Raw genomic sequence first — 53,247 nt, forward strand, 5'->3', positions numbered from 1 at the left:
AGAACGCCGGATATTCCCAGCCGCCGTGCGGCGACGAAAAGCCCCAGCCGTTCGGCAGATGCGCGGCGGTCGCGCCGAGCATGAACGGCAGCAGCACGAGCGCGGCGACGCGCACGCGGAACCCGGCGAGCAGCGCCAGGCCGCCCGCCAGTTCGACGAAGGTCGTCAGGTACGCGAGCCAGCCCGGCAGGCCGATCGACGCGAAAAACTGCGCGGTGCCGGGCAGCGTGAAGACGAACACCTTCTGCGCGACGTGCGCGAGGTACAGCACGCCGAGCGCGACACGCAGCAGCGTCGCGCCGAAATCGTTCAGGCGATTGGGGTTCATGGCGGATTCCTTCGTGAGTGGATGAGAATGGATCGCACTCTATTCGAATCGATTTCGCCGATAAACACGCCAATCCGCTTTAACTGATTCTCAAATGGAACGAATCAGGTCATAAAAAAGGGCATGACCGATCATGCCCCGATGCGAACCTCAATAACCGCTTTTGCCTTGAGACGAATCAGCACCGGACGGGCTGCCGCCCGCGCCGTACGAATCGCACGCGTGCGCATAGGCCGACGCGCCCAGCAGCGCCGCCAGCAGCACGCTCCACCACCACCGAACCTTCATCGCCGCACTCCTCCGGACGAACCACCGCCCACCTGTGTTGTACGCGATCCGGCGGAAAATGCGAGGCCTGTTCATCCGGCCCCGACTGGCGCGTCAGCGGAATTCCGCGTACAGCGCGTCGAGATCGAGATGTTCGGCGAACGTATCGGCAAGCCGCTCGAGCGACGCCTCGCGCAGCGCCGGGTAGTCGATGCGTTCCGCACCGTCGAGCCCGGCCCACGCGAGCAGCGCCGCGCACGCGTCGGGCGAGTCGAACAGCCCGTGCACGTAGGTCGCGAGGATCTGGCCGTCGGCGGAAACCGCGCCGTCCGGGCGCGCGCCGTCCGGGCGCGTGCCGCCCGGTGCGCCGGCGGTTGCCAGCGCCAGCGCGGGCGCCGCCAGCGCTGGCCCGTGCGTGTCGCCCATGTGGATCTCGTAGCCGCGCACGGCGGCCCCGCCCGGCAGCGCGAGATGCCCCGTCACGTTCTTCAGCGTCTTGTGGGGCTGCAGCGTCGTCTCGAAATCGAACAGCCCGAGCCCCGGCACGCTGCCGGGCGCGCCTTCGAGGCCAAGCGGATCGTCGAGCGTGCGGCCGAGCATCTGCATCCCGCCGCAGATGCCGATCACCTTGCCGCCGTAGCGCAGGTGGCGACGGATCAGCGCGTCCCAGCCCGCGTCGCGCAGCCATGCGAGGTCGCGCTGCACGCTCTTCGACCCAGGCAGGATCAGCAGGTCCGCGTCCGGCACGGGGCCGCTCTTCCAGTACGTGAACTCGACCTGCGGATGCGCGCGCAGCGGATCAAAATCGGTGTGGTTGCTGATGCGCGGCAGCGCGGGCACGACGACCCGCAGCACGCCGGCGTCGCCGCGTGCGGCGGCGCTGCGCGCCTGCGCGGGCAGCATGTCCTCGGCGTCGAGCAACAGTCCGTGCAGGTACGGCAGCACGCCGAACACGGGCTTGCCGGTCTGCGCGCGCAGCCAGTCGAGCCCCGGTTCGAGCAGCTTGAAGTCACCGCGAAAACGGTTGATCACGAAGCCGCGCACGCGTGCGCGCTCGCTGTCCGACAGGCACGCGAGCGTACCGACCAGGTGCGCGAACACGCCGCCGCGGTCGATGTCGGCGACGAGCACGACCGGGCAGTCGACGCGTTCGGCAAAACCCATGTTCGCGATGTCGCCGTCGCGCAGGTTGATCTCGGCCGGGCTGCCGGCGCCTTCGACGATCACCGTGTCGTAACCGGCGCGCAGGCGCGCATACGATTCGAGCACCGCGTCGAACGCGACCGGCTTGTAGTCGTGATACGCACGCGCGTTGAGGTTCACGCGCGCCTTGCCGTGAATGATCACCTGCGCGCCCCGGTCGCTCGTCGGTTTCAGCAGCACGGGGTTGAAATCCGTATGCGGCTCGACGCCGGCGGCCAGTGCCTGCAGCGCCTGCGCGCGGCCGATCTCGCCGCCGTCGGCCGTCACCGCGCTGTTGAGCGCCATGTTCTGCGGCTTGAACGGCGCCACGCGCGCGCCGGCGCGGCGCGCCAGCCGGCACAGGCCCGCGACGAGCGTGCTCTTGCCCGCGTCGGACGTCGTGCCCTGGATCATCAGCGTACCGCGCGGCCGCGGCTCGGGTGCATTCATCGTGTAAAGGTCGTCGCGAAGCAAAGGCCGCATTATCGCCCGCGCCGGTACGCCCGCGCCGTTACAATCGCGCGATGATTCCGCACGACCTCACCTTCGTCCTCGGCGGCGCGCGCTCGGGCAAGAGCGCGCATGCCGAGCGGCTCGCGGCCGACAGCGGCCGCCCCGTTACCTACATCGCGACCGCGCTCGCCGCCGACGCCGAATTCGCGCAGCGCATCGCGCACCATCGTGCGCGCCGGCCGGCCGACTGGGGTTTCGCCGATGCACCCATCGACCTCGCCGGCACGCTCGCACGGCTCGACGATCCGCGCGCGTGCCTGCTCGTCGACTGCCTGACGCTGTGGCTCACCAACCTGCTGTGCCCGGCCGACGGCGAACCGCTCGACGATGCGCAGTACGCGGCGCAGGTCGACCGGCTCGAGCACGCGTTGCGCGGCGCACGCGCGAAGGTGATCGTCGTCAGCAACGAGATCGGGCTCGGCGTCGTGCCGCTCGGGTCGGTCACGCGCCGCTACGTCGACGAACTCGGGCGCCTGAACCAGCGCATCGCCGCGCTCGCAACGCGCGTGACGCTGCTCGTCGCCGGACTGCCGCTCGACCTCAAGACGGGGGCGTCGTCATGCTGATGCTGTCGCTGCCCGTCGTCGCGATGCTCGCGGTCGCGGCCGCGATCGTCGACCGCGCGATCGGCGAACCCGCCGGCTGGCATCCGCTCGTCGCGTTCGGCCGGCTCGCCGCGCGCATCGAAGGCGCGCTGAACACGGGTCGACGCGGCCGTGTGGTCGGTGTCGCCGCGTGGGCCGCGGCCGTGGTGCCGCCGGTGGCCGTCGCGGCATGGCTCGTGACCGCGCTGCCGTGGCCGCTCGCCGCCGCGCTGCACGTCGCGCTGCTGTGGTTCGCGCTCGGCGCGAAGAGCCTCGCCGACCATGTCGCGCCGATCGCGGCAGCCCTCCTGCGGCGCGACCTCGATGCGGCCCGCACGCTGACCGCGCGCATCGTGTCGCGCGATACGAGCGACGCGGACGAAGGCGCGTTGTCGCGCGCGGCCGTCGAATCGGCGCTCGAGAACGGCAACGATGCGATCTTCGGCGCGCTGTTCTGGTTCATCGTCGCGGGCGGTCCCGGCGCGCTGCTGTTCCGGCTCGCGAACACGCTCGATGCGATGTGGGGCTACCGCACGCCGCGCTTCCTCACCTTCGGCTGGGCCGCCGCGCGCCTCGACGATGCACTGAACTGGATTCCCGCGCGCCTCACGGCCGCGAGCTACGCACTGCTCGGCGATACGGCCACCGCATGGCGCTGCTGGCGCACGCAGGCGCGCCACTGGGACAGCCCGAACGCGGGCCCCGTGATGGCCGCGGGAGCCGGCAGCCTGAACGTGCAGCTCGGCGGCCCGGCCGTCTATCACGGCGAAATCGAGGATCGCCCGGTGCTCGGCACCGGCGCAACGGCAACCGCCATCCACGTCGTCGCCGCGCTGTCGCTCGTCACGCGCACGCTCGCACTGTGGCTCGCGCTGCTGGTCGCGAGCGGCGCACTCGTCATGGCCACCCATCATGTCTGATACACGCATCGTGCACGGCGGCAATCTGCATGAAGCCGCACGCCGCCACGGCATTCCGTACGACGCGTGGCTCGACCTGTCGACCGGTATCAATCCGGTCGGTTATCCGGTGCCGCCCGCCCCGGCCGACGCATGGCGCCGGCTGCCCGACGACGGCGACGGCCTCGCGGCCTGCGCCGCACGGTATTACCACGCGCCGGATCCCGCGCACGTGCTGCCGGTCGCCGGCAGCCAGGCCGCGATCCGCGCATTGCCCGCGTTGCTGCCGACCGGCGACGCCGGCGTCGCGGCACTCGCGTACGGCGAATACGCTCCCGCATTCGCGCGTCACGGCCATCGCGTCGTCCCGCTCGACATCGACACCGACACGCTGCCCGCGACGCTGCGTCACGTCATCGTCGGGAATCCGAACAATCCGACCGCCGAATTCGTGCCGGCCGAGCGCCTGCTCGGCTGGCATGCGCAGCTGGCGGCGCGCGGCGGCACGCTGATCGTCGACGAGGCGTTCGCCGATACGGGTGCGACGCAGTCGCTCGCGCCGCAGGTCGATCGCGCGGGGCTCGTCGTGCTGCGCTCGGTCGGCAAGTTCTTCGGTCTCGCCGGCATCCGCGCGGGTTTCGTGCTCGCGTGTCCCGAACGGATCGTCGCGCTGCGCGACATGCTTGGCGCGTGGACGGTCAGCGGACCCGCGCGCCACGCGGTCGCCGCGGCGTTCGCCGATCGCGCTTGGCAGGCGGCTGCCCGCGAACGGCTCGCGGCCGACGGCGAGCGGCTGGCCGCGCTGCTGCGCGCGCACGGCTTCGCGGTTCGCGCGACGCCGCTCTTTTGCTGGACCGACGACCCGCGCGCTGCGGCGCTGCATGCGGCACTCGCGGCACGCGGGATCTGGACGCGGCACTTCGCGACCCCGTCGAGCGTGCGCGTCGGCCTGCCGGGCAGCGAAGCCGAATGGCAGCGCCTCGGCGACGCGCTTGCGCACTGCGTGCCGACGCTGCAGCAGGAATCCGCATGAACCCGCGCCAGTTCCGCCGGCTGGTGCCGGTCGCGGCGCTGGCCGTGCTCGCTCACGCGCCGCTCGTCCACGCCGACGTCACGACGCGCGACGACGCCGGCAATACCGTCACGTTGCCCGCGCCCGCGCAGCGCGTGATCAGCCTCGCGCCGCACGCGACCGAGCTGGTCTACGCGGCCGGCGGCGGCGCGAAGCTCGTCGGCACCGTCACCTACAGCGACTATCCGCCCGCCGCGCAAGCCGTGCCGCGCGTCGGCGACAACAAGGCGCTCGATCTCGAGCGTATCGCCGCGCTGAAGCCCGACCTGATCGTCGTCTGGCGGCACGGCAACGCCGAACGGCAGACCGACGCGCTGCGCGCGCTGCACATCCCGTTGTTCTTCAGTGAACCGAAGCATCTCGACGACGTTTCGTCGTCGCTGCGCAGGCTCGGCCTGCTGCTCGGCACGCAGCCGGCTGCCGATGCGGCCGCGGCCGGCTTTGCGCGCGACATCGCCGCGCTACGCGCACGCTATGCGGCCCGAGCGCCCGTCACGATGTTTTTCCAGGTCTGGGACCGGCCGCTGATGACGCTCAATGGCGCGCACCTGATCAACGACGTGATCGCGCTGTGCGGTGGCCGCAACGTATTCGCGTCGCTCAAGCCGCTCGCGCCGACGGTCACCGACGAGGCCGTGCTCGCGGCGAATCCGGAAACGATCGTGACGACGAGCGCCGGTGCGACACGCTCGGGCGACCCGCTGCCGAGCCTGGCGCACTGGCGCGCGTGGCCCGCGCTGACGGCCGTGGCGCGCAACAACCTGTTCGCGATCGACGGCGATCTGCTGACGCGGCCGTCGCCGCGGATCGCGCAGGGTGCGGCCGCGCTGTGCGAGGATCTCGACGCCGCGCGTGCGCGGCGGCCGGCGAACTGATTTCAGGCCGTACGTGCGCGGTGTTCCCGCGAGAGCCGCGAGCGGCCGGATGCCGTTCACGTGCCGGCCTGCACGCGCCTATTCGTCCCAGTGCACGACTTCCCACGCGCATGCCGCGTCGTCCTTGCGCAGCCAGACGACACCGCCCGTCGGCACCGGCCGCGACAGCAGCGTCGCGAGCGGCACACGCAACACATGCGACGCGAATGCGCGGATCACGCCCGCATGCGTGACCACCCATTGCGGCCCGTCGAACTGCACAACCGCATCGGCCCGCCGTGCGACACGCGCGGCGAACCGCGCGACGCTTTCGCCGCCATGTGCGCATGCATGCATCAGGTCGGCCGCCCACGCATCGAGCGCCGCACGGTCGATATCGTCCCAGCGCTGCATTTCCCACGCGCCGAAATCCATTTCCTGCCAGCCCGCGTCGCTCGACACCGGCACGTCGAATCGCTGCGCGAGCCGCTCGGCGACCGACACGCATCGCGTCAGCGGGCTCGTCCAGATCCGTTCGGGCGACGGCGCGCCGAGCGCGGACAGATGCGCGAGCACGGCGTGCGCGCCGGCGTCGGCCGGCGCGGCGAGCGGCACGTCGCTGCGTCCATAGCAGACGCCCGGCTCGACGCCGACGGCCGGATGACGGATCAGGACGACGTCCATCCGAGCACCAACAGATAGATGGCCAGTTCGCTCAGTTGCTGCGCGAAGCCGAGACAGTCGCCCGTATAACCGCCGATCCGCTTCACGAAGTAGCGGGCGGCCCATGCGCGTACGAGCACGAGCGCGACACCTGCCGCGATGCCGGCACGCCAGTCGGGCCAGAACAGCCAAGGCAGCCCGAACACCGCCGCGATGCACGCCGCACGCACGCCCATCCGTTGCGCGACCGGTTTCGCCTTGCCTTCGGGCCGCACATAGTCGAGCGACATCAGCAGGCTCACGGCCGCCGCGCGGCTCGCCGCATGCGCGGCGATCATCGTCCAGGCGGCACGCAGCGGCGGCATGGCCGCGAGCGCCTGCCATTTCAGGCCGAGCGCGATCACGAGCGCGACCGCGCCGAACGTGCCGATCCGCGAGTCGTGCATGATGCGCAGCACGTCGTCGCGCGTATAACCACCACCGAACGCATCGCAACTGTCGGCGAGGCCGTCTTCGTGGAAGGCGCCGGTCGCGAGCAGCGTCGCGGCCATCGACAGCCCGACCGCGATCGACGCGGGCAGCACGCGCAGCGCGGCAAGATAGACGAGCGCGCCCCACGCGCCGACGCACGCGCCGACGAGCGGGAAATAGCGTGCGGCCTGGTCGAGATCGCCCGCCGCATAACCAATCGCGCGCGGCACGGGCACGCGCGTGAAATAGCCGAGCGCGACCAAGAAGTAGCGCAGTTCGGCACGCACGCCGCGCGCGCGCTCAGGCGTCACGATTGTCGACGCCGGCGGACTCGAAGCTCGCCATTTCACTGAGGGACGCCGCCGCCGCGCGCACGAGCGGCAGCGCGAGCGCCGCACCCGTGCCCTCGCCGAGCCGCAGGTCGAGCGCGAGCAGCGGCTTCGCGCCGAAATGCTCGAGCATGCGCCGGTGCCCGGCCTCGTGCGACGTATGCGAGAACACGCAGTAATCGCGCACGCCGGGCACGATACGCTCGGCGACGAGCAGCGCGGCCGTCGCGATGAAGCCATCGACGAGAATCGTCATCCGCTCGCTCGCGGCCGCGAGATACGCGCCCGTCATCATCGCGATCTCGAAGCCGCCGAACGTCGCGAGCACGTCGAGCGGCGCGATCGCGTGCGAGTGCTTGACGAGCGCGCGGCCGAGCACCGCGCGCTTGTGCGCGAGGCCCTGGTCGTCGAGGCCCGTGCCGCGCCCGACGCATGCGTCGATCGGCACGCTGAGCAGGCGGCTCATCAGGCACGCGGCCGACGACGTGTTGGCGATCCCCATCTCGCCGAAGCCGATCACGTTCGTGCCGAGCGATGCATGCAGGCGCACCCGCGCCGCACCGGCCGCGAGCGCCGTCATCGCCTCGTCGTGCGTCATCGCCGGCTCCGCCGCGAAGTTGCGCGTGCCGCGCGCGACCGGCAGCGACACCAGCCGGTCGGACAGCGGCAGCGGCGACGCCACGCCCGCATCGACGATCTCGAGCGTGCTCTGCGCGACGCCCGAAAACGCGTTGATCGCCGCACCGCCGGCCAGGAAGTTCGCGACCATCTGCGCGGTCACCGCTTGCGGATAAGGACTGACGCCCTCGGCCGCGATCCCGTGATCGCCGGCGAACACGATCATCACGGGGCGCTGCACGACCGGCCGCTCGGTGCGCTGGATCAGGCCGATCTGCAGCGCGATCGCCTCGAGCTGGCCAAGGCTGCCGGGCGGCTTGGTCTTGTGATCGATCACATGCTGCAGGCGCTTGCGCAGCGTTTCGTCGAGCGGCGCGATCGCGGGCGGGAAGTGGGTCGAATTCGTCATCGAAGAGCCGTGTCGTGGGTGCGGCCTGCGCCGCGCATCGGGAAAGGAAACGTCATTGTCGCTCGGGCCACGCCGGCAGCAGCGCGTCGCGGCCGTTCTCGCGGATCAGCACGAGCGGATAACCGAACGCGTCGCTCGCGCGTTCGGGCGTCAGCACATCGTGCACGGGGCCGGCCCACGCGTGGCCGCGGCCGTCGAGCAACAGCGCATGCGTCGCGAAACGCCGCGCGAGATTCAGGTCGTGGCACGAGAACAGCACCGTGCGCGGGCCTGCGTCGAGCCATGCGGCCAGCGCGGTCAGGCAATCGATCTGGTGATGCAGGTCGAGATGCGCGAGCGGCTCGTCGAGCAGCATCAGTGGCGCATCCTGGCACAGCGTCGCGGCCAGCGCGACCCGCTGCCGCTCGCCGCCCGACAGCGACAATACGTCGCGCGACGCAAGCGCGGTCAGGTCGAACGTCGCGAGCGCCTCGCGCGCGGCCGCGCGGTCGCCGTCGCGCTCCCAGCCCCAGCCACCGAGATACGGAAAGCGGTTGAGCAGCACGGTGTCGAACACGGTCGCGCTGAACGCGTCGTGCAATTGCTGCGGCATCAGCGCGCGGCGCTGCGCGAGTTGCGCGGGCGGCCACGCGGCGAGCGGCCGTCCGTCGATCTCGACATGCCCGCCGGCCGGCGGCTGCAGCCCCGCGAGCGTCGCGAGCAGCGTCGTCTTGCCCGCGCCGTTCGGCCCCGCGACGCACCAGATCTCGCCGGGGCGGAACGCCTGCGCGAGGCCGTCGAGCAGCGTGCGTGCACCGGCCTTCAGCGTCAGGTCGACGGTCGCACAGGTCAGGTCGCCGCCGCCAGCGTGCAATGCGGTATGCGTCATCGCATCGGTCTCCTCAGCAACATCCACAGGAACACCGGCACGCCGATCAACGCGGTCATCACGCCGACCGGCAGTTGCGCGGGCGCGATCGCAGTGCGCGCAAGCAGGTCGGCCGCCATCACGCCGCCGCCGCCCGCGAGCATCGCGGCCGGCAGCAGCATCCGCTGGTCGTTGCCGAACGCGAGCCGCAACGCGTGCGGCACGACGAGGCCGACGAAGCCGATCGTGCCGGCCGTCGTCACCGCGGCCGCGGCGGCCAGCGATGCGACGAGATAGATCCGCACGCGCAGCCGCGTGACGGGCACGCCGAGCGCAAGCGCGGTCGCGTCGCCGCGCAGCAGCACGTTCAGTTGCGGCGCGGCCGGCAGCGCGACGCATGCGCTCAGCAGCAGCGCGCCCCACGCGAACCACGGCGCCGTCACGCCGTTCAGGTCGCCCGTCAGCCAGAAGATGATGCCGCGCAGCCGTGCATCGGGCGCGAGCGACAGCAGCAACGTGACGAGCGCGCCCCACCCCGCCGCGATCACGACGCCCGTGAGCAGCAGCCGCGGCGACGCATCGCGCGAGTCGCCGCGCCACAGTTCGCGGCGCGCGAGACCGAGCACGAGCGCGACCGACACGAGCGAGCCGGCGAACGCCGACGCGTCGACGAGCCACCATGCGCCGCCCGCGATCATCGCGACGAGCGCGAAACCGGCCGCGCCGCCGGACACGCCGAGCACGTACGGTTCCGCAAGCGGATTGCGCAGCAGCACCTGCAGCAGCGCACCGGCAAGCGCGAGCAGCGCGCCGCACGCGAAACCCGCGAGCGCACGCGGCAGGCGCAGCGTACGGACGATGTCGGCGAACAACGCATCGCCGCCGTGCGGCACGAGCGACGCGAGCGCCTGCCACGGCGACATCGGCACGCTGCCGATCGACAACGACGCGATGAACAGCAACGCGACCACGGCGGCCAGCGTGGCCCAGATCGCGGCAGCGCGTGCGGCGCTCATGCCGCGCACGGCCGCGCGCATGACGCGCGGCGCATCCGCCGGCGGCTGCCGGCCGGGCATGACAGAAGCGTCGCGCGGACGATTGGGGTCAGCATCGAAGAGAATTCCGTGAAGCGTTGCGCACCCCGCTTCCCCGCGGGCCGCGCGTCACGAAGCCCGTGCGGGCTTCCCGTCTCGGCCGGTATCCGGGCTGGCGGCGTACCGGCTCGCCTTCCCGCGCGATGACGCGCAGTGGCCCGCGCCCGTGCGCGAAACCTTCACGCGGAACGCGCCCGAGCCGGCCTGCGTCACCAGACGCGGCCGCTTACCGTTGCGGGGGCAGCGCAGGTTGGCGGCTTCCTGGCGGAGCCCGCGCCCTGCTTCCCGTTTAACCGCGCGTTCACGCGCGAGCACCGAGGCGGCGCCAGTTTAGGAGCGGGTCGCGCGAGCGTCAAGGAAGCGTCCGGGAATGCAAAAAGACGCACCTATTCGCGACAAGAAGCAGGGGTGTTACGACTGGAAACGTTACAGATGTCGGATTGCGCGTTATTCCGCGCTAAAATGCTGGGTCTTTAGAGGACGCAGCAAATGCTCAACGAACTCGAAACCTTATCTCAAAATATTGGCCGTCTGATCTCGCTGAACAAGCGCTATCACTCGGAACGGCTCGCGCTCGAGGAGCAGGTCGCGCAATTGCGCGCGGAAGCGGACACGGTCCGCGCGGAACTCGCGCAACTGCGCGACGAACGCAATGCGCTCGCAGCCGAGCGCGACACGTTGTCGGCAAAGATCGACGACGCCCAGGTGAAACTGAACGCGATTCTCGAAAAGCTGCCGCGCTCGAAAAACGCGGAGCAAGCCGACAACCAGCTCGACCTGCTGGATGCGCAGGCGCGTACGGAAGGCGATGACGCGGCCAGCCACGGAGAACATGCATGAGCACCAAGCAGATCGAAGTCTCGATTCTCGGTCAGCCCTATCGGCTCGCCTGTTCGGCCGAGACCGAAGCGGCGCTGCTGGAGGCAGTCGCGCGCGTCGACGCCGAAATGTCGAAAATCCGCTCGAACAGCTCGGTACGCGGCACCGATCGCATCGCCGTCATGGCCGCGCTGTCGCTCGCATCGGAATTGCTGCGGCTGCAAACCAGCGTGCGGCACGGTGAAGCATTTCCGGCGGAGGAAATCCGTCGTACAATGCACCAGATGAACGAACAGCTCGGCGCGGTGCTCGCACAGCACGAGACGCAGTAAGGTTTGATCGATACGTCGATTCCCCTTGATCTCGGCGATCAACGGTGGTCAAATTGGCGCATCGAAATACAGTTCAGTCAGCTTCCCTGCCTGGTTCGCCAAGGTCATATATTCCTTGAACCAATGCCATGTGCACGGTTGCGGAAATTTGTAGCACGGGCGCGCGCGTCACTCTGTCTGATGTACCCGAAGTGCTGCTAACTGCGACCAATTCTGAACCTCAGGTTCAGGATGCCGGCCTAGCGGCCAAGGCGGGGGCCTATCCAACGGCATCGGGCACGTCCCGGTGCCGTTTCCTTTTGTAGCAGCCTTTTTCTGCGTCGATCACGATCCATGCAATACTGGCTGATGAAGTCCGAACCGGACGAAGCAAGCATCGACGATCTCGCTCACGCACCGCAGCGCTCGCTGCCGTGGACTGGCGTGCGCAACTATCAGGCGCGCAATTTCATGCGCGACACGATGAAGATCGGCGATGGTGTGCTGTTCTATCACTCGAGCTGCCCCGAGCCGGGCATCGCGGGCCTCGCCGAAGTGTCGTCGACGCCCTACCCCGATCCCACGCAGTTCGATCCGAAAAGCCCCTATTACGACCCGAAGTCGACGCAGGAAGCACCACGCTGGCTGCTCGTCGACGTGCGCTACGTGAAAAAATCGGCGCTCGTGCCGCTCGCCGCGCTGCGCGAACACGACGAGCTCGCCGACATGCGCGTGCTCGCCCGCGGCAACCGGCTGTCGATCACGCCCGTCACGCGCGCCGAATGGCGGTTCATCACCGAAAAGCTGATGAAGTAGGCGCACGCAGCAGGCGCCCGCCAAACGTCAAATCTGGTCAGTACACGTCGCCACAACGGAACTCGCGCCGCTTTCGCGCGGCCTAAGCAACCGCTGTCGGCCGATCGGGCCGGCTGTTGTTTTTTTTGTCGCGCGGTACGCCCGCGTCGCGCACGCGTCATCCGCCTGCGCGCCCTCGCACAAGGAGTCCAACAATGACCAAGAAATCCGCACTCGCGCTGTCGCTCGCCCTCGCCGCCGCCATTCCCGTCGCGCTGACGCTCGCGTCGCCCGCCGCGCATGCACAAACGGCGAACCCGCACTTTCCGGAGCCGGCAGGCGTGCTGTCGCTTTCGTCGCAGGCCAGTGCCGACGTGCCGCAGGACATCATCCACATCACGCTGTTCTACGAGCAGCAGGCAAAGGACCCGGGCAGCCTGACGTCCGCGCTGAACCAGCGCGCCGACGCGGCACTGTCGCAGGCGAAGGGCGTATCGGGCGTCACCGCGCACACGGGTGCATTCTCCGTGTATCCGAGCACCGATCGCGACGGGAAGATTTCCGCATGGCGCGGCCGTACCGAGGTCGCGCTCGAATCGCGCGATTTCGCTGCGGCGTCGAAGCTTGCGGGCCAGTTGTCGAACCTGATGCAGGTCGCGAACGTCGAGTTCTCGCTGTCGCCCGAAGCGCAGCGCACGGCCGAGCAGAAGCTCACGACCGAAGCGATCAAGTCGTTCCGCGCCCGCGCGGACGAAGCCGCGAAGGCATTCGGCTACAGCAGCTATACGATTCGCGACGTGAACGTCGGCAGCGGCCGCAACGTGCAGCCGTACCCGCGCATGATGGCGATGGCCGCGGCGCCGATGGACAGCGCGAAGATGAGCGCGCCGATCGCAGTCGAAGGCGGCAAGGCCACCGTGTCGGTCACCGTCAACGGCTCGGTGCAGATGAAGTAACGCGCATCGCGCAGTTGCTGGATACGAAAACGCCGGCCCGAGGGCCGGCGTTTTTCATTGGCATGCGGCATGGTGCCGATGCACGCGCCGCTCGCGCGTGCATCGATACGCATCACGCAGCGGCATGCGCCGCGCGACGGCGATACGCCCAGACCATCAGCGCAACGCCCGCGAGGATCATCGGCAGCGACAGCCACTGCCCCATCGACAGGCCGAGCGCAAGCAGGCCGAGGAAGTCGTCGGGCTCGCGCGCGAACTCGACCGTGAAGCGTGCGAGGCCATAGCCGATCAGGAACAGTGCGGACACGGCGCCCATCGGCCGCGACTTGCGCGAGAAGAAGAACAGCGCGAAGAACAGCACGATGCCTTCGAGCGCGATTTCATAGAGCTGCGAAGGATGGCGCGGCAGCATCTGGTATTGCATGAACACGTCGGCGAGATGCCACTTCTCGACGAGTGCGGGATGCTTCGGCAGCCATGCCGCGTCGTCGCGCATCGCGCCCGGGAACAGCATCGCCCACGGCGCCGTCGGATCGGTCACGCGGCCCCACAGCTCGCCGTTGATGAAGTTGCCGAGCCGCCCGGCCGCCAGCCCCGTCGGCACCATCGGCGCGACGAAATCGGTGACCTGCAGCCAGTGGCGCTTGCGTTGCCACGCGAACAGCACCATCGCGAGCGTCACGCCGAGGAAGCCGCCATGGAACGACATGCCGCCTTCCCACACCTTGAATACGTCGAGCGGATGCGAGAAGTAGAAATCGGCCTTGTAGAACAGCACATAACCGAGCCGGCCGCCGAGCACGGTGCCGAGCACGCCGTAGAACATCATGTCGTCGATGTCCTTCGCGGTCCAGCCCTGCACCGCGACGTGCGGCAGCTTCAGGCGGACCCGGCCGACGACGATCGCCGCGATGAAGCCGACGAGATACATGAGGCCGTACCAGCGCACGGCCAGCGGCCCGAGATGGATCGCAACGGGGTCGAAATTCGGGTGAATGATCATGGGTTAGCGAAGAAGTTTTCGAATACGGTACGGCTGTCGCGAACGCGCGGCACCGCGCTTTGGACGGCACCGGCGCATCATCGTTCACGTCACGCGGCAAGACCCTGCGCGCGCACGACGTCGATGAAGGCGGCGAGCACGGGACTTACGTCACCGGTGCGCCACACGAGGCCCGTCTCGACGACCGGCGCGAGACCGGCGAGCGGCCGATAGACCACGCCGGTGCGCCGCAGGTTACGCAGCGATTGCGGCACCAGTGCGACGCCCATGCCGGCCGACACGAGGCTGACGATCGTCTGCATCTGGATCGCCTCCTGGCCGATGCGTGGGGTTTCGCCCGCCGCGCCGTAGCAGCCCGTAATGATGTCATAAAAGCCGGGCGCCAAACGACGCGGAAAGATCACGAGCGGCAACGCGGCGACTTCGGCGAGGTTCACGGGTTCGTCTTCCGGCGCATCGGACGCCGCGGCCGGCATCGCGACCACCAGCGGCTCGCGCACGACGGGCAGGTACGACAGCCCGGCCGCGTGACGCGGCGGCACGGGCGGAATGACGAGCCCCGCGTCGATGCGGCCGGCGACGAGTTCGTCGATCTGCACGTCGCTCGTCGCCTCCGCGAGATGCAGGCGCACCTGCGGATAGCGCGCGCCGAACGCGCGCAGCAGCGACGGCAGCAGCCCGTAATCGGCGGTCGACACGAATGCGAGCGACAGCGAGCCGGCCTCGCCGCGCGCGAGCCGCCGCGCGAGCGGCGGCAGCGCATCGGCCGACGCCAGCAGCCGGCGCACGTCGGGCAGCAGCGCCGCGCCGACCGCCGTCAGCGCCACCGACCGCTTGGTGCGGACGAACAGCGCGACGCCGAGCGCGTCCTCGAGCGCCCGGATCGCTTGCGACAGCGGCGGTTGCGTCATCGACAGGCGCTCGGCCGCGCGGCCGAAATGGCGCTCGTCGGCAACGGTCATGAAGTAGCGCCACTGGCGCAGGTCGGGTGTCGGATCGGCCATGCGTGACTCATTCGTGGAACGACTTAATAAGCGACAAATAATATATTGGACATCCCAATCCGGAAACTCCATTCTTGTTTCATCCGAACCGGCACGCCGCTCCCGGGCGTCGCCCAGACAACGATGGAGTCCCCCATGCCGTACAACCGTCGCTCGAAGCACATCACGCAAGGCGTGGCCCGTTCGCCGAACCGCTCGATGTATTACGCACTCGGCTACCAGAAGGACGATTTCGACAAGCCGATGGTCGGCATCGCGAACGGCCACTCGACCATCACGCCATGCAATTCCGGCCTGCAGCGCCTGTCGGACGCGGCCGTCGCGGCCGTGAAGGCGTCCGACGCGAACCCCCAGATCTTCGGCACGCCGACGATTTCGGACGGCATGTCGATGGGCACCGAAGGCATGAAGTACTCGCTCGTGTCGCGCGAGGTGATCGCCGACTGCATCGAGACCTGCGTGCAGGGGCAATGGATGGACGGCGTGGTCGTCGTCGGTGGCTGCGACAAGAACATGCCGGGCGGCATGATCGCGCTCGCGCGCCTGAACGTGCCGGGCATCTACGTGTACGGCGGCACGATCCGCCCCGGCCACTGGAAAGGCCAGGACCTGACGATCGTGTCGTCGTTCGAGGCCGTCGGCGAATTCACCGCGGGCCGGATGTCGCAGGAGGATTTCGAAGGCGTCGAGCAGAACGCGTGCCCGACCTCGGGTTCGTGCGGCGGCATGTACACCGCGAACACGATGAGTTCGTCGTTCGAGGCGCTCGGGATGTCGCTGCTGTACTCGTCGACGATGGCGAACCCCGACCAGGAGAAAGTCGACTCGGCGGCCGAATCGGCGCGCGTGCTCGTCGAAGCGGTGAAGCGCGACCTGAAGCCGCGCGACATCATCACGAAGGCGTCGATCGAGAACGCGGTGTCGGTGATCATGGCGACCGGCGGCTCGACCAACGCGGTGCTGCACTATCTCGCGATCGCGCACGCGGCCGAGGTCGACTGGACGATCGACGATTTCGAGCGCATCCGCAAGCGCGTGCCCGTGATCTGCGACCTGAAGCCGTCGGGCCGGTACGTCGCGACCGACCTGCACCAGGCCGGCGGGATTCCGCAGGTGCTGAAGATCCTGCTCGATGCGGGGCTGCTGCACGGCGACTGCATGACGATCACCGGCCGCACGATCGCCGACGAACTGAAGGACGTGCCGAGCGTGCCGCGCGCCGACCAGGACGTGATCTTCCCGATCGACCGCGCGCTGTACAAGGAAGGTCACCTTGCGATCCTGAAAGGCAATCTCGCGGAAGACGGCGCGGTCGCGAAGATCTCCGGCCTGAAGAACCCGGTGATCACGGGCCCGGCACGCGTGTTCGACGACGAGCAGAGCGCGATGGATGCGATCCTCGGCGACCGGATCCGCGCGGGCGACATACTCGTGCTGCGCTACCTCGGCCCGCAAGGCGGCCCCGGCATGCCGGAAATGCTCGCGCCGACATCCGCGATCATCGGCAAGGGGCTCGGCGAATCGGTCGGCTTCATCACGGACGGCCGCTTCTCGGGCGGCACCTGGGGCATGGTGGTCGGCCACGTCGCGCCCGAGGCATTCGTCGGCGGCACGATCGCGCTCGTGCAGGAAGGCGACTCGATCACGATCGATGCGCACCGGCTGCTGCTGCAGGTGAACGTCGACGATGCGGAGCTCGCGCGCCGCCGTGCCGCGTGGCGACAGCCGGCGCCACGTTACACGCGCGGCGTGCTCGCGAAATTCGCGGCCCTCGCCCGGCCCGCGAACAAGGGCGCGGTCACGGGTTGAGGCAGGTTCCCTGCAATATGCGACCCCAATAAACAGGGCCGCCGGGGGAACGCCCAAAACGTGCGTTCCCTTTGCTTTTATAATGCGCGGACCATGAAGCCGGCCGTCCCCGCCGGCGGAGAACCGCATGAAACAGACGATATTGCGCGCCCTGCTCGTGACGCTGCTGACCGGCAGCGCGGCAGCGGCGCGCGCCGACCAGGCCGACGGGCTCGCGCTGGCGCAGCGCAAGAACTGCATGGCCTGCCACGCGGTCGACAAACCACTGATGGGCCCGTCGTTCCGCGACATCGCCGGCAAGTATGCGGCGCGCGGCGACGCCGTCGATTACCTGGCCCAATCGATCGTGAAAGGCAGTGTCGGCGTCTGGGGCAGCGTGCCGATGCCCGCCAATACGCAGCTGACGAACGCGGAAGCCCATACGCTCGCGCAATGGGTGCTGTCGCTGCGCTGAACCGGATGCCCCGAACGGGGATAACCGCCGTCCAGGGCTCCGCAGACGCAGACAGGCGGGCCCGCACCGGCTGACCGGTTCTTCACCGGCAGCCTCGCCGGCCCTTGCCGGAACCGCACCCTATTTTTCGTCGGAACGGCCGCGCGTTCAGCCGGAATGACCGGCGCGACGGCGCGCGATCTCGTCATCGACCGCGTCGCGCACCCAGTCCATGACCTCGGTTTCCAGCGCCAGCGCCACCTCGCGCGTGATCTGGCCGACGAGCCAGGCCGAATGCTCATGCAGCGCGTCGCGACAGCGGGCCTCGATGGCGTCGCGCCCTGCGCCGGTCAGATAGTTCGTCAGGCGATTGCGCAGGCGCTCGGCGATATGCTGCGCATCTTCCGGCGTCAGCCCGGCGCCCGCGTGCACGTCCGGCTGGGTCGCTGCGGCCGGTACGACTGCGTGCGGCATGGCCGTTTCAGGCACCAGCCCGGCCGCTTCGCGCGCAACCGCGGCGAACGCGTGCTGCGGCACCTCGTCGCCGGCCAGCGACGACCGCAGCGGCGCGCTCATCGCCGCCGCCTCTTCAGCGACCACATGCTCCGCGGCGCCGGGTTCGGCCGGCGCATCGGTCTCGCCCGCGGCAGCCGCCCCCTCAGCCACATCCCCCGGCAGTTCGACCGTCGGCACATGCAGTGTCGGCACGGGTTCGATCACGACGAATTCGGGGTCGGCTTCGGTTTTTGCGGAATCGGCCGACGCCGTGCTCGCGGTGCCCGACGCAATCACGTCGGTCAGCATCGGAATCGCCGCGCTGTCGAGCGGCTGCGGCACGTCAGGCGCCGGCGCGGGCGAACGCGCCGGCACCGGCTTGCCCGGCACCAGCACGTCGGTGAGGGTCGGGATCGAGGATGAATCGGCTTGTGTCACGGGAACACTCCGTCGACGGTTGCGGCTAGCTGCCCTGCTTGTAGTTGTTCAGCGCGTATCCGCGGTCGCGGTAGAACCGGTAGCGGTCGCGGCCCGCGGCCAGCTCGTCCGGCGCATTGCCGACCACTTCGAGCAGGCGCTCGAAGCGGGCGAACTGCGCGGGCACGGCCGCGCCGAGGTTCAGCAGCACGTGATGATGCGGCGCTTTGTCGAGATCGGCGGCCAGCACGATCGGCGTACCGGCCGCATGCTCGCTGTCGACGCCGCAATGCGGAATGAAATCGAGCGGCGAGAACGTCCAGAGCCGCTCGTCGAGCGCGCGCAGGCGCGCGGGCTCGGCGAGCACGACGACCGGCTGCCCGGCCTGGTAGGCCTTGCGCAGCAGCCGGCACGCGTACGCGAGCGAATCGCCGACGTTCGAGTGGAAATCGATCCGCGTCATTGCCCGCGTACCCGCATCGTCGTTCGCTCAGCCATCACTGGCCGGCGCGGTCGATCAGGAACTGCGCGAGCAGCGGCACCGGACGGCCCGTCGCCCCCTTCGCGGCACCACCCTTCCACGCGGTGCCCGCGATGTCGAGGTGAGCCCACGGATAGCTGTCGGTGAAGCGCGACAGGAAGCACGCGGCCGTCACGGCGCCCGCCGGGCGCCCGCCGATGTTCGCGATGTCCGCGAAGTTCGACTTCAGTTGATCCTGGTACTCGTCGTCGAGCGGCATGCGCCACGCCGGGTCGTTCGCCTCGCGCGACGCGTCGAGCAGTTCGCCCGCGAGTGCGTCGTCCTTCGAGAACAGGCCGCTGTTGTGGCCGCCGAGCGCGATCACGCATGCGCCCGTCAGCGTCGCGACGTCGATCACGGCGGCCGGCTTGAAGCGCTCGGCATACGTGAGCGCGTCGCACAGGATCAGGCGGCCTTCGGCGTCGGTGTTCAGCACTTCGATCGTCAGGCCCTTCATGCTGGTGACGACGTCGCCCGGCTTCGTCGCGTTGCCGCCCGGCATGTTCTCGCAGGTCGGCACGATCGCGACGACGTTGATCTTCAGGCCCATCTCGGCGACCGCACGGATCGTGCCGAGCACGGAACCGGCGCCGCACATGTCGTACTTCATCTCGTCCATGCCCTCGCCCGGCTTCAGCGAGATGCCGCCCGTATCGAACGTGATGCCCTTGCCGACCAGCACGACCGGCGCGGCCTTCGCGGCGGCGCCCTGGTAGTGCAGCACGATGAACTGCGGCGGCTCGACCGACGCACGCGCAACCGACAGGAACGAGCCCATCTTCAGCGCCTGGATCTGCTTGAGCCCGAGGACTTCCGCCTTCAGGCCCCAATCCTTCGCGATCTTCTTCGCGGTGTTGCCGAGATAGGTCGGCGTGCAGACGTTGCCCGGCAGGTTGCCGAGGTCGCGGGTGAGATCCATCCCGTTCGCGAGCGCGACGGCCTGCTTGACCGCGACCTTCGCGGCCTTTTCATCGGACGGATCGACGCTGAACACGACGCGCTTGAGCGTGTGCGACACCGGCTCCGGCTTGCTCTTCATCTGCGTGAAGCGATAGGTCTCGTTGCGCAGTGCCAGAATGGCCGCGCGCACGCCCCAGTCGGAGCTGCGCTCGTCGACCGGCAGTTGCGCGAGCGTGAACGTGACCTGGACGACCTTGGTCGCCAGCAGCGCCCGCCAGGCGGCCGTGACCGCGTCGTTATAGGCTTTCTGGTTGAACGCATCCTGCTTGCCGAGACCAACGAGCAGCACGCGCGACGCGCCGATGCCCGATACTTCGTGCAGGAACAGCGTCTTGCCGCGCTTGCCGTCCATGTCGCCGGCTTTCACCACGCGCGAGATCAGCCCCTTGGTGGCCGTGTCGATGTCGAGCGCCGCGCCGGAAAGCGTTTGCGCCTCGAAGATGCCGAGCACGATGCAGTCGGATTTCCCGGTCAGGAACCCCTTGGCCTCGCCTTTGCTCCAATCACAGCCTTTTATGCTAAAGTCCATCGCGCTTGTCCTCGGATAAAATCTGGGCTAAGGATGAAAGCCGCAATTATCCGCTATTTTTCCCGTGGCGGCGCGAGCGCTCCACCACGCGTGCGCAGCCTCCCGCCCTCTTCTCATCAAGAATGATCTTCGAACGCTCCCTCCAGCGCGAGCTTGCGTATACGGCTGGCGCCGTGTTCATGGTGCTGCTCACGATCATGCTCACGACGATGATGATCCGCATCGTCGGCTATGCCGCGTCCGGTGAAATCGATCCGCGGGACGTGCTCGTGCTGATCGGCCTGACCGTGATCGGCTACCTCGCCGTGATGCTCGTCGTCACGTTGTTCGTGTCGATCCTGTTCGTGCTGACCCGGTGGTACCGGGACTCCGAAATGGTGGTGTGGCTCGCGTCGGGCGTGAGCCTCACGCGCCTCATCAAGCCGATCGGCGTGTTCGCCACGCCGATCATCCTGCTGATCGCCTTCTTCGCATTCGTCGGCTGGCCGTGGTCGAACCAGCAGAGCAAGATGATCAAGGCACGCTTCCAGCAGCGCGACGAGATCTCGCTGCTCGCGCCGGGCCAGTTCCGCGAGTCGGCCACGAACCACCGCGTGTTCTTCATCGAGAAGATGACGCCCGACCAGAGCAAGGTGCAGAACGTGTTCGTCACGTCGACCGAGAACGGCAAGGTCAACGTCGTCGTGTCGCAGACGGGTCACACGGAAACGCGGGACGGCAACCGTTTCGTCGTCCTGGAAAACGGCCGCCGCTACGACGGCACGCCCGGCCAGCCGAACTTCAAGATCATGGAGTTCGAGCGCTACGGCGTGAAGATCACCAGCACGCCCGTCGTCAACGTACCGACCACCAACAGCACGCCGACGCTCGACCTGCTGCGTAACCCGACGCGCGACAACCTCGCGGAATTCGCGTGGCGCGCGGGGCTGCCGCTGATCGCGCTCAACCTGATGGTGCTCGGCATTCCGCTCGCGTACCAGAACCCGCGCCGCAGCCGCACGATCAACCTCGTGATGGCCGTGCTGATCTACCTCACGTACTCGAACCTGCTGAACGTCGTGCAGGCGCAGATCGAGCAGGGCAAGATGTCGTTCGGCGTCGGCCTGATCGGCCTGCATGCGCTCGTCGCGGTGCTCGTCGCCGTCATCTTCTGGTTGCGCGTGCGCAATCGTCCGCTGTTTACACGCGCGCTGTTCGGCCGCTCGGGAGCATGATCGATGCGGCTCTATGAAAAATACTTCGCGCGACAGATCTACGTCACGTTCGTCTTCATCCTGTTCGCGTTCTCGGGCCTGTTCTTCTTCTTCGACCTGATCAGCGAACTGAACTCGGTCGGGCACGGCAACTACAAGTTCGGTTACGCGGTGCTGCGCGTCGCGCTGCAGACCCCGTCGCGCTTCTACGAGATCATCCCGGTCGCCGCGCTGATCAGCGCGATCTACGTGTTCGCGCAAATGGCCGCGAACTCGGAATTCACGATCTTCCGCGTGTCGGGCCTCGCGACCAACCAGGCGTTGCGCTCGCTGCTGAAGATCGGCATACCGCTCGTGATCATCACCTACCTGATCGGCGAATTCGTCGGCCCGTACGCCGACCAGCTGTCCGAACGCGTGCGGCTGCAGGCGCTCGGCGCGTCGGTGTCGTCGAACTTCCAGTCGGGCGTGTGGGTGAAGGACACGCTCGCGGCCCGCGAAAACGGTGAGCAGGTCACGCGCTTCGTCAACGTCGGCAGCCTGTCGCCCGATTCGACGATCAGCAATGTGCGCATCTACGAGTTCGATTCGAAATTCCAGCTGCAGAACGTGCGGATCGCGAAGACGGGCCGCTACGAGCCGCCCGGCCACTGGCTGCTGACGGGCGTCACCGAGACCGAACTGACGCCGATCAAGCCGATCAGCGGCCAGCCGCCCGACGCGCTGAACCCCGTCTACCGGTCGCAGCAGGTTTCGCTGCCCGAATACCGGCTGCGTTCGGACCTGACGCCGCAGATCCTGTCGGTGCTGCTCGTGTCGCCGGAGCGCATGTCGATCATCAACCTGTTCCGCTACATCCAGCACTTGCGTGAAAACCAGCAGGACACGCAGCGCTACGACATCGCGTTGTGGCGCAAGCTGCTGTATCCGTTCGCGGTGTTCGTGATGCTCGTGCTGTCGCTGCCGTTCGCGTACCTGCACACGCGTGCGGGCGTGGTCGGCGTGAAGGTGTTCGGCGGCATCATGCTCGGCATGAGCTTCCAGCTGCTCAATACGCTGTTCTCGCACATCGGCACGCTGAACACGTGGCCCGCGCCGCTGACGGCCGCGACACCGGGCCTCATCTATCTCGCGCTCGGCCTGTTCGCGCTCAAGTGGGTCGACCGGCACTGAGTGCCGCGTCATGACGGAGGCTTCGACATGAGTTCGCACGGCATCGTCCTGTTCGGCCACGGCGCCCGCGACCCGCGCTGGGCCGAGCCGTTCGAGCGGCTCGCCGCGCGGCTGCGCGCGGCCGGCTCCCCCGCCGCGCACGTGTCGCTCGCGTTCCTCGAACTGATGACGCCGTCGCTCGGTGAAGCCGTCGCCGCGCAGGTCGTGGCCGGCTGCACGCACATCACCGTGGTGCCGGTGTTCTTCGGCCAGGGCGGCCATGTCCGCCGCGACCTGCCGCAGCTCGTCGATGCATGCCGCGCCGCGCATCCCGGTGTCGAGATCCGCTGCGCGACGGCCGTCGGCGAAGACGACGGTGTGCTCGACGCGATCGCACGTTATTGCGTCGACCAGATCGGCGGCGACGCGTAAGCAACGCGTTCAAGGCACACAAAGAAAAAGCGCTGGCTTCTGCCAGCGCTTTTTTCGTTTCGGACTGCGGCAGAATCCCGCTCAGGCGGCATTCCGCAACGGATCGCCCGCGTTCGCCTGCCGTGCGCGCTCGGCGAACGCGTCGCCGATCATCAGCAGGCTCGGTTCCGCGGGATCGAGCCACGCCTGCGCGTCGCCGGCCGCCATCTGCGTGAGCGTCAGCGTCAGCGAGCGCTCGCGCGCGGTGCTGCACGCCTCGACGATCGCCACGGGCGTCGCCGGCGCACGGCCGGCGTCGATCAGTTCCTGCGCGATGCCGGGCGCGCTGTCGCGGCCCATGTAGTAGACGATCGAATCGGCGCGCGCGGCTTCGCGGATCTCGTCGCTGCCCGGCGCTCGGCTGTGCGTCGCGAACGCGACGCTGCGCGACACGCCGCGCAGCGTCAGCGAGCGCTTCAGCGTCGCCGCGCCGGCCAGCGCCGCGGTGATGCCCGGCACGACCTCGTAGTCGATGCCGGCCGCCTCGAGCGCACGCATTTCCTCTTCCGCGCGGCCGAACAGCATCGGGTCGCCGCCCTTCAGCCGCACGACGCACGCGTGCTCGCGCGCCGCGTCGACGATCTGCTTGTTGATGAAGTGCTGCGCGGTCGAACGCTGCCCGCAGCGCTTGCCGACCGCGATCCGGCGCGCGTTCGGCGCGTAGTCGAGCATCGCGGGCTCGACGAGCGCGTCGTGCAGCACGACATCGGCCTGCGCGAGCAGCCGCGCGCCGCGCACCGTGATGAGGTCGGCCGCGCCCGGCCCTGCTCCGATCAGATACACCTTGCCCATGATTGTCACTTCGCTTGTCCTGCGGACGGCGGCGGCCGGCCCGCGCCGCCGTGGGGCGGCGCGGTGCGCCGCGCGGTTTGCCGATTACGCCGAAAACGCCCGGATCATGCCGGCGGCGACCGTGTGGTGCGTCGCCTCGTCGATCAGCACGAACGCGCCCGTGCCCGGATGCGCGTCGTAGGTATCGCAGACGATCGGCTTCTGCAGCGTCAGCGCGACGCGGCCGATGTCGTTCATCTTCAGCTCGTGACGGTCGGTCGCGTGCGACAGCGTATGCACGTCGAGCACCTGCTTGACCGCGCCGATCTTGGCGAACACCGTGCTGGTGGTCTGCTTCAACAGGTACTTGCGCTGCGGCGACAGCGGCGTTTCATCAAACCAGCACAGGTCGGCCTCGAGCTTCTTGGCCGGCTCGACGGGTTCGGCGGTCGTGACGAACATGTCGCCGCGCGACACGTCGACATCTTCCTCGAGACGGATCGTCACCGTCTGGCCCGCGAACGCGTGCGCGACGGACGCGGTACCGCCCGGCACCGGCGCGACGATCTCGGCGATCGTTGCGGTGCGGTTCGACGGCAGCACGATGATCTCGTCGCCGACCTTCACCTCGCCCGACTCGATACGGCCCATGTAGCCGCGGAAATCGTCGGCCGAGCTGCCGTCCTGGCGCGCGACCCACTGCACCGGGAAGCGCAGCGCGTCATGCGCCTGCGTCTCGACCGACAGCGACTCGAGCACGTCGAGGAGCGGCTCGCCCGCGTACCACGGCATGCGCTCGCTCGCGCCGACGATGTTGTCGCCCTTCAGCGCCGACACCGGCACGAAGCGCACGTCGGTGAGGTTGAGCTGCTTCGCGAGCGCGACGTACGCGTCGCGGATCTCGTTGAAGCGCGCTTCGCTGTAGTCGACGAGGTCCATCTTGTTGATCGCGACGATCACGTGCTGCAGGCCGAGCAGCTTCACGATCGCGCTGTGGCGCTTGGTCTGCGGCAGCAGTTGCACGACGCCGTTCTCGACCGTGATGCGCGTCGCATCGATCAGGACGATCGCCGCGTGCGCGGTCGACGCGCCCGTCACCATGTTGCGCGTGTACTGCTCGTGGCCCGGCGTGTCGGCGATGATGAACTTGCGCTTCGCGGTCGCAAAGTAGCGGTACGCGACGTCGATCGTGATGCCCTGCTCGCGCTCGGCCTCGAGGCCATCGGTCAGCAGCGCGAGGTCGAGCTCGTCGCCGACCGTGCGCTTGTTCTTCGCGCGCGACAGCGCGGACAGCTGGTCGGACAGCACGGCCTTGCTGTCGTACAGCAGGCGGCCGATCAGCGTGCTCTTGCCGTCGTCGACGCTGCCCGCGGTGATGAAGCGCAACACGCCGAGGTCTTCGGTATTTTCGATGATGCTCATGATGTGAATGTCCTCGTGTGCTTCAGAAATAACCTTGCTTCTTGCGCGTTTCCATCGCGGCTTCCGACGCCTGGTCGTCCATCCGGGTCGCGCCGCGCTCGGTGATCTCGGTCACCGCCGTCTCGGCGATGATCTTCTCGAGGTCGTCCGCATCGCTCTCGACCGGGCACGTGCAGCTGATGTCGCCGACCGTGCGGAAGCGCACTTGCGCAAGCTCGCTCGTCTCGCCCTCGCGCATCGGCGTGAGCGGCGTGACGGGCACCAGCAGCCCGTTGCGGCGCACGATCTCGCGCTCGTGTGCGTAATAGATCGACGGCAGTTCGAGGTTCTCGCGCGCGATGTACTGCCACACGTCGAGTTCCGTCCAGTTCGAGATCGGGAACACGCGCAGGTGCTCGCCCTTGTGCAGGCGTGCGTTGTACAGGCTCCACAGTTCCGGGCGCTGCACCTTCGGGTCCCACTGGCCGAATTCGTCGCGGAACGAGAAGATGCGCTCCTTCGCGCGCGCCTTCTCTTCATCGCGGCGTGCGCCGCCGATCATCGCGGTGTAGCCGTATTGCTCGATCGTCTCGAGCAGCGTGACGGCCTGCGCGGCGTTGCGCGAATCGGTCTCGCGGCGCAGCACGACGGTACCGCGCTTGATCGAATCCTCGACGTGGCCGACCACCAGCTCGGCGCCGAGCTCTTGCGCGCGGCGGTCGCGGAAGTCGATCACTTCGTCGTAGTTGTGACCCGTATCGATGTGCACGAGCGGGAACGGCAGCGTCGTCTTGCGGTTCGCGCCGAGGCCGAATGCCTTCAGTGCGAGGTGCAGCACGACGACCGAATCCTTGCCGCCCGAGAACAACAGCGCCGGCTTGCTGCATTCGGCGACCAGTTCGCGCAGGATGTGGATCGACTCGGCTTCGAGCCAGTCGAGGTGGCCCATGCGGCTGTCGGCACCGGTGGGCGGGGCAAAGGCGGATTGCTCGAGCGTCGTGCTCATGATTTCAGTCCTTCTCTTCTGGGTTCGTGCCGCCCGCTGTCGCGGGCGGCCCAAGGTTCAGCTTTTTGTAAGGTATTCAGTGCGCGGCGCCGGCTTCGGCGGTCGCGGGAATCGGCGTGATCGTGATGTGCAGGCCGCATTCCTTCGTGTCGCGCGATTCCCACCACCAGCGGCCCGCGCGGCTGTCCTCGCCGGGGCGGATCGCGCGCGTACACGGCTCACAGCCGATGCTCGGGTAGCCGCGCGCATGCAGCGGGTTCACCGGCACGTCAAACGCGCCAAGGTACGCCCAGACGTCGGCTTCGGTCCAGTCGGCGAGCGGATTGTACTTCGCGATCCCGCGCGCTTCGTCCTGCTCTTCCTCGTGCAGTTCCGCACGCGTGACCGACTGCTCGCGACGCTGGCCCGTGACCCACGCGCCAACCTCGGCCAGCGCACGATTCAACGGCTCGACCTTGCGGATGTGGCAGCACGACTTGCGCAGCTCGACGCTCTCGTAGAACGCGTTCAGGCCGTGCTCGGCGACGTACTGATCGACCGCATCCTGCTGCGGATGGAACTGCTCGATCTCGTAGCCGTAGCGCTCGCGCACGCGGTCGATCATGCCCAGCGTTTCCGCGTGCAGCCGGCCCGTGTTCAGCGAGAAGATGCCGATCGACACGCCCTTCGACAGGATCGCGTGCGTGAGCAGCATGTCTTCCGCCGCGAGGCTGCTCGCGAACTTCACCTTCTCGTGACGGGCGCCGATCTGCGCGAGCAGCGCGTCGAGGCGCTCGATCTTCGCGGCGAGTTCCGGCGTCAGCGCGGTGGCGGTCGCGGTGCTCATGCGCCCACCTTCGCGTCGGCCGCGGCGGCGCGGCGGCGGAACAGCGGCACCGGCTCGTCGAACGCACCCTGGTAACGCTGCGTGAATTCCGTGAATGCATTCAGCGCGTCGTGGATATCCTTGTCGGCGCGTACCGCGAACGCGTCGAAACCGCAACGCGACATGTACAGCAGCTGGTCGCGCAGCACGTCGCCGATCGAGCGCAGCTCGCCCTTCCAGCCGTAGCGCTCGCGCAGCAGGCGGCCGATGCTGTAGCCGCGGCCGTCCGCGAAGCGCGGGAAATCGACGGCGATCAGCGAAATTGCGCCGAAATCGGCCACGAGATCGGCCGGCTCGCTGTCCGGCGCGAGCCACACGCCGAGTTCGTCCTGCGTCTTCGCGGCGACGAGCGCCGCGCGCTCGGCCTGCCACAACGCGAACGGCACCAGCACCTTGCCGGCCGGCAACGCGTCGACCGCGGGCAGCGCACCGTCTTCCGCCGCGCGCACGACCTGCCATGCATCGTCGATCACTGCGCGGTTCTTGATAATCGAAGCCATCTGCAAATTCCTTCTACCCGGTTGTTAGGCGTTCACTGCCTGGCGCGCCGCATACACGCGCTCCTTGAACGGTGCGATGCCGATGCGGTCGTACGTGTCGACGAAGCGCTCGCCGTCGATGCGCGCATCGACGAACGTGTCGATCAGCTTCGCGATCACGTCCGGCACTTCTTCCGCCGAGAACGACGGCCCGATCACGCGGCCGAGGCGCGCGCCGTTGCGGCCCGTGCCCTGCTCGCCGCCGAGCGACACCTGGTACCACTCGGCACCGTCCTTGTCGACGCCGAGGATGCCGATGTTGCCGACGTGGTGGTGACCGCACGAGTTCATGCAACCGGAAATATTCAGCGACAGGTCGCCGAGGTCGTACACATAGTCGAGATCGTCGAAACGCTGCTGAATCGCCAGCGCGATCGGGATCGACTTCGCGTTCGCGAGCGAGCAGAAATCGCCGCCCGGGCACGCGATGATGTCGGTCAGCAGGCCGATGTTCGGCGTCGCGAAACTGGCCGCCTTCGCCTTTTCCCACACTGCGAACAGGTCGCGCTTCTTCACGTTCGCGAGAATCAGGTTCTGCTCGTGCGACACGCGCAGTTCGCCGAACGAATAAGCGTCGGCCCAGTCGGCGACCAGTTCCATCTGCTGGTCGGTCGCGTCGCCCGGCGCCACGCGGTGATCCTTCAGCGACAGCGTGACGGCTGCATAGCCCGGCACCTTGTGCGGCGCGACGTTGCGCTCGACCCAGCGCGCGAACGCCTTGCTCTCGAGCAGGTGCTGTTCGAACGATGCATCCGTGTCGGCCAGCTTCTCGTAGACGGGCGGCTTGAAATACTGCGACACGCGGTCGACTTCCGCCTGCGTGAGCGTCGACGGGCCGTCCTTCAGGTGCTGCCACTCTTCCTCGACCTGCTGCGCGAACTTCGCGGGCGACAGCGCCTTCACGAGGATCTTGATGCGCGCCTTATACAGGTTGTCGCGGCGGCCGAAGCGGTTGTACACGCGCAGCACGGCTTCGCAGTAGGTGAGCAGGTGCTGCCACGGCAGGTCTTCCTTGATCACCGCGCCGACGATCGGCGTACGGCCGAGGCCGCCGCCCGCAAGGATGCTCGCGACCACTTCGCCCTGCGCGTTCTTCTTCAGGTACACGCCAAGGTCGTGGATCTGCACGGCCGCGCGGTCGTCCTTCGAGCCCGACACCGCGATCTTGAACTTGCGCGGCAGCCATGCGAATTCGGGATGGAACGTCGACCACTGGCGCAGGATTTCCGACCACGGACGCGGATCGATCTCCTCGTCCTGCGCAACGCCCGCGAACTGGTCGGCCGTGATGTTGCGGATGCAGTTGCCCGAGGTCTGGATGCCGTGCATCTGCACCGACGCGAGCTTCGCGAGGATCTCCGGCGTGTCTTCGAGCTCGATCCAGTTGAACTGGATGTTCGAGCGGGTCGAGAAGTGGCCGTAGCCGCGGTCGTGTTCGCGGGCGATGCGCGCCAGCATCCGGAGCTGGTCGCTGCGCAGGTTGCCGTACGGAATCGCGATGCGGTGCATGTACGCGTGGCGCTGCATGTACAGGCCGTTCTGCAGACGCAGCGGACGGAACTCGTCTTCGCTCAGCTCGCCCGACAGGCGGCGGCGCACCTGATCGCGGTACTGCGCGACACGCTCGTCGACGATCGTCTGGTCGTATTGGTCGTACTGATACATTCGGGGACCCCAGGGGTTTTCGTGGTGACCGCGCGACGTCCTAGCCACGTCGCGCCCGAATCTCCGTTCTGCCGTCACCGCCCCCATCCGCTGTCGGGTGGATTGCTAATGACGAAAACAGATATCCATATTTGAAAAACTCCGGTGAATCGTAATAAACTCGCCTTATATTTCAAACGACTAAAAAATTCTGTTGATATGCGGAAGGGTTATAAATGAACCTGCACCAATTTCGCTTCGTGCGCGAGGCCGTCCGGCAGAATTTCAACCTCACCGAGGCCGCCAAGGCGCTCTACACGTCGCAACCGGGGGTTTCGAAGGCGATCATCGAGCTCGAGGACGAGCTGGGCGTGGAGATCTTCACGCGGCACGGCAAGCGCGTGCGCTCGCTCACCGAGCCGGGCAGGATCATCCTCGCGTCGGTCGAGCGGATCCTGCAGGAGGTTGAAAGCCTTAAAAGGGTCGGGAAGGATTATGCCGCGCAGGACCAGGGCAACCTGACCATCGCGGCCACCCACACGCAGGCCCGCTACTCGCTGCCGGCCGCGATCGCCGAATTCAAGAAGCGCTTCCCGAAGGTGCACCTGTCGATCCTGCAGGGCAGCCCGACGCAGGTGGCCGAGATGGTGATCCACGACCAGGCCGATCTCGCGATCGCGACCGAGGCGATTTCCGACTACAAGGAGCTCGTGTCGCTGCCCTGCTTCCAGTGGCATCACGCGGCCGTCGTACCGGCCGATCATCCGCTGCTCGAACGCAAGCCGCCGTCGCTCGACGATCTCGCGCAGTACCCGCTGATCACGTACGACGACGCGTTCGCGGGCCGCAAGAAGATCAACCAGGCGTTCGCGCTGCGCGGGCTGTCGCCGGACATCGTTCTCGAGGCGATCGACGCCGACGTGATCAAGACCTATGTCGAGCTTGGCCTCGGAGTCGGGATCATGGCCGACATCGCGTTCAACCCCGAGCGCGACCGCAACCTGCGGCTGATCCCGGTCGGCCACCTGTTCGGCAGCAACGTGACGCGCGTCGCGCTCAAGCAGGGCGCCTACCTGCGCAGCTATGTGTATACGCTCGTCGAATTGCTGTCGCCGACGCTGAACCGCAAGCTGATCGAGCAGGCGCTCAAGGGCGAATCCGAATCGTACGAGCTTTGAGCGACGTGTATAAACACAGGGGCGCATATCGCGCCCCTTTTTGTTGCCCGACGGAGATTCCCGCATGACGCTCCCCGCTCTGCTGCGCCGCGCCGCCGGCGCCGCCCTCGTGCTGGCCTGCGCGGCCGCGCATGCCGACCTGAAGGTCGGCGTCGACCTGTCGTCGACCGGCCCGGCCGCCGTGATCGGCATCACGAGCAAGAACGCGATCCTGATGTGGCCGAAGACGATCGCCGGGCAGCCCGTGCAGGTAACGGTGCTCGACGATGCGTCCGACCCGGGCACGGCCGTGCGCAACATCCGCAAGCTGGTCGACGAGGATCACGTCGACGTCGTGGTCGGGCCGAACATCACGCCGGCCGCGCTCGCGGCGCTCGACGCCGTGGCCGCCGGGCAGACGCCGATGATCACGCTGGTCGGCTCCGGCGCGATCGTCGAGCCGCAGGAAGGCGCGCGGACCTGGGCGTTCAAGATGGCGCAGAGCGACAGTGCGATGGCCGACGTGATGATGCGCACCATGTCGAATCGCGGCGTGAAGACGGTCGGCTTCATCGGCTTCGCGGACAGCTACGGCGACAGCTGGCTGAACGAGTTCACGCGCTTCGCGGACCTGCGCAAGATCCGCGTCGTCGCGACCGAGCGCTTCAACCGTACCGACGCGAGCGTCACCGGCCAGGCGCTGAAGCTGATCGCGGCGAAGCCCGACGCGATCCTGATCGCGGGCTCGGGCACGCCGGCCGTGCTGCCGCAACGCACGCTGATCGAACGCGGCTACAAGGGCCCGATCTACCAGACGCACGGGATCGCGACGCCGGAATTCATCAAGCTGGGCGGCAAGGACGTCGACGGGACGCTGTTCCCGACCCAGCCGGTGGTCGTCGCGCGCACGCTGCCGGCCGACCATCCGGCCCGCAAGGCCGCGCTTGCGTTCGTCGACGCGTACGAGGCGAAGTACGGGGCCGGCACGGTCACGCAGTTCGCGGGTGATGCGGCGGGCGTCTACCCGCGCCTCGCCGACGCGGTCGGCCGTGCGCTGAAGACCGCGCAGCCCGGCACACCCGCGTTCCGCGCGGCGCTGCGGCACGAGCTCGAACGCGCGCACGAACTCGTCGTGCCGAACGGCGTCGTCAACACGAGCGACAAGGATCATGTGGGGCTCGATCAACGCGCAAGCGTGATGGGGATTGTGAAACAGGGCCGGTTCGTCTACCTGAGCCAGTGACCGGCAAGCCCGGCAAGCGGGTGGCTTGCCCGGTGCGGGGATTTCAGCCATAATCCGCGTTTCGCCGCGCACGAACACCTGCGCGGCCACGAACAAGCCCAGGTGGTGAAATTGGTAGACGCAGGGGACTCAAAATCCCCCGCCGCAAGGCGTGCCGGTTCGATTCCGGCCCTGGGCACCAGTATTTCGCAGCGTCATGCGCTGCCCGCTCGAAACCCGCGCAAGCTCATCGCTTCGCGGGTTTTTTGTTTTTCGCCGCGCCGGCCGCAACACGTGTCCCGCCAGGCAGTCCAAGCATCAGGGATGCCGAGCACGGAGGCCGCCCATGTCCATGCGCACGATTTCACGCCCGATCTGCCGCCGCGTGCTTGCCGCGGTTCTGTCGCTGATGCTGGGCGGATGCGACGTACTGAGCGCGCCGCCGGTGCCCGATTGGCCGGGGCCGCATGCGCCCTATCCGTTCCCGGACAACGTTCCCCATCGCACCGAATGACCCGACGGCCACCCGGCCGCCTTTCGCGGTGCGGACTCAGGCCATCAGTTCGCGGACGAAGTCGAGAAACACCCGCACCTTCGCGGACACGAGGTTCGACGCGTGGTGATACGCATAGAGCGGGAACGTCTCGTCCGCCCATTCCGGCAGCAACTGCACCAGCCGCCCGTCGGCGAGGATGTCCCGCGCGTAGAGTTCCAGCAGCTGCGCGACGCCCGCGCCGCCGAGGCACGCGCCGAGCAGCGCGCCCGTGTCGTTGACCATCAGCCGGCCGCCGGCCTCGAACGGCACCACCTCGTTGCCGCGCTGGAACACCCATTCGAACGGCCGCCCCGTGACCGGATCGCGGATCAGCACGCAACGGTGCCCGTCCGCCAGATCGTGCGGATGCCGCGGTTCGCCGTGACGCGCGACATAGGCCGCCGACGCGCAGGTGAGCACGCGCGTCTCGAGCAGCAGCCGCGCGCGGTATGACGACGGCTCCGGAATGCCGAAACGCACCGCGACGTCGAAGCCGTCGGCGACGAGATCGCCCATCCGGTCACGCACGCTGATTTCGACGGACAGTTCGGGGAAGCGGTCGAGAAACTCCGCCATCCGCGGCGCCAGCACGGCGTGGCCGAAGGTGCCGTCCACGTTGACCCGCAGCCGCCCCCTGACGCGCGCGCTGGAACGGCCGGCGTCGACCGCCGCCTCCTCGATGCCGGCCAGCAGCGGCGCGACCGCCTCGTAAAAGCGCCGCCCTTCGTCGGTCAACGTGATCGCGCGCGCCGTCCGGTTGAAGATCCGGATGCCGACGCGCTCTTCCAGCCGCGCGACGGCGCGGCTCACGGCCGGTTGCGTCAACCCCATCGCCTCGCCCGCGCGCGCGAAGGTGCCGGCCTCGATCACCGCCGAGAGCACGCCGATACCGCTCAGGAGTCTGCTGTCGAATGCCATGAGACATACTTTCAGTCATTCTTGATCTGATCATTATTCATTATTTTTATTGAACGAGGGAACCTACATTAGTCCTGTCGCCGGCTCGCACGGCACTCACGAATCAAGGAGCAGGACATGAGCACATCGGAACAGGTCGCCCTCGTCACCGGGTCGTCGCGTGGCATCGGCGCGGAAATCGCCCGCCGTCTCGCCCGGGACGGTTTCAGGGTCGTCGTCAACTATGCCGGTAGCGCCGGCCCCGCTCAGGAAGTGGTCGACGCGATCGTCGCCGCCGGCGGCGAAGCCATCGCGGTGCAGGCGGACGTCGCCGACCCGGCGGCGACCGCCGCGCTGTTCGACGCGGCCGAGCGCGCATTCGGTCGCGTCGACGTGGTCGTCAACAGTGCGGGCGTCATGAAGCTCGCCGCGATCGCGGACGTCGACGACGCGTCCTTCGACCAGACCGTCGCGATCAACCTGAAGGGCACGTTCAACGTCAGCCGCGAGGCGGCGAAGCGCCTGCGCGACGGCGGCCGCATCGTCAACCTGTCGTCGAGCGTGATCGGCATGCGCCTGCCGACCTACGGCGTGTACATCGCGACCAAGGCGGCCGTCGAGGGCCTGACGCAGGTCCTCGCCCAGGAGATGCGCGGCCGCGGCATCAGCGTGAATGCCGTCGCGCCGGGGCCGGTCGCGACCGAGCTGTTCCTGCACGGCAAGAGCCCCGAGCTCGTCGACCGGATGGCGAACATGAATCCGCTGGAGCGGCTCGGCCAGCCCGCGGACATCGCCGGCGTCGTCGCCTTCCTCGCCGGCCCCGACGGCGGGTGGGTCAACGGCCAGATCCTGCGCGCCAACGGCGGCATGTGCTGACGGACCGCGCGAAAGGGCAACCAGCCGCGGCCCCTCCCCCTGTTACCGGAGATCGATCGTGAAGGAAGTCATTCTCGTCACGGGCGCGTCCAGCGGCTTCGGCCTGCTGACGGCCCAGGCACTCGCCCGCGCCGGCCACACGGTCTACGCGTCGATGCGCGAAAGCGCCGGCCGCAACGCGCCGCGCGCCGCCGCAATCGCGGCCTATGCGCATGAACACGGCGTCGACCTGCGCACCGTCGAGCTCGACGTCGGCGACGACGCGTCCGTCGACGCCGCGATCGACCGCGTGATCGCGGACAACGGCCGCGTCGACATCATCGTCCACAACGCCGGCCACATGGTGTTCGGCCCGGCCGAAGCGTTCACGCCAGAACAACTGGCGCAGCTGTACGACATCAACGTCGTGTCGACCCAGCGCGTGAACCGCGCGGCGCTGCCGCACCTGCGCCGCCAGGGCCGCGGCCTGCTCGTCTGGGTATCGTCCTCGTCGGCGCGCGGCGGCACCCCGCCGTTCCTCGCACCCTACTTCGCCGCGAAGGCCGCGATGGATTCGCTCGCGGTGTCCTATGCGGCCGAACTCGCGCGCTGGGGCATCGAAACGTCGATCGTCGTGCCGGGCGCATTCACCCGGGGCACGAACCACTTCGTGCACGCGGGCAAGCCGGCCGATGCCGCCGTGCAGGCGGCCTACGATAGCGGGCCCTACGCGGGCGTCGCCGATCAAGCGCTGCAGGGGCTCGCCGCGCTCGAACCCGCGGACGCCGATGCCGGCACGGTCGCGACAGCGATTGCCGATCTCGTCGCCGCGCCGCCCGGCAAGCGCCCGTATCGCGTGTTCGTCGATCCGTCGCAGGACGGCGCGGAGGAAGTGTTCCGCGTCGGCGATCGGATCCGCCGCGAGATGTTCCGGAGCATCGGCCTCGACGACCTGCTCGCGCCCCGCGTCGGCGGTTGAGCCGCCGCCGCGCGCGTCAGTCGCGCTCGCAGAACCCGAGGATCGCGTCCGCGACCGCCGCCGACGCCTCGTACTGCGGAAAATGCCCGACGCCGTCCAGCACCTGCCGCGCGTAGCGCCCCGCAAAGTACAGCTCGCGTCCGGCCGAGCTGTCCGGGTGGTTGACGGCATCCGCGCCGCCGTGCAGCACGAGCGTCGGCACCGACAGCACGGGCGACGGATTCAGCCGTGCGTCGTCGTCGGCATAGGCCGGCGCACCCGGCGCGAAACCCCAGCGATGCCGGTACGAATGCAGCACGACGTCGATCCAGTCGGGCCCGTCGAACGCGGCAGCGGCCGCATCGAAATCGCTGTCGCGATACCAGCCGGGCGGCGACCACGTGTCCCACATCAGGCGGGCGAACGCGCGGCGATCGTCGCGCAGTGCCTGTTCGCCACGCGGCGTCGCCATGAACCAGTGATACCAGTAGTTGCGCGCCTGCTGCAGCGACAGCGGTTGACCGGGATCGTTGGTGCCGTACCCGACCGACAGCATCACGAGATGCGATGCGACACCCTCGCGCAGCCCACAGGCGTTCGCGACCGCACGGGCGCCCCAGTCGTGCCCGACCAGCACGGGCCGCTCGACGCCGAGCACATCGACGAATTCGAGCAGGTCGCGCCCGAGCGCCGCGAGCTGGCCGCTGCGAGGCGTGGATGCGTCGCGAAAGCGCGTCGGCGCAAAGCCGCGCAGCGCGGGCGCGAGCACGCGGTAGCCGCGTTCGGCAAGCGCCGCGGCCACGCGCTCCCAGCCGACCGGGCTGTCCGGCCAGCCGTGCAGCAGCACGGCCACGCGTGTGCCGCGCGGGTTCCATTCGAGATAGGCGATATCGAGCGACGCGGTCGTCGCATGCGCATAGGTAGGCATCGTGCTCTCCGTGGGGTCAACCTGTTGCACGATGGTAGGTCGGCCTTTCATCACGATTCACGGAGTATCATGATTCATTCTTCAAATATTGCGTTGAATTGACCGATGGAACCGCTGACCGATCCCGCGTCGACCTCGCTCGACATCGCGCTGCTGCGCACCTTCCTCGAAGTCGTCGACAGCCGCGGGTTCGCGCCGGCCGCGGAGCGCCTCGCGCTGACGCCGTCCGCCGTCAGCGGCCACATCAAACGCCTCGAACAGGCGGCCGGCACCATGCTGCTCGCGCGCACGACGCGCCGTATCGCGCTCACGCCGGCCGGCGACACGCTGTACGTGTACGCGCGCAACATCGTCGACATGGAGCGCGAAGTGCGCGCGAGGCTGCGCGGCGCGCCGGCGCACGGGCGGCTGCGCGTCGGCGCATCGGAGGATTTCGCCGGGGCTTGGCTGCCGCAGGTGCTGCGCACGTTCCGCGACCGCTACCCGCGTACCGCGATCGAGCTGAAGGTCGGGATCACCGCCGCGCTGCTGCGCGAGCAGACGCTCGGCCGGCTCGATGTCGTATTCGGCAAGCAGTGCCGGCAGGTCGACGCGCCGGGCGAACTGCTGTGGGAAGAACCGCTCGTGTGGGCGTTCGCGGCGGATCGCCCGCTCGACGCCGGCGGCGAAGTGCCGCTCGCGCTGTTTCCGGAACCTTGCGTCTATCGGGAGGCCGCCGTCGCGGCACTCGCCGCGGCGCTGCGGCCGTTCCGCGTGCTGTTCGAGAGCAGCAGCATGGCAGGCTGCGTGTCAGCCGCGCTCGCGGGCTTCGCGGTCACCGCGCTGGCGCGCAGCCAGCTGCGCGACGGACTGCGTGTGTGCGGATCGCAGGACGGGCTGCCCGCGCTGCCGGTCGCGCGCTTCTACGCGTTCGCGGCGAAACCGGACGACGCCGGCGCGGCGTTGATCGATGCAGTGCGGGAAACCGGGCGCGGCCGGCAATTCGCGGCGCTGCCCGACTGAAACAAGCACGGCGGAGCCTCACGCAAACCGGCGGCCCGGTCAGTCGCCCTCCGCGCCCGCCCCTGCTCCGGTCCCCGCCAACGCGTCCGCCATCAGCGCCCCGAACCACTCGATGAATGCATTGAGCCGGCGCGACCGGTGCCGCCGGTGCGGATACACGGCCGACACGTCCATCGGTGCGGCGCGGTAACCGGGCATCACGTCGACGAGTGCGCCGCTATCCAGCAGATGCGCGACGTCGAAGCGCGGAATCTGAATCAGCCCCATTCCGGCGATGCAGCCGGCGATATAGGTTTCGGCGTTGTTGACGATCACGCGGCTCGGCAGCGTCAGCGTGTGCTGCCCGCCGTCCGCGCAGTATTCCCACCCGAGTTCGCGCCCCGTCGTCGGCGACGCATAGCCGATCGCCCAGTGCCCATGCGCGAGCGCCTCCGGATGCTCGGGCACGCCGTATTCGCGCAGGTAGTCGGGGCTCGCGCAGTTGATCAGCGTGAACTGCCCGAGCGGCCGCACGACGAGGCTGCTGTCCGCCAGCCGCCCGACGCGGATCGCGCAGTCGACGCCCTCCTGCACCAGGTCGATCGAGCGGTCCGTCGAGCCGAGCGACAGCTGCAGCTTCGGGTGGCGGCGAAACAGCGACGGCAGCGCGGGCGCGATCACGCGCCGCGCGATCCGGCTCGGCACGTCGACGTTCAGCCGGCCGATCACGTCGCGGTCGCGGCGGCGGAACAGGCGGTCGAGTTCGTCGGCCTCCGCGAGCAGGCGCCGGCCGCGTTCGAGCAGCAACGCGCCGTCGGCGGTCAGCTGCACCTGACGCGTCGAGCGGTGCAGGAGGCGCGTGCCGAGCCCCGTCTCGAGCTGCTGGACGGCCGCCGACACGGTCGCGCGCGGCACGTCGAGCGCATGCGCGGCCTTGATGAAGCTGCCCATCTCGGCAACCTGCAGGAAGATTCTGACCTGATCCAGCTTGTCCATCGGCGGGGAACATGGGTTCGGACGACCGGCGCCGGCGCCCGTCGCGCATCGCGGCGGGGGCCGGCGGCACAGAGAAAACGGGCGCGCGGCCTCACGGCTGCGCGCCCGCCCATTGTCCACGCAAACGAGCCATTGCGGTGCGCCACGCGCCCGCGACGGCCGCCTGCGTGGGCGCTTACTTGGTCGTATAACCGCCGTTGATCAGGATCGTCTGGCCGGTGATCCACCAGCCGTCGGTCACGAGATGGCGGATGAACGGCACGACGTCCTCGATGTCGGTCAGGCCCGTCTTGCTGAACGGCGACAGCGCGGCCGCGGTCTTGTGATACGCGACCGCATCGGCGCCTTCGGCCGGATAGAAGAACGGCGTGTCCATCGGGCCCGGCCCGACAGCCGTCACCGAGATCCCGCGTGCACCGTATTCCTTCGACGCCGCGCGCGTGAAATGCTCGACCGGCGCCTTCGACCCTTCGTACGCCGCATAGAACGGCGTGAACGCGCCGAGCAGCGACGTCACGAGCGTGACGAGCTTGCCGTGATCCTCGAGGTGCCGCCCCGCTTCCTTGATGAAGAAGAACGCCGACTTGCTGTTGACCGCGAACATCTCGTCGTATTCGGCCTCGCTGATCTCGGTGAACGGTTTCTTCAGCACCTTGCCGACCGTGTTGATCGCGATGTCGATCTTGCCGAAGCGCTGCTTCGCGTCGTCGAACAGCTTCTCGACCGCGGCGGCCGTCGTCAGGTCGGCCTGGAACGTCGCGGCGTCGGCGCCGGCCGCGCGCACCGCGGCGGCCGTCTCCTCGGCCTGCGCCTGCGACGCCGCGCTGTTGTAGTGAATCGCCACCGCCTTCGCGCCGTGGCTCGCCAGGTCCCGCGCGATCAGGCCGCCAAGATTCTTTGCGCCGCCTGCGATCAGGACGACCTTGTCTGCGAGCGTGTGAGTTGCCACGGTTGACTCCTTTTTTCGTTGAACGAAGCTAGGAGTGTAGGCACGCGCGACGCGCCGGTCAGCCGGTCGCGGCTGGATGGATTATCCAGAAAAACGGTCCAATCGGAACAGTGCAATGTGGGTTGCCGCACCGACAACGACGCCAGAATTCGCTTCGGATGGCGTGGCTGCCGGCGCGGTTCAGCGCGCGTACAGCGCCGCGTCGATCTTGCCGAGCAGCCACTGCATGCCGGCCAGATGCTGCTGGTCGTGGCTGCACAGGTAATGGACGAGCCCGCGCACGGTCAGCGATCCGTAGCCGTCGAACTCGCCGGTGCGCGCGAACTGTTCGGGCGTGAGGCGCGACAGGAGGTCCAGCGTTTCGCGTCGCGCTTCGCGGATCGCCGCGAGCACGTCGGATGCATACGCGTCGTTGTAGCGGCACTCGATCGCGAGCGCGTCACCGTCGATCGACACGAGCAGCGGCCGATCCTCATCGAGCATCCGCCGCAGCCGCACGTGATAACCGTCGATCTCGATGTCGCGCACGTGGCAGAGCTGCCCGAGCGGCGAGAAGTGCTCGCTCGGAATCCCGGCCCAGTCATCGGGCGTCCATCGCGCGTAACCGTCGGGCACGGCGGCGAAATGGGCTTCGAGCAGACGGGGAAAATCGGCGAGTGCGTCGAGCGTCGTCGGATTCATGCGGGAAACTCCCTGTCGGATAAGGGCGGCGACAGCCCTGGCACGGGCCTGCCGCCGCCGTTGCGTTACTTCACGCTGAAGCCATACGCGCCCTGCGTGCGGTGTCCGTCGGTGGCGACGGCCACCCATTTCACCGTATAGGCGCCCGTGCCGACCGCCGTGAGCGGCACCGTCATCCGCTTGCGGTTCGACGCGTCGATGCGTGTCTTGCCGTCCGACACCGTCTTGCCGTCGCCGTCGACGACGACGATCGAGCTGAACGCCGGCTCCAGCGGCTCGGTGAAGTCGATCGTGACGGCGGCCGGTGCGGCAGCCACCGCCGCGCCCGCCGCCGGATCGCTCTTCGCAAGATGCGCGTGCGCGAACGCGGCCGACGAAACGGTCGCGGCAAGGACGACGGCGGCAGCCTTGCGGCCGAACGGGAACGAATCGAAAGGCATGGACTTTCCGTGAAGAATGAAGGGGCGCCGCACCCCGCGCGGCGTTCCGGCAGCTTACCAGCGCAGGCGCGTTCATGCCGGTCGCGCGCGGCTTGATAGAATGCGCGCGCTATGGATCTCGAAAGCATTCTCTACACCCAGGGCTTCGGCTCGCGCCGCCAGTGCCGCGGCCTGATCGAAGCGGGCCGCGTCGCCGTCGCGGGCGCCAGCGCGACCGACCCCGACGCCCCGTTCGATACCGACGGCCTCGTGTTCTCGGTCGACGATACGGCATGGCCGTTCCACACGCACGCGTATCTCGCGCTCAACAAGCCGGCCGGTTACGAGTGTTCGCGCGATCCGCAGCACCACGCAAGCGTGTTCAGCCTGCTGCCCGCGCCGCTCGTCGCGCGCGGCGTGCAGTGCGTCGGGCGTCTCGACCAGGACACCACGGGCCTGCTGCTGCTGTCCGACGACGGCCAGTTCGTGCACGCGTACACGTCGCCGAAACGCAAGGTGCCGAAGACCTACGTGGCGACCGTGCGCCACCCGCTCGACGACGCGCAGCTGCACGCGCTGCGCACCGGCGTGCAGCTCCACGGCGAGCCGAAGCCGATCGCGGCGGTCGCCGCCGACGCGCGCGACACCCACGCGCTCGCGCTGACCGTCCTCGAGGGCAAATATCACCAAGTGAAACGCATGGTTGCGGCGGCGAGCAACCGCGTCGAGCTGCTGCACCGCGAAAGCATCGGCGGCTTCGCGCTGCCGGACGACCTCGAACCGGGCGCATGGCGCTGGCTCGATGACACTGACCTTTCAGCGTTGCGCAATCCGGTCAAAACCCTGTAAGGGAAAATCCGCACGACCGTTCGGAGTCCGGCCGCATCTCCGCCGCACGATCCCCCGCTATACTCGAATCACAAGCTGTACGAGCAGCGATGCAGGGGAGACATCATGAATATCAACCATTCTTTTGAACTGTCATACGTGACGATCGCGTTCGCGATCGTCGGTGTCATCGTGATCGGCGGCCTGCTGGCCGCGATGCACATGAAGCACAAATATCATCCGAACCTGATTGGCGCGCTGATCGGCGCGCTGCTGTGCTTCCTGCTGATCGAGGCGTTACCGGCGCTGACCTGACGCGCTGCCCGGCGCGAGCGTTTGAAGGAAATCGTCTACGGTCGGATATCGCAACGTCACGCACAATTCGGCCTTGAGCCGTGCGTTGGACAAGCGCCGCGACTCGCGCATGAATGACAGCAACGTCGGTTCGAGCTGGCGTTCGGCGTCCGCGCGGCTGACGCGCGGCGGCTTCGGCAGGCCGAGCGCCTGCGCGACCCGGTCGAAATACTCCCCCATCCGCAGTTCGCTGTCGTCCGACGCATGCACGGCGCGCGCCGGCCTGCCGCGCTCGGCCGCGCGGCGCAGGATCGCCGCGAGATCGTCCGCGTGGATGTGGTTCGTGTAGACGTCGTCGGCCGCGTCGAGCGCCGGCGTGCCGCGCTCGAGCCGCGCGACCGGCAGACGGTTCGCCGCGTAGATGCCGGGAATGCGCACGATGCGTGCGGACAGCACGCCGCGCGCGGTCGCCGCACGCAGTTGCCGCTCGGCCGACACGCGCCGGAACGCGCGCGGATTCGCGGGGCACAGCGGGTGCGTTTCGTCGATGCGCGCGCCGCCGCAGTCGCCGTATACGCCGGTCGTGCTGGCGTAGACGAGCCTCGGCGCGCGAAGGCCGTCGGGTACAATACGCGCTGCCCGAACGGGCGCGCCGGCCTGTCGGGCAGCGGTGCGCAGCGTTCGGAGCCGGCCGACCGCCGGTGCCGGCGGTACCGCTGGCCGTCGAACAGGCAGGGTCGTTGCGGCGATCAGCGCACGCGTGCGCCGGTCGTCGCGGCCATCGGACTGCGGCGGCGCGAGATGCAGGATCGTGCGGGCAAGACCCGCGAGACGGCCGAGCGTCGCCGGGCGATCGAGATCGCCGACGATCGGCGTCGCGCCCGCGGCGCGCAGTTCGTCGCGGCGGGCCGGGTGGCTCGTCAGCGCGAAGATCCGCAGGTTGCGGCGCGTGTCGCGCCATTGCGCGACGCAGCGCATGCCGACGTCGCCGCAGCCGACGATCAGTGCGCGCGGCCGGCGCAGGATTCGTGTCGCGATCATGTTGGTTGCGAAATCAGTAGCCACCGTTGCGCGACGCGCAACGGGTTTGCATTGTAGCTGCCGTGCTCGACATGCACGGTCCCCACATTTTGTTCTAGTTTGGTTCTATGGCATTCAACGTCACTCTCAAGCAAAGCGGCCGGCAATTCCAGGTCGAGTCGGACGAAACCGTGCTGGCGGCCGCGCTGCGCCAGAACGTCCATCTGCCGTACGGCTGCAAGAACGGCGCGTGCGGCTCCTGCAAAGGCCAGATCGTGTCGGGCCAGATCGAACAGGGCCCGCACGCCGCGTCGGCGCTGTCCAACGACGAGCGCACGCGCGGCCTCGCGCTGCTGTGCTGCTCGAAGGCGCAATGCGATCTCGAGATCGACGTGCGCGAGATCGCCGGCGTCGACGGCGTGCAGGTCAAGAAGCTGCCGTGCCGGATCGCCGCGCTCGAACGCAAGGCCGACGACGTGATGGTCGTGAAGCTGCAGTTGCCGGCCAACGAACGCCTGCAGTATCTCGCGGGCCAGTACGTCGAGTTCATCCTGAAGGACGGCTCGCGCCGCAGCTACTCGATGGCGAACGCGCCGCACGAGGAAGGCCCGATCGAGCTGCACATCCGCCACATGCCGGGCGGCAAGTTCACCGATCACGTGTTCGGCCCGATGAAGGAGCGCGACATCCTGCGCTTCGAAGGCCCGCTCGGCACGTTCTTCCTGCGCGAGGATTCCGACAAGCCGATCGTACTGCTCGCGTCGGGCACCGGCTTCGCACCGATCAAGGCGATCATCGAACACGTGAAGCACACGGGCATCACGCGCCCGATGACGCTCTACTGGGGTGCCCGCCGCAAGAAGGACATCTACCTCGGCGAACTCGCCGAGCAGTGGGCGCGCGAGATCCCGAACTTCAAGTACGTGCCGGTGCTCTCCGAGCCGGACAGCGGCGACCAGTGGACCGGCCGCACGGGCTTCGTCCATCGCGCCGTGATCGAGGACCTGCCCGATCTGTCGGGCCACCAGGTGTACGCCTGCGGCGCACCGGTGATGGTCGAATCCGCGCAGCGCGACTTCACGCAGCACCACGCGCTGCCGACCGACGAGTTCTTCGCGGACTCGTTCACGAGCGCCGCCGATCTCGCTCATCCGGTCTGAGTACCGCGCGCGCGTCCCGCGCCGCGCGCCGCGATGTCACATCCGTGGCATCGCGGCGGTTTACAGTGAGGCGCGGGATGCCTTATGCTTGCGCACATGAACCGCTTCCTGTCCGCTCTTCGACGTCGCCGCTCGCCGCTCCGCCCGGATGCCGCAGGCTCGTCACGGACTCGCGCGTAACACCACTCCGCTTCACCGGTTACGCACAAGCTGTTCGACCCACCAGCCACGGCCTTCCGTGGCTTTTTTATTGCCCGTTTCCCTTTCAACGTCCGCTGGAGTCTGCTGCCATGCCCCTGAACGATTATCCGATCGACTCGCTGATGTACATCACGAACCGCCCCGACATCGTGTTTACGCACGGCAAGGGTTCGTGGCTCTACGATCACACGGGCAAGCGCTATCTGGACTTCATCCAGGGCTGGGCCGTCAACAGCCTCGGCCACTGCAACGACGGCGTCGTGGAAGCGCTGAAGAAGCAGGCGGAAACGCTGCTGAACCCGTCGCCGGCGTTCTACAACGAACCGATGGCCAAGCTCGCGGGCCTGCTCACGCAGCACAGCGTGTTCGACAAGGTGTTCTTCACGAACAGCGGCGCCGAGGCGAACGAAGGCGCGATCAAGCTCGCGCGCAAGTGGGGCCGCAAGTTCCGCAACGGCGCGTACGAGATCATCACGTTCGACCACAGCTTCCACGGCCGCACGCTCGCGACGATGTCGGCCAGCGGCAAGCCGGGCTGGGACACGATCTACGCGCCGCAAGTGCCGGGTTTCCCGAAGGCCGAGCTGAACAACATCAACTCGGTCGAGAAGCTGATCACCGACAAGACCGTCGCCGTGATGCTTGAGCCGATCCAGGGCGAAGGCGGCGTGATTCCGGCGACGCCCGAATTCATGCGCGAGCTGCGCGCGCTGACGAAGCAGCACAACCTGCTGCTGATCGTCGACGAAGTGCAGAGCGGCTGCGGCCGCGCGGGCACGCTGTTCGCGTACGAACTCGCCGACATCGAGCCGGACGTCATGACGCTCGGCAAGGGCATCGGCAGCGGCGTGCCGCTCGCGGCGCTGCTGTCGAAGGCCGAAGTCGCGGTGTTCGAGGCCGGCGACCAGGGCGGCACGTACAACGGCAACCCGCTGATGACGGCGGCCGGTTATTCGGTGATCTCGCAGCTCGTCGCACCCGGCTTCCTCGAAGGCGTGCGCGCCCGCGGCGAATACCTGAAGCGCAAGCTGCTCGAACTGTCGGAGGAACGCGGCTTCGAGGGCGAACGCGGCGAAGGCCTGCTGCGCGCGCTGCTGCTCGGCAAGGACATCGGCCCGCAGATCGTCGAGAAGGCGCGCGACATGCAGCCCGACGGCCTGCTGCTGAACGCCGCGCGGCCGAACCTGCTGCGCTTCATGCCCGCGCTGAACGTGACGACCGACGAGATCGACCAGATGATGGCGATGCTGCGGTCGATCCTCGACACGCTCTAAGGAGACCGCCCCGATGGATGCCGCCGCCGATGCTGTCGCTATCCGCCCGTTCGAACGCGCCGACACCGATGCCGTGCTCACGGTATGGCGCGACGCGTTCCCGCAGTACGAAGAAGCCGACGCACCGCCGCATCGCGATCCGCTGCGATCGATCGAGCTGAAGCTCGCGACGCAGCCCGAGCTGTTCTTCGTCGCGACCAGCGGCGCGCGCGTCGTCGGCACGCTGATGGCGGGTTTCGACGGCCATCGCGGCTGGCTCTATTCGTTCGGCGTCTCGAACGACGCGCGGCGGCTCGGCGTCGGCCGTGCGCTGATCGCGCACGCGGAAAGCGCGCTCGCCGCGCGCGGCTGCCTGAAGATCAACCTGCAGGTGCTGCCCGGCAACGACGATGCGTGCCGCTTCTATGCGGCACTCGGTTATCGCGTCGAGGAGCGCATCTCGTTCGGCAAGACGCTGCCGGCCGCGTGACGTAGCCGCCGGCGGCCCGTATCAGCGCGTGATCGGCCCCGCGCCCGGCAGCGGATTGCCGAGCGCGTCGGTCGGCACCGCCTGCTGTTCGAACGCCGCGAAATACGCGGCCCACTGCGTATCGCTCACGCGCACGATCAGCGCGCCGTCCTGCCATACGTCGTTGTGGTCGTTATGGTCGTCGCCCGCGCGATGCAGGTAGTTCGGGCCCGTCGAGCCCTGGTTCATGTGCGTGTCGTGGATCCCGTTGCCTTCCGCATAGGTGCGGCCGAACACGACGACGTCGAGGCCCTGCGACTGCGCGGTGCTCACGAGCCGCAGCAACGACGGAATCGGCTCCGGATTCTCGGTGCCGTCCATCACCGCACTCGCGCGCCACGCGCCCGTCTCGTTCAGGATGTCGCTGCGCAGGTAGTCGAGCGCCGGCAGCGCGGTCTGCCCCGTGAGGTCGGTGTAGCCTTCGGCCGCGGCCGCGAGCGTCTGCGTGACGGGATGGTGGAAATCGTAGACGAGCTTGTAGTTCAACAGGTCGTCCGCATCGCTGGTGCCGACGTTGATCGCGACATCCCAGTCGCCGGCCGGCAGCGCCAGCGTCAGGTGGATGTGATATTGAATCTCGCTGCCGTGCGGCGAGCCCTTCAACTGCGCCACCGACGTCACCTTCGCCTTCACGAAACCGTAATCCAGACTCATGCGTGTGTTCTCCGTGTGCCGATGGGCCGTCGATGGTAGGCGGCCCGCGTGTCGGTTTGAGGGCGACCGGCATCGGACGGCCGGTGTCGGGCACTGGCATCGTACGATCGCCCCCATCGTTTCCCGCGCCGCATGCACGGCGCAACTGTCGAATGGAGTCGCCTCCACGCGCACAGTTCGACCCGAATCGCCGAACACGAAAAAAAAGGCTGTCACGGCATTCCGTGACAGCCTTTCGAAAGCCCTGGTGCGGCGCGCGCGGCATCTGCCGCTACGCGTCACCGGGCCCGCTCATTCACTCGCTCATTCGCCCAGATACGCGGCACGCACCTTCGGATCGTCGAGCATCTGCTTCGCATCGCCTTCCATCGTGACCATGCCCGAATCCATCACGTAGCCGCGGTCGGCCGCCTGCAGTGCGAGGCGTGCGTTCTGTTCGACGAGCAGCACCGTGATGCCCTCCTTCGAGATCTCGCGCACCACTTCGAAGATCTTCTCGACCATGATCGGCGACAGCCCCATCGACGGCTCGTCGAGCAGCAGCAGCTTCGGCTTCGACAGGATCGCGCGCGACATCGCCAGCATCTGCTGCTCTCCGCCCGACAGCGTGCCCGCGAGCTGCGTCGCCCGTTCCTTCAGGCGCGGGAAGAAGCCGAACATGCGATCGACGTCCTTCTTGATCTGGTCGTTGTCGTTGCGCAGGTACGCGCCCATCTGCATGTTCTCGATGATCGACATCCGCGCGAAGATCCCGCGGCCTTCCGGCACCATCGCGAGGCCGCGCTTGAGCAGTTCGTGCGACGGCACGCCCTTGATCGACTTGCCGTCGTACTCGATGTCGCCCGCCGAATACGGCTTGAGACCCGTGATCGCCTTCATCGTCGTGGTCTTGCCTGCACCGTTCGCGCCGATCAGCGTCACGAGCTCGCCCTGACGGACTTCCATGTCAACGCCCTTGACGGCCTGGATGCCGCCGTAGTTGACCTGCAAGCCCTTGATTTTCAACATTGCCGCTGCCATCAGTGCACCCCTGCGCCGAGATATGCCTCAATCACCTTCGGATTCTTCTGCACGTCCTGCGGCAGACCCTCGGCGATCACCTTGCCGTAATCGAGCACCGTCATCCGGTTGCACAAGTGCATCACGAGCTTCACGTCGTGCTCGATCAGCAGAATCGTGCGGCCGTCCGAACGGATCTTGTCGAGCAGGCGCGTGAGTTCGACCTTCTCGGTCGCGTTCATCCCGGCCGCCGGCTCGTCGAGCGCGAGCAGCTTCGGGTCGGTCGCCAGCGCGCGCGCGATCTCGAGACGGCGCTGGTGGCCGTACGACAGGTTGCGCGACGTGTAGTCGGCGTACTGCAGCACGCCGACGTATTCGAGCAGCTCGATCGCGCGTTCCTTGATCTCGCGTTCCTCCTGGCGTTCGGCCGGCGTCTGGAACACCGCGCCGAGCAGACCGTGCTTGGTGCGCACGTGGCGGCCCACCATCACGTTCTCGAGGGCTGTCATCCCGCCGAACAGGCGGATGTTCTGGAAGGTGCGCGCAATGCCGGCCTTCGCCACCTGGTGCACCGCCGTCGGCGTGTAGTTCTGGCCGTCGAGCTTGAAATCGCCGGAATCCGGCGTGTACAGGCCCGTGATCACGTTGAAGAACGTCGTCTTGCCGGCGCCGTTCGGGCCGATCAGGCCGTAGATCTCGCCTTCCTTGATCTGCAGGCCGACGTCGGAAAGTGCCTGCAGGCCGCCGAAGCGCTTGTTCACGCCCTGCACGGACAGTCGGATTTGCTTGTCGCTCATGTATATATCCCCTGTGTCCGTAGGTTAGGCGCGCACCGGCTTCTTGCTGGCGCGCTTCGCCAGTTTCGCGATCTTGTCCTCATGCTTCGGCGCGGGCCACAGGCCTTCCGAGCGGTACAGCATGATGATCACCATCGCGAGGCCGTACAGCGCCTGACGGATCACCTCCGTATCGACGATGTCATGACCGAACAGCGCATGCTGCAGCGGGCTCATCGTCGAGCGCAGGAATTCCGGGAAGATCGCGAGCAGCACCGCACCCAGGATCACGCCCGGGATATGGCCCATGCCGCCGAGCACCACGCAGGCCAGCACAACGATCGATTCCCAGAACGTGAACGACTCGGGCGACACGAAGCCCTGGAACGAACCGAACATCGCGCCCGACAGGCCGCCGAACGACGCGCCCATCGCGAACGCGAGCAGCTTCACGTTACGGGTGTTGATGCCCATCGCCTTGGCCGCGATCTCGTCCTCGCGGATCGCCGCCCATGCACGGCCGATGCGCGAGTGCTGCAGACGCGTACACGTCCAGATCACCAGCAGCGAGCACAGCACGAACAGGTAGTAGTACATGTAGACCGACGGCAGCTGGAGGCCGAACAGCGAGTGCGTCTGCGACAGGTTGAAGCCGCCGACATGCACCGGATCGATGCCCGTGATCCCCTTCGGGCCGTTGGTGATGTTCACCGGACGGTCGAGGTTGTTCATGAAGATCCGGACGATTTCGCCGAAGCCCAGCGTGACGATCGCCAGGTAGTCGCCGCGCAGTCGCAGCGTCGGCGCGCCGAGCAGGATCCCGAAGGTCGCCGCCAGCGCCATCGCGATCGGCACGATGATCAGGAACGGGATGTGCAATCCGCCGGGTGCCAGGTTCGCGATCCACTCGAACTGCGACGTCAGGTGCGGCGAGCTCAGCAATGCCGCCGTGTACGCGCCCACCGCGTAGAACGCGATGTAGCCCAGGTCGAGCAGGCCGGCGAAGCCGACCACGACGTTCAGGCCGAGCGCGAGCATCACGTACAGCATCGCGAAGTCGAGCACGCGGACCCAGTAGTTGCCGCCGGCCGAGCCGATGATGATCGGCGCGGCGATCACGAACGCAGCGGTCAGGATGCCGATGATGACGGTCTTGGTGGTGTTGCGCTCCTCGACGAGCGACGTCGAGGATTCGATCGGTTGAATGGATGTCATGTTGTTTGCTCCCTTCCGTTACGCGCGATCCGCGACACGTTCGCCCAGCAGGCCCGACGGACGAAACACCAGCACGATGATCAGCACGATGAAGGCGAACACGTCCTGGTAGTTACTGCCGAATACGCCGCCCGTGAGGTTGCCGATGTAGCCGGCACCGAGCTGCTCGATCAGGCCGAGCAGCACGCCGCCGACCATTGCGCCACCGAGGTTGCCGATCCCGCCCAGCACCGCGGCGGTGAACGCCTTCATGCCGGGAATGAAGCCCATGTAGAAGTGCACGTTGCCGTATTCGGACGCGATCATCACGCCGGCCAGCGCGGCAAGCGCGGAGCCGATCATGAACGTCGCGGAAATCACGAAGTTCGGGTTCACGCCCATCAGGCTCGCGGTGTTCGGGCTTTCCGCGATCGCGCGCATCGCGCGGCCGAGCTTGGTCTTGTGCACGAGCAGCAGCAGGCCGCCCATCACGATGAACGCCACCGCGATGATCACGATTTCAGTCACCGAGATCACGGCGCCGGGCGTCGTGTCGGTGGCCTTGATGACGTTGATCGGATCGGTCGGCAGCAATTGCGGGAACGGCAGCGGGTTGCGCGACCAGATGATCATCGCGGCCGTCTGCAGCAGGATCGACACGCCGATCGCGGTGATCAGCGGCGCGAGGCGCGGCGCGCGGCGCAGCGGCCGGTAGGCGACCCGCTCGATCGTGAAGCCGACGAACGCACAGACGATGGCGGCAATACCCAGGCCGATCGCCAGCGTCGCGACGTTGCCGAGTCCGGGGAAATGGTTCTGCAGCACGGTAATGGCTGACAGGGCGACCATCGCGCCAATCATCAGCACGTCGCCGTGCGCGAAGTTGATGATGCCGAGAATGCCGTACACCATCGTGTAACCCAACGCGATGATGGCGTACACACTGCCGAGCACCAGTCCGTTGAGAACCTGCTGGACGAAAATATCCATTTAAAGCTCCTTGGCCCGTGCTGCCGGAGGACGTTGCGCCCCGCGGGTAAGCGAGGAATCGCGCCTTCTCGGCGACACTGCGAGTACTAGTCGATACCGGTAAGGGTGGATCGTCCCGGCGCGCGCCGCCCGGCCTGTACGGCCGGACCTGCCGCCGGAGCGGATACAAAAACGGCACCGCACTGTCCCGGTGCCGTCATGAGTCCCGTCGCTAAATCGTCACGACATCGAGGACGGTGTTCGTGGCCTCCTTGAAGTCGTACGACAGCATGCTGAAACGGCCGGCGTCCGGTTGCCCGGCGCCCGTGCCTTTTTCCATCCCGAGCGATGCAGGCATCGCACCCGGGCAAATCAGGTTCCGCGCCGCGTCGCCCGGCAAGGCGTCGCGAAGGTTGCGCCCGACTTTCGTCGGCGCTGCAGCGGAATCCGTCACACGAACCAGATCGCGCGCCGCGACACGGTCGGTCGCGGCGGCATGCTGTTTCGTCGATTCGAAATGAAGGGGGGCCGGCGACATCCGCACGTTGCCGGCATCGCCGTGACCGGTGGCCCGCCGCGACGCAACCTGCATGCCCGCTGCCGGACCGGCCGTCAGGCCAAGCGCGTTGATTTCGTCGATCGTCAAACGTGCCCCGTTTTCCTTGTCCTTGCCCAATTCCGCGATACGGCATGCCGATGGCAACGCACGACCGGTTCCGGCGACGCGCACGCCGCTGACCGGCGGTGACGCGAGCACCGCTGCCTCCCTACCCGCCTCGTCGTCGCTCTTTTTGCTGCGACCGGCAATCATTGCAACCGGTGCGGCGACGGACACGGCGTAAGCCAACTTCACATGCATTGAATGGTCTCCCGCGCCTTGCCAAAAACCGATTTCAAAGCCATTCAGACCTGAAAACGGGCGCATTGTAACTCCATTTATAGGCCGCCAATAATCCTGATTCGATGGGGTTTTCCTGCATTGCAACCAATTTTGAGAGACGGTCCGGAACGGCGAGAGCAACCGGGTTGCACCGCGATTATGAATTGCGGTTGCAATTACAATTTCTATACGCAAAAAAAAGCGCGCCCGGAGGCGCGCTTTGGTGTTCCGCGGGTGCGATGCGGCAATCAGGCGGCGGGCGGCAGGTTCAACCCGCGCGGCAGCGGAAACGACACGTTTTCCTCGATACCGTCGAGCGCGCGGACATTGCGCACGCCGAGTTCGCGCAGCCGCGCGATGACGGCCTGGGCGAGCACTTCGGGCGCCGACGCGCCGGCCGTCACGCCGATCCGACGCTTGCCGGCGACCCATGCCGGATCGATCTGATCCGGCGCATCGACCATGTATGCGTCCACGCCGCGCTTCTCGGCCACTTCGCGCAAACGGCTCGAATTCGAGCTGTTCGGACTCCCGACGACGATCACGACATCGCACTGCGGCGCCATGAACTTCACCGCGTCCTGGCGGTTCTGCGTCGCGTAGCAGATGTCCTGCTTCTTCGGCTCGCGGATCTTCGGATATTTCGCTTTCAGCGCCGCGATGATCTCGGCCGCATCGTCGACGGACAGCGTCGTCTGCGTGACGAGCGCGATGCGCTCGGGATCGGCGAGCTCGAGCTTCTGCACGTCTTCGACGCTCTCGACGAGATGCATGCCGCGCTCGACCTGCCCCATCGTGCCTTCGACTTCAGGATGGCCCTTGTGCCCGATCATGACGATGTCGACGCCGTCCTGACGCATCTTCGCCACTTCGACGTGCACCTTCGTGACGAGCGGGCAGGTTGCGTCGTAAATGCGCAGCCCGCGCACGTCGGCCTCGTCGCGCACGGCCTTCGACACGCCGTGCGCACTGAAGATCACGGTGTTGCCGGCCGGCACTTCCTCGAGTTCCTCGACGAAGATCGCGCCTTTCTTCTTCAGATCCTCGACCACGTACTTGTTGTGGACGATCTCGTGGCGGACATAGATCGGCGCACCGTGCATCGCGATCGCGCGCTCGACGATCTCGATCGCGCGGTCAACGCCTGCGCAGAAACCGCGCGGCTGGGCCAGCAGGATTTCGGCATCGGCGGCAACGGTCTGCCCGGACAGCGTGTCGGTGGTACTCATGATTACAGGATTCCGATGATTTTCACTTCGAACGTGAGCGCCTGGCCCGCGAGCGGATGATTGAAGTCGAACAGCGCGGAGGTCTCGCTGACTTCCTTCAGCACCCCCGCGTACCGGCCACCGTCCGGCGCATTGAACTCGATCAGCTCGCCCGGCGTGAAATCGTCGCCGACCATCCCGTTCTCGCGCAGCGTCGACAGCGTCACGCGCTGGAGCATGTCGGGATTACGGGGACCGAACGCCTGTTCGGGCGTTAGCTGAAAAGTCGAGTGGTCGCCGACCCTGAGCCCCATCAGAATCTGTTCCAGCGAGGGCGCCAGTTGCCCCGCGCCCAGCAACAGCGTGGCCGGCTTGTCGGAGAAGGTGTTGACGATGTCGGCGCCGTCGGCCAGTGCCAGCCGGTAATGCAACGTGACGTGGGAACCGGGCTTCACTTCGGATAGATCGATGAGGCTCATGAATTACTCGTTCAGTCGGCGCCCGAAACGGCCGAAAGGCCCGGCGCAAAGCCAATATTGTAAGTCACCTGAGCGCGCAAGGCGGAAAGTGCGACGACGTCGCGCACACCGCCCGCCGCCAATGGAGTTTCGACCATGCTGTCACCCTGCCCCACCCTGCCGCCGGCCGAATGCCGCGACACCGCCGATGCGCCGGCCGATCCGGCCCGCCGCAACCGTGCTGGCGGGCCGCGCAAGCGCCGCCCGCCGAACTGGCAGCCCCACCTGCCGCGCGAACGGCTGCTGGAGCGCGGGCCGGCTGCATTGACGGACGCCGAATTGATCGCGCTGGTGCTCGGCACGGGCGGCGGCGGGCACGACGTGTTCGTCAGCGCCCGCGCGCTGCTCGAACGGTTCGGCGACTCGCTGCGCCGGATGCTCGATGCCGATCCCGACGAATTCGAAACGCATCCCGGCATCGGCGTTGCGCGATCGGCGCGGCTGATCGCGGTGACCGAACTCGTGCGGCGCGCGCTTGCAGAAAAGGCGCCCGAACGGATGCAGATCGGCTCCCCGGGCGCGGTCGAGGATTTTTTGCGGCTCATGATCGGCACGCGCCCGTATGAAGTGTTCGTCACGTTGTATCTCGATGCCCGTCACGGCCTCATCGATACCGAAGAAAGCGCGCGCGGCTCGCTGACGCGCATGGCCGTCTACCCGCGCGAAATCGTGCGCCGCGCGCTGAAGCAGAACGCCGCGGCGCTGATCGTCGCGCACAACCACCCGTCGGGCGCGGTGCAGCCGAGCGCGGAAGACCGCCGCCTGACCCGCTCGCTGCGCGACGCGCTGCAGCTCGTCGACGTGCAGTTGCTCGATCACGTCGTCGTCGGCACCAGCGACACTTTTTCGTTCGCGCGCGCCGGTTGGCTGTAGACTGTGGCGCGGCGGCCCGCCCAAGGGCGCCGCAACGACGATTCGAAATTAGGTTTGATTTTCCTGAACTTTTTCTGCTAGAATCGCCGT

Annotated in this window: 60 protein-coding genes, 1 tRNA gene, 1 other RNA gene and 1 riboswitch (1 of these 63 cut by a window edge); of the genes, 27 read left to right on the forward strand and 35 right to left on the reverse strand. The window is 67.8% G+C overall.

Going from position 1 to position 53,247, the window contains the following annotated elements; translation table 11 throughout:
- From ACN22W_RS13620 to ACN22W_RS13630, 3 genes are all read right to left on the reverse strand, one after another.
- On the reverse strand, window positions 1–328 hold the 5' portion of the coding sequence (locus tag ACN22W_RS13620) for a DoxX family protein (protein ID WP_129512733.1). 86 nt of this gene lie to the left of the window's left edge; only the first 328 of its 414 coding nucleotides appear in the window; its start codon is at window positions 326–328; its stop codon lies beyond the left edge, outside the window.
- Between the two features lie 150 nt (window positions 329–478).
- Entirely contained in the window at window positions 479–616 is a 138-nt protein-coding gene (locus ACN22W_RS13625) for a hypothetical protein (RefSeq protein WP_166961138.1), read from the reverse strand.
- 93 nt (window positions 617–709) lie between these two features.
- A complete protein-coding gene (locus ACN22W_RS13630; protein WP_419684889.1) occupies window positions 710–2,227 on the reverse strand; it encodes a cobyric acid synthase in 1,518 nt (505 codons plus the stop codon).
- Window positions 2,228–2,301: 74 nt separating this feature from the next.
- Here ACN22W_RS13630 and cobU point away from each other — a divergent pair, with 74 nt between their 5' ends.
- From cobU to ACN22W_RS13650, 4 genes are read left to right on the forward strand one after another with little or no spacing between them, the layout of a single operon-like run.
- On the forward strand, window positions 2,302–2,856 hold the full coding sequence (cobU, locus tag ACN22W_RS13635) for a bifunctional adenosylcobinamide kinase/adenosylcobinamide-phosphate guanylyltransferase (protein ID WP_048250360.1): 555 nt from the start codon (window positions 2,302–2,304) through the stop codon (window positions 2,854–2,856).
- Window positions 2,850–3,794: an adenosylcobinamide-phosphate synthase CbiB gene (cbiB, locus tag ACN22W_RS13640; RefSeq protein WP_419684893.1), complete on the forward strand. Its 945-nt coding sequence runs from the start codon at window positions 2,850–2,852 to the stop codon at window positions 3,792–3,794. Before cobU ends, cbiB begins: the two co-directional genes overlap by 7 nt.
- Window positions 3,787–4,806, forward strand: a complete 1,020-nt coding sequence (gene cobD / locus ACN22W_RS13645; protein ID WP_419684895.1) for a threonine-phosphate decarboxylase CobD — start codon at window positions 3,787–3,789, stop codon at window positions 4,804–4,806. Before cbiB ends, cobD begins: the two co-directional genes overlap by 8 nt.
- Window positions 4,803–5,720, forward strand: a complete 918-nt coding sequence (locus ACN22W_RS13650; protein ID WP_419684898.1) for a cobalamin-binding protein — start codon at window positions 4,803–4,805, stop codon at window positions 5,718–5,720. Before cobD ends, ACN22W_RS13650 begins: the two co-directional genes overlap by 4 nt.
- A gap of 78 nt (window positions 5,721–5,798) precedes the next feature.
- On the opposite strand, the gene cobC is transcribed toward ACN22W_RS13650, so the two are convergent.
- The 5 genes from cobC to ACN22W_RS13675 are packed head-to-tail and all read right to left on the reverse strand — an operon-like array spanning window position 5,799 to window position 10,052.
- The gene (cobC, locus tag ACN22W_RS13655; protein WP_419684900.1) at window positions 5,799–6,383 is read right to left on the reverse strand and encodes an alpha-ribazole phosphatase; all 585 of its coding nucleotides are present in this window, start codon (window positions 6,381–6,383) and stop codon (window positions 5,799–5,801) included.
- Window positions 6,368–7,144 carry an adenosylcobinamide-GDP ribazoletransferase gene (locus ACN22W_RS13660; protein ID WP_419684901.1) on the reverse strand — a complete coding sequence of 259 codons (777 nt, stop codon included), beginning with the start codon at window positions 7,142–7,144 and terminating at the stop codon, window positions 6,368–6,370. The genes cobC and ACN22W_RS13660 overlap by 16 nt, the downstream gene beginning before the upstream one ends.
- Window positions 7,134–8,189: a nicotinate-nucleotide--dimethylbenzimidazole phosphoribosyltransferase gene (gene cobT, locus ACN22W_RS13665; RefSeq protein WP_419684903.1), complete on the reverse strand. Its 1,056-nt coding sequence runs from the start codon at window positions 8,187–8,189 to the stop codon at window positions 7,134–7,136. The genes ACN22W_RS13660 and cobT overlap by 11 nt, the downstream gene beginning before the upstream one ends.
- Before the next feature lie 52 nt (window positions 8,190–8,241).
- Window positions 8,242–9,057, reverse strand: coding sequence for an ABC transporter ATP-binding protein (locus tag ACN22W_RS13670; RefSeq protein WP_419684905.1), 816 nt, complete (start codon window positions 9,055–9,057; stop codon window positions 8,242–8,244).
- Window positions 9,054–10,052, reverse strand: a complete 999-nt coding sequence (locus ACN22W_RS13675) for a FecCD family ABC transporter permease (protein ID WP_419684907.1) — start codon at window positions 10,050–10,052, stop codon at window positions 9,054–9,056. Before ACN22W_RS13675 ends, ACN22W_RS13670 begins: the two co-directional genes overlap by 4 nt.
- 158 nt (window positions 10,053–10,210) lie before the next feature.
- Window positions 10,211–10,464, reverse strand: a riboswitch (cobalamin riboswitch).
- Between the two features lie 155 nt (window positions 10,465–10,619).
- Between ACN22W_RS13675 and ACN22W_RS13680 the strand changes: the two genes are divergently transcribed.
- The 5 genes from ACN22W_RS13680 to ACN22W_RS13700 all read left to right on the forward strand — a co-directional run bounded on the left by ACN22W_RS13680 (window position 10,620) and on the right by ACN22W_RS13700 (window position 13,011).
- Window positions 10,620–10,970: an ATPase gene (locus tag ACN22W_RS13680; protein WP_129512744.1), complete on the forward strand. Its 351-nt coding sequence runs from the start codon at window positions 10,620–10,622 to the stop codon at window positions 10,968–10,970.
- Complete coding sequence (locus ACN22W_RS13685) at window positions 10,967–11,281, forward strand: cell division protein ZapA (RefSeq protein ID WP_006478091.1); 315 nt, start codon at window positions 10,967–10,969, stop codon at window positions 11,279–11,281. The genes ACN22W_RS13680 and ACN22W_RS13685 overlap by 4 nt, the downstream gene beginning before the upstream one ends.
- An 80-nt stretch (window positions 11,282–11,361) precedes the next feature.
- A non-coding RNA gene (gene ssrS / locus ACN22W_RS13690) (6S RNA) lies at window positions 11,362–11,543 on the forward strand.
- A 71-nt stretch (window positions 11,544–11,614) separates the two neighbouring features.
- Window positions 11,615–12,076 (forward strand): EVE domain-containing protein, encoded by a 462-nt coding sequence (locus tag ACN22W_RS13695; RefSeq protein ID WP_129512745.1) that lies wholly within the window; start codon window positions 11,615–11,617, stop codon window positions 12,074–12,076.
- 194 nt (window positions 12,077–12,270) lie between these two features.
- A complete protein-coding gene (locus ACN22W_RS13700) occupies window positions 12,271–13,011 on the forward strand; it encodes an SIMPL domain-containing protein (RefSeq protein ID WP_048250348.1) in 741 nt (246 codons plus the stop codon).
- A gap of 112 nt (window positions 13,012–13,123) precedes the next feature.
- Here ACN22W_RS13700 and lgt read toward each other — a convergent pair whose 3' ends face one another.
- Both lgt and ACN22W_RS13710 read right to left on the reverse strand, forming a co-directional pair.
- Window positions 13,124–14,014, reverse strand: a complete 891-nt coding sequence (lgt, locus tag ACN22W_RS13705) for a prolipoprotein diacylglyceryl transferase (RefSeq protein ID WP_419684911.1) — start codon at window positions 14,012–14,014, stop codon at window positions 13,124–13,126.
- Window positions 14,015–14,103: 89 nt separating this feature from the next.
- The gene (locus ACN22W_RS13710) at window positions 14,104–15,018 is read right to left on the reverse strand and encodes a LysR substrate-binding domain-containing protein (protein ID WP_419684913.1); all 915 of its coding nucleotides are present in this window, start codon (window positions 15,016–15,018) and stop codon (window positions 14,104–14,106) included.
- Between the two features lie 135 nt (window positions 15,019–15,153).
- Here ACN22W_RS13710 and ilvD point away from each other — a divergent pair, with 135 nt between their 5' ends.
- Window positions 15,154–16,827 (forward strand): dihydroxy-acid dehydratase, encoded by a 1,674-nt coding sequence (gene ilvD, locus ACN22W_RS13715; RefSeq protein WP_129512749.1) that lies wholly within the window; start codon window positions 15,154–15,156, stop codon window positions 16,825–16,827.
- A gap of 127 nt (window positions 16,828–16,954) precedes the next feature.
- A complete protein-coding gene (locus ACN22W_RS13720) occupies window positions 16,955–17,281 on the forward strand; it encodes a c-type cytochrome (protein WP_343493610.1) in 327 nt (108 codons plus the stop codon).
- 147 nt (window positions 17,282–17,428) lie between these two features.
- Here ACN22W_RS13720 and ACN22W_RS13725 read toward each other — a convergent pair whose 3' ends face one another.
- The 3 genes from ACN22W_RS13725 to ACN22W_RS13735 are packed head-to-tail and all read right to left on the reverse strand — an operon-like array spanning window position 17,429 to window position 20,181.
- A complete protein-coding gene (locus ACN22W_RS13725) occupies window positions 17,429–18,193 on the reverse strand; it encodes a DUF2486 family protein (RefSeq protein ID WP_419684915.1) in 765 nt (254 codons plus the stop codon).
- Window positions 18,194–18,218: 25 nt separating this feature from the next.
- Window positions 18,219–18,635 carry a DNA polymerase III subunit chi gene (locus tag ACN22W_RS13730; RefSeq protein ID WP_048250341.1) on the reverse strand — a complete coding sequence of 139 codons (417 nt, stop codon included), beginning with the start codon at window positions 18,633–18,635 and terminating at the stop codon, window positions 18,219–18,221.
- A 34-nt stretch (window positions 18,636–18,669) separates the two neighbouring features.
- A complete protein-coding gene (locus ACN22W_RS13735) occupies window positions 18,670–20,181 on the reverse strand; it encodes a leucyl aminopeptidase (RefSeq protein ID WP_129512753.1) in 1,512 nt (503 codons plus the stop codon).
- Window positions 20,182–20,303: 122 nt separating this feature from the next.
- Between ACN22W_RS13735 and lptF the strand changes: the two genes are divergently transcribed.
- Genes lptF through ACN22W_RS13750 form a run of 3 tightly spaced genes read left to right on the forward strand, consistent with a single transcriptional unit; the run spans window position 20,304 to window position 22,958 of the window.
- Window positions 20,304–21,395 carry an LPS export ABC transporter permease LptF gene (gene lptF, locus ACN22W_RS13740; protein WP_419684918.1) on the forward strand — a complete coding sequence of 364 codons (1,092 nt, stop codon included), beginning with the start codon at window positions 20,304–20,306 and terminating at the stop codon, window positions 21,393–21,395.
- A gap of 3 nt (window positions 21,396–21,398) precedes the next feature.
- The gene (lptG, locus tag ACN22W_RS13745) at window positions 21,399–22,547 is read left to right on the forward strand and encodes an LPS export ABC transporter permease LptG (RefSeq protein ID WP_129512755.1); all 1,149 of its coding nucleotides are present in this window, start codon (window positions 21,399–21,401) and stop codon (window positions 22,545–22,547) included.
- 27 nt (window positions 22,548–22,574) lie between these two features.
- Window positions 22,575–22,958, forward strand: coding sequence for a sirohydrochlorin chelatase (locus ACN22W_RS13750; protein WP_419684920.1), 384 nt, complete (start codon window positions 22,575–22,577; stop codon window positions 22,956–22,958).
- A gap of 81 nt (window positions 22,959–23,039) precedes the next feature.
- Here the strand turns inward: ACN22W_RS13750 and cobA are convergent, their stop codons facing one another.
- The 6 genes from cobA to ACN22W_RS13780 all read right to left on the reverse strand — a co-directional run bounded on the left by cobA (window position 23,040) and on the right by ACN22W_RS13780 (window position 29,244).
- The gene (gene cobA, locus ACN22W_RS13755; protein WP_419684922.1) at window positions 23,040–23,789 is read right to left on the reverse strand and encodes a uroporphyrinogen-III C-methyltransferase; all 750 of its coding nucleotides are present in this window, start codon (window positions 23,787–23,789) and stop codon (window positions 23,040–23,042) included.
- 84 nt (window positions 23,790–23,873) lie between these two features.
- Entirely contained in the window at window positions 23,874–25,190 is a 1,317-nt protein-coding gene (locus tag ACN22W_RS13760) for a sulfate adenylyltransferase subunit 1 (protein ID WP_419684924.1), read from the reverse strand.
- 22 nt (window positions 25,191–25,212) lie between these two features.
- Window positions 25,213–26,175, reverse strand: coding sequence for a sulfate adenylyltransferase subunit CysD (cysD, locus tag ACN22W_RS13765; RefSeq protein WP_419684926.1), 963 nt, complete (start codon window positions 26,173–26,175; stop codon window positions 25,213–25,215).
- 76 nt (window positions 26,176–26,251) lie between these two features.
- Window positions 26,252–27,001, reverse strand: coding sequence for a phosphoadenylyl-sulfate reductase (locus ACN22W_RS13770; RefSeq protein ID WP_412023187.1), 750 nt, complete (start codon window positions 26,999–27,001; stop codon window positions 26,252–26,254).
- The gene (locus ACN22W_RS13775; protein ID WP_129512760.1) at window positions 26,998–27,540 is read right to left on the reverse strand and encodes a DUF934 domain-containing protein; all 543 of its coding nucleotides are present in this window, start codon (window positions 27,538–27,540) and stop codon (window positions 26,998–27,000) included. Before ACN22W_RS13775 ends, ACN22W_RS13770 begins: the two co-directional genes overlap by 4 nt.
- Before the next feature lie 24 nt (window positions 27,541–27,564).
- Complete coding sequence (locus ACN22W_RS13780; protein WP_419684929.1) at window positions 27,565–29,244, reverse strand: nitrite/sulfite reductase; 1,680 nt, start codon at window positions 29,242–29,244, stop codon at window positions 27,565–27,567.
- Window positions 29,245–29,459: 215 nt separating this feature from the next.
- On the opposite strand from ACN22W_RS13780, the gene ACN22W_RS13785 reads away from it, so the two are divergent.
- The 4 genes from ACN22W_RS13785 (at window position 29,460) to ACN22W_RS13800 (ending at window position 32,116) form a co-directional block, all read left to right on the forward strand.
- The gene (locus tag ACN22W_RS13785) at window positions 29,460–30,401 is read left to right on the forward strand and encodes a CysB family HTH-type transcriptional regulator (RefSeq protein ID WP_034178788.1); all 942 of its coding nucleotides are present in this window, start codon (window positions 29,460–29,462) and stop codon (window positions 30,399–30,401) included.
- 64 nt (window positions 30,402–30,465) lie between these two features.
- A complete protein-coding gene (locus ACN22W_RS13790; RefSeq protein WP_419684931.1) occupies window positions 30,466–31,623 on the forward strand; it encodes an ABC transporter substrate-binding protein in 1,158 nt (385 codons plus the stop codon).
- A 96-nt stretch (window positions 31,624–31,719) separates the two neighbouring features.
- Window positions 31,720–31,804 (forward strand) — tRNA-Leu (locus ACN22W_RS13795).
- Window positions 31,805–31,948: 144 nt separating this feature from the next.
- A complete protein-coding gene (locus ACN22W_RS13800; RefSeq protein ID WP_193098875.1) occupies window positions 31,949–32,116 on the forward strand; it encodes a hypothetical protein in 168 nt (55 codons plus the stop codon).
- Between the two features lie 36 nt (window positions 32,117–32,152).
- On the opposite strand, the gene ACN22W_RS13805 is transcribed toward ACN22W_RS13800, so the two are convergent.
- The gene (locus ACN22W_RS13805; protein WP_412023184.1) at window positions 32,153–33,055 is read right to left on the reverse strand and encodes a LysR family transcriptional regulator; all 903 of its coding nucleotides are present in this window, start codon (window positions 33,053–33,055) and stop codon (window positions 32,153–32,155) included.
- Window positions 33,056–33,172: 117 nt separating this feature from the next.
- Between ACN22W_RS13805 and ACN22W_RS13810 the strand changes: the two genes are divergently transcribed.
- On the forward strand, window positions 33,173–33,910 hold the full coding sequence (locus ACN22W_RS13810; RefSeq protein ID WP_419684934.1) for an SDR family oxidoreductase: 738 nt from the start codon (window positions 33,173–33,175) through the stop codon (window positions 33,908–33,910).
- 58 nt (window positions 33,911–33,968) lie between these two features.
- On the forward strand, window positions 33,969–34,868 hold the full coding sequence (locus ACN22W_RS13815) for an SDR family oxidoreductase (protein WP_419684936.1): 900 nt from the start codon (window positions 33,969–33,971) through the stop codon (window positions 34,866–34,868).
- A 16-nt stretch (window positions 34,869–34,884) separates the two neighbouring features.
- Here ACN22W_RS13815 and ACN22W_RS13820 read toward each other — a convergent pair whose 3' ends face one another.
- Window positions 34,885–35,775, reverse strand: coding sequence for an alpha/beta fold hydrolase (locus ACN22W_RS13820; protein ID WP_419684938.1), 891 nt, complete (start codon window positions 35,773–35,775; stop codon window positions 34,885–34,887).
- A gap of 105 nt (window positions 35,776–35,880) precedes the next feature.
- Here ACN22W_RS13820 and ACN22W_RS13825 point away from each other — a divergent pair, with 105 nt between their 5' ends.
- Entirely contained in the window at window positions 35,881–36,777 is an 897-nt protein-coding gene (locus ACN22W_RS13825) for a LysR substrate-binding domain-containing protein (RefSeq protein WP_419684940.1), read from the forward strand.
- Window positions 36,778–36,816: 39 nt separating this feature from the next.
- Here the strand turns inward: ACN22W_RS13825 and ACN22W_RS13830 are convergent, their stop codons facing one another.
- The 4 genes from ACN22W_RS13830 to copC all read right to left on the reverse strand — a co-directional run bounded on the left by ACN22W_RS13830 (window position 36,817) and on the right by copC (window position 39,822).
- Window positions 36,817–37,752, reverse strand: a complete 936-nt coding sequence (locus ACN22W_RS13830; protein ID WP_419684942.1) for a LysR family transcriptional regulator — start codon at window positions 37,750–37,752, stop codon at window positions 36,817–36,819.
- A gap of 175 nt (window positions 37,753–37,927) precedes the next feature.
- Complete coding sequence (locus ACN22W_RS13835; protein WP_129512770.1) at window positions 37,928–38,701, reverse strand: SDR family oxidoreductase; 774 nt, start codon at window positions 38,699–38,701, stop codon at window positions 37,928–37,930.
- Window positions 38,702–38,881: 180 nt separating this feature from the next.
- Entirely contained in the window at window positions 38,882–39,382 is a 501-nt protein-coding gene (locus tag ACN22W_RS13840; protein WP_419684944.1) for a DinB family protein, read from the reverse strand.
- Between the two features lie 65 nt (window positions 39,383–39,447).
- Window positions 39,448–39,822, reverse strand: coding sequence for a copper homeostasis periplasmic binding protein CopC (gene copC, locus ACN22W_RS13845; protein ID WP_419684946.1), 375 nt, complete (start codon window positions 39,820–39,822; stop codon window positions 39,448–39,450).
- Window positions 39,823–39,933: 111 nt separating this feature from the next.
- Between copC and ACN22W_RS13850 the strand changes: the two genes are divergently transcribed.
- Both ACN22W_RS13850 and ACN22W_RS13855 read left to right on the forward strand, forming a co-directional pair.
- Window positions 39,934–40,650: a pseudouridine synthase gene (locus ACN22W_RS13850; protein ID WP_419684948.1), complete on the forward strand. Its 717-nt coding sequence runs from the start codon at window positions 39,934–39,936 to the stop codon at window positions 40,648–40,650.
- Window positions 40,651–40,755: 105 nt separating this feature from the next.
- Window positions 40,756–40,944 (forward strand): hypothetical protein, encoded by a 189-nt coding sequence (locus tag ACN22W_RS13855; protein WP_193098884.1) that lies wholly within the window; start codon window positions 40,756–40,758, stop codon window positions 40,942–40,944.
- Here the strand turns inward: ACN22W_RS13855 and ACN22W_RS13860 are convergent.
- On the reverse strand, window positions 40,927–41,964 hold the full coding sequence (locus tag ACN22W_RS13860) for an NAD-dependent epimerase/dehydratase family protein (RefSeq protein ID WP_419684950.1): 1,038 nt from the start codon (window positions 41,962–41,964) through the stop codon (window positions 40,927–40,929). The genes ACN22W_RS13855 and ACN22W_RS13860 overlap by 18 nt on opposite strands.
- Before the next feature lie 107 nt (window positions 41,965–42,071).
- Here ACN22W_RS13860 and ACN22W_RS13865 point away from each other — a divergent pair, with 107 nt between their 5' ends.
- The 3 genes from ACN22W_RS13865 (at window position 42,072) to ACN22W_RS13875 (ending at window position 45,047) form a co-directional block, all read left to right on the forward strand.
- Window positions 42,072–43,103: a CDP-6-deoxy-delta-3,4-glucoseen reductase gene (locus tag ACN22W_RS13865; protein ID WP_419684952.1), complete on the forward strand. Its 1,032-nt coding sequence runs from the start codon at window positions 42,072–42,074 to the stop codon at window positions 43,101–43,103.
- A gap of 290 nt (window positions 43,104–43,393) precedes the next feature.
- Window positions 43,394–44,578 (forward strand): acetylornithine transaminase, encoded by a 1,185-nt coding sequence (locus ACN22W_RS13870; RefSeq protein WP_412023174.1) that lies wholly within the window; start codon window positions 43,394–43,396, stop codon window positions 44,576–44,578.
- 13 nt (window positions 44,579–44,591) lie between these two features.
- A complete protein-coding gene (locus ACN22W_RS13875) occupies window positions 44,592–45,047 on the forward strand; it encodes a GNAT family acetyltransferase (protein WP_419684954.1) in 456 nt (151 codons plus the stop codon).
- Between the two features lie 21 nt (window positions 45,048–45,068).
- Here ACN22W_RS13875 and ACN22W_RS13880 read toward each other — a convergent pair whose 3' ends face one another.
- The 9 genes from ACN22W_RS13880 to ACN22W_RS13920 form a co-directional block, all read right to left on the reverse strand.
- Window positions 45,069–45,740, reverse strand: coding sequence for a DUF2278 family protein (locus ACN22W_RS13880; RefSeq protein ID WP_129514692.1), 672 nt, complete (start codon window positions 45,738–45,740; stop codon window positions 45,069–45,071).
- Between the two features lie 303 nt (window positions 45,741–46,043).
- Complete coding sequence (locus ACN22W_RS13885; protein WP_048250310.1) at window positions 46,044–46,760, reverse strand: ABC transporter ATP-binding protein; 717 nt, start codon at window positions 46,758–46,760, stop codon at window positions 46,044–46,046.
- Window positions 46,760–47,536 (reverse strand): ABC transporter ATP-binding protein, encoded by a 777-nt coding sequence (locus tag ACN22W_RS13890; protein WP_048250308.1) that lies wholly within the window; start codon window positions 47,534–47,536, stop codon window positions 46,760–46,762. The genes ACN22W_RS13885 and ACN22W_RS13890 overlap by 1 nt, the downstream gene beginning before the upstream one ends.
- Before the next feature lie 24 nt (window positions 47,537–47,560).
- Complete coding sequence (locus ACN22W_RS13895) at window positions 47,561–48,730, reverse strand: ABC transporter permease subunit (protein ID WP_193098890.1); 1,170 nt, start codon at window positions 48,728–48,730, stop codon at window positions 47,561–47,563.
- A gap of 18 nt (window positions 48,731–48,748) precedes the next feature.
- A complete protein-coding gene (locus tag ACN22W_RS13900) occupies window positions 48,749–49,699 on the reverse strand; it encodes a branched-chain amino acid ABC transporter permease (RefSeq protein WP_129512779.1) in 951 nt (316 codons plus the stop codon).
- A gap of 211 nt (window positions 49,700–49,910) precedes the next feature.
- Window positions 49,911–50,603 (reverse strand): amino acid-binding protein, encoded by a 693-nt coding sequence (locus tag ACN22W_RS13905; RefSeq protein WP_419684957.1) that lies wholly within the window; start codon window positions 50,601–50,603, stop codon window positions 49,911–49,913.
- Window positions 50,604–50,806: 203 nt separating this feature from the next.
- A complete protein-coding gene (gene ispH / locus ACN22W_RS13910) occupies window positions 50,807–51,787 on the reverse strand; it encodes a 4-hydroxy-3-methylbut-2-enyl diphosphate reductase (RefSeq protein WP_034178810.1) in 981 nt (326 codons plus the stop codon).
- Between the two features lie 2 nt (window positions 51,788–51,789).
- Complete coding sequence (locus tag ACN22W_RS13915; protein ID WP_048250304.1) at window positions 51,790–52,245, reverse strand: FKBP-type peptidyl-prolyl cis-trans isomerase; 456 nt, start codon at window positions 52,243–52,245, stop codon at window positions 51,790–51,792.
- A gap of 11 nt (window positions 52,246–52,256) precedes the next feature.
- Window positions 52,257–52,382: a hypothetical protein gene (locus ACN22W_RS13920; protein WP_268991240.1), complete on the reverse strand. Its 126-nt coding sequence runs from the start codon at window positions 52,380–52,382 to the stop codon at window positions 52,257–52,259.
- Here ACN22W_RS13920 and radC point away from each other — a divergent pair.
- Complete coding sequence (gene radC / locus ACN22W_RS13925) at window positions 52,381–53,157, forward strand: RadC family protein (RefSeq protein ID WP_048250303.1); 777 nt, start codon at window positions 52,381–52,383, stop codon at window positions 53,155–53,157. The genes ACN22W_RS13920 and radC overlap by 2 nt on opposite strands.
- Window positions 53,158–53,247 lie beyond the last annotated feature (90 nt).

Origin of the sequence: Burkholderia theae, from assembly GCF_048565265.1 — a bacterium.
In the GTDB taxonomy this organism is placed as follows: Bacteria; Pseudomonadota; Gammaproteobacteria; order Burkholderiales; family Burkholderiaceae; genus Burkholderia; species Burkholderia theae.

Excerpts from the sequence above, each read along its gene's own strand:
- ispH (WP_034178810.1), bottom strand. The coding sequence starts at position 51,787 with ATGAGTACCACCGACACGCTGTCCGGGCAGACCGTTGCCGCCGATGCC.
- ACN22W_RS13880 (WP_129514692.1), bottom strand. The coding sequence starts at position 45,740 with ATGAGTCTGGATTACGGTTTCGTGAAGGCGAAGGTGACGTCGGTGGCG.
- lptF (WP_419684918.1), top strand. The coding sequence starts at position 20,304 with ATGATCTTCGAACGCTCCCTCCAGCGCGAGCTTGCGTATACGGCTGGC.
- ACN22W_RS13675 (WP_419684907.1), bottom strand. The coding sequence starts at position 10,052 with ATGAGCGCCGCACGCGCTGCCGCGATCTGGGCCACGCTGGCCGCCGTG.
- ACN22W_RS13805 (WP_412023184.1), bottom strand. The coding sequence starts at position 33,055 with ATGGCATTCGACAGCAGACTCCTGAGCGGTATCGGCGTGCTCTCGGCG.
- ACN22W_RS13900 (WP_129512779.1), bottom strand. The coding sequence starts at position 49,699 with ATGGATATTTTCGTCCAGCAGGTTCTCAACGGACTGGTGCTCGGCAGT.
- ACN22W_RS13735 (WP_129512753.1), bottom strand. The coding sequence starts at position 20,181 with ATGGACTTTAGCATAAAAGGCTGTGATTGGAGCAAAGGCGAGGCCAAG.
- ACN22W_RS13685 (WP_006478091.1), top strand. The coding sequence starts at position 10,967 with ATGAGCACCAAGCAGATCGAAGTCTCGATTCTCGGTCAGCCCTATCGG.
- ACN22W_RS13860 (WP_419684950.1), bottom strand. The coding sequence starts at position 41,964 with ATGATCGCGACACGAATCCTGCGCCGGCCGCGCGCACTGATCGTCGGC.
- ACN22W_RS13825 (WP_419684940.1), top strand. The coding sequence starts at position 35,881 with ATGGAACCGCTGACCGATCCCGCGTCGACCTCGCTCGACATCGCGCTG.
- ACN22W_RS13890 (WP_048250308.1), bottom strand. The coding sequence starts at position 47,536 with ATGAGCGACAAGCAAATCCGACTGTCCGTGCAGGGCGTGAACAAGCGC.
- ACN22W_RS13855 (WP_193098884.1), top strand. The coding sequence starts at position 40,756 with ATGAATATCAACCATTCTTTTGAACTGTCATACGTGACGATCGCGTTC.
- ACN22W_RS13680 (WP_129512744.1), top strand. The coding sequence starts at position 10,620 with ATGCTCAACGAACTCGAAACCTTATCTCAAAATATTGGCCGTCTGATC.
- lgt (WP_419684911.1), bottom strand. The coding sequence starts at position 14,014 with ATGATCATTCACCCGAATTTCGACCCCGTTGCGATCCATCTCGGGCCG.
- ACN22W_RS13895 (WP_193098890.1), bottom strand. The coding sequence starts at position 48,730 with ATGACATCCATTCAACCGATCGAATCCTCGACGTCGCTCGTCGAGGAG.
- ACN22W_RS13850 (WP_419684948.1), top strand. The coding sequence starts at position 39,934 with ATGGATCTCGAAAGCATTCTCTACACCCAGGGCTTCGGCTCGCGCCGC.
- cobA (WP_419684922.1), bottom strand. The coding sequence starts at position 23,789 with ATGGGCAAGGTGTATCTGATCGGAGCAGGGCCGGGCGCGGCCGACCTC.
- ACN22W_RS13750 (WP_419684920.1), top strand. The coding sequence starts at position 22,575 with ATGAGTTCGCACGGCATCGTCCTGTTCGGCCACGGCGCCCGCGACCCG.
- ACN22W_RS13875 (WP_419684954.1), top strand. The coding sequence starts at position 44,592 with ATGGATGCCGCCGCCGATGCTGTCGCTATCCGCCCGTTCGAACGCGCC.
- ACN22W_RS13830 (WP_419684942.1), bottom strand. The coding sequence starts at position 37,752 with ATGGACAAGCTGGATCAGGTCAGAATCTTCCTGCAGGTTGCCGAGATG.
- ACN22W_RS13650 (WP_419684898.1), top strand. The coding sequence starts at position 4,803 with ATGAACCCGCGCCAGTTCCGCCGGCTGGTGCCGGTCGCGGCGCTGGCC.
- ACN22W_RS13720 (WP_343493610.1), top strand. The coding sequence starts at position 16,955 with ATGAAACAGACGATATTGCGCGCCCTGCTCGTGACGCTGCTGACCGGC.
- ACN22W_RS13840 (WP_419684944.1), bottom strand. The coding sequence starts at position 39,382 with ATGAATCCGACGACGCTCGACGCACTCGCCGATTTTCCCCGTCTGCTC.
- cobC (WP_419684900.1), bottom strand. The coding sequence starts at position 6,383 with ATGGACGTCGTCCTGATCCGTCATCCGGCCGTCGGCGTCGAGCCGGGC.
- ACN22W_RS13905 (WP_419684957.1), bottom strand. The coding sequence starts at position 50,603 with ATGCGCCCGTTTTCAGGTCTGAATGGCTTTGAAATCGGTTTTTGGCAA.
- ACN22W_RS13670 (WP_419684905.1), bottom strand. The coding sequence starts at position 9,057 with ATGACGCATACCGCATTGCACGCTGGCGGCGGCGACCTGACCTGTGCG.
- ACN22W_RS13630 (WP_419684889.1), bottom strand. The coding sequence starts at position 2,227 with ATGAATGCACCCGAGCCGCGGCCGCGCGGTACGCTGATGATCCAGGGC.
- ACN22W_RS13790 (WP_419684931.1), top strand. The coding sequence starts at position 30,466 with ATGACGCTCCCCGCTCTGCTGCGCCGCGCCGCCGGCGCCGCCCTCGTG.
- ACN22W_RS13730 (WP_048250341.1), bottom strand. The coding sequence starts at position 18,635 with ATGACGCGGATCGATTTCCACTCGAACGTCGGCGATTCGCTCGCGTAC.
- ACN22W_RS13700 (WP_048250348.1), top strand. The coding sequence starts at position 12,271 with ATGACCAAGAAATCCGCACTCGCGCTGTCGCTCGCCCTCGCCGCCGCC.
- ACN22W_RS13810 (WP_419684934.1), top strand. The coding sequence starts at position 33,173 with ATGAGCACATCGGAACAGGTCGCCCTCGTCACCGGGTCGTCGCGTGGC.
- ACN22W_RS13760 (WP_419684924.1), bottom strand. The coding sequence starts at position 25,190 with ATGAGCATCATCGAAAATACCGAAGACCTCGGCGTGTTGCGCTTCATC.
- cobU (WP_048250360.1), top strand. The coding sequence starts at position 2,302 with ATGATTCCGCACGACCTCACCTTCGTCCTCGGCGGCGCGCGCTCGGGC.
- ACN22W_RS13625 (WP_166961138.1), bottom strand. The coding sequence starts at position 616 with ATGAAGGTTCGGTGGTGGTGGAGCGTGCTGCTGGCGGCGCTGCTGGGC.
- ACN22W_RS13780 (WP_419684929.1), bottom strand. The coding sequence starts at position 29,244 with ATGTATCAGTACGACCAATACGACCAGACGATCGTCGACGAGCGTGTC.
- ACN22W_RS13885 (WP_048250310.1), bottom strand. The coding sequence starts at position 46,760 with ATGGCAGCGGCAATGTTGAAAATCAAGGGCTTGCAGGTCAACTACGGC.
- cobD (WP_419684895.1), top strand. The coding sequence starts at position 3,787 with ATGTCTGATACACGCATCGTGCACGGCGGCAATCTGCATGAAGCCGCA.
- ACN22W_RS13915 (WP_048250304.1), bottom strand. The coding sequence starts at position 52,245 with ATGAGCCTCATCGATCTATCCGAAGTGAAGCCCGGTTCCCACGTCACG.
- ACN22W_RS13800 (WP_193098875.1), top strand. The coding sequence starts at position 31,949 with ATGTCCATGCGCACGATTTCACGCCCGATCTGCCGCCGCGTGCTTGCC.
- ACN22W_RS13710 (WP_419684913.1), bottom strand. The coding sequence starts at position 15,018 with ATGGCCGATCCGACACCCGACCTGCGCCAGTGGCGCTACTTCATGACC.
- ACN22W_RS13775 (WP_129512760.1), bottom strand. The coding sequence starts at position 27,540 with ATGGCTTCGATTATCAAGAACCGCGCAGTGATCGACGATGCATGGCAG.
- ACN22W_RS13695 (WP_129512745.1), top strand. The coding sequence starts at position 11,615 with ATGCAATACTGGCTGATGAAGTCCGAACCGGACGAAGCAAGCATCGAC.
- radC (WP_048250303.1), top strand. The coding sequence starts at position 52,381 with ATGCTGTCACCCTGCCCCACCCTGCCGCCGGCCGAATGCCGCGACACC.
- copC (WP_419684946.1), bottom strand. The coding sequence starts at position 39,822 with ATGCCTTTCGATTCGTTCCCGTTCGGCCGCAAGGCTGCCGCCGTCGTC.
- cbiB (WP_419684893.1), top strand. The coding sequence starts at position 2,850 with ATGCTGATGCTGTCGCTGCCCGTCGTCGCGATGCTCGCGGTCGCGGCC.
- ilvD (WP_129512749.1), top strand. The coding sequence starts at position 15,154 with ATGCCGTACAACCGTCGCTCGAAGCACATCACGCAAGGCGTGGCCCGT.
- ACN22W_RS13785 (WP_034178788.1), top strand. The coding sequence starts at position 29,460 with ATGAACCTGCACCAATTTCGCTTCGTGCGCGAGGCCGTCCGGCAGAAT.
- ACN22W_RS13820 (WP_419684938.1), bottom strand. The coding sequence starts at position 35,775 with ATGCCTACCTATGCGCATGCGACGACCGCGTCGCTCGATATCGCCTAT.
- cobT (WP_419684903.1), bottom strand. The coding sequence starts at position 8,189 with ATGACGAATTCGACCCACTTCCCGCCCGCGATCGCGCCGCTCGACGAA.
- ACN22W_RS13920 (WP_268991240.1), bottom strand. The coding sequence starts at position 52,382 with ATGGTCGAAACTCCATTGGCGGCGGGCGGTGTGCGCGACGTCGTCGCA.
- ACN22W_RS13770 (WP_412023187.1), bottom strand. The coding sequence starts at position 27,001 with ATGAGCACCGCGACCGCCACCGCGCTGACGCCGGAACTCGCCGCGAAG.
- ACN22W_RS13865 (WP_419684952.1), top strand. The coding sequence starts at position 42,072 with ATGGCATTCAACGTCACTCTCAAGCAAAGCGGCCGGCAATTCCAGGTC.
- ACN22W_RS13870 (WP_412023174.1), top strand. The coding sequence starts at position 43,394 with ATGCCCCTGAACGATTATCCGATCGACTCGCTGATGTACATCACGAAC.
- lptG (WP_129512755.1), top strand. The coding sequence starts at position 21,399 with ATGCGGCTCTATGAAAAATACTTCGCGCGACAGATCTACGTCACGTTC.
- cysD (WP_419684926.1), bottom strand. The coding sequence starts at position 26,175 with ATGAGCACGACGCTCGAGCAATCCGCCTTTGCCCCGCCCACCGGTGCC.